This window comes from Micromonospora sp. NPDC005305, assembly GCF_040607315.1.
Classification (GTDB): Bacteria; Actinomycetota; Actinomycetes; order Mycobacteriales; family Micromonosporaceae; genus Micromonospora.
The window spans coordinates 1-57671 of the sequence record NZ_JBEXGL010000005.1 but is presented as its reverse complement, the minus strand read 5'-3'; the positions used below and the strand labels follow the sequence as shown (position 1 = coordinate 57671).

At 74.2% G+C, this 57671-nt stretch carries 39 protein-coding genes, 1 pseudogene and 1 riboswitch (1 of these 41 running past the window's edge); of the genes and pseudogenes, 22 read left to right on the top strand and 18 right to left on the bottom strand.

Features of this window, described 5'->3' with window-relative positions:
* Together ABZS80_RS10500 and ABZS80_RS10495 are read left to right on the top strand one after the other, a co-directional pair.
* On the top strand, window positions 1–810 hold the 3' end of the coding sequence (locus ABZS80_RS10500; protein ID WP_355055472.1) for a transglycosylase domain-containing protein. It extends 1506 nt beyond the left edge of the window; the window shows 810 of its 2316 coding nt (coding positions 1507–2316); its start codon lies beyond the left edge, outside the window; the stop codon is at window positions 808–810.
* Window positions 811–846: 36 nt separating this feature from the next.
* Window positions 847–2253 (top strand): CoA transferase, encoded by a 1407-nt coding sequence (locus ABZS80_RS10495; protein WP_355055471.1) that lies wholly within the window; start codon window positions 847–849, stop codon window positions 2251–2253.
* Window positions 2254–2373: 120 nt separating this feature from the next.
* Here ABZS80_RS10495 and ABZS80_RS10490 read toward each other — a convergent pair whose 3' ends face one another.
* The 4 genes from ABZS80_RS10490 to ABZS80_RS10475 all read right to left on the bottom strand — a co-directional run bounded on the left by ABZS80_RS10490 (window position 2374) and on the right by ABZS80_RS10475 (window position 6580).
* Entirely contained in the window at window positions 2374–2961 is a 588-nt protein-coding gene (locus ABZS80_RS10490) for a TlpA disulfide reductase family protein (RefSeq protein WP_355055470.1), read from the bottom strand.
* Window positions 2958–3389, bottom strand: coding sequence for a hypothetical protein (locus tag ABZS80_RS10485; RefSeq protein WP_355055469.1), 432 nt, complete (start codon window positions 3387–3389; stop codon window positions 2958–2960). The genes ABZS80_RS10490 and ABZS80_RS10485 overlap by 4 nt, the downstream gene beginning before the upstream one ends.
* Window positions 3390–3457: 68 nt before the next feature.
* The gene (locus ABZS80_RS10480; RefSeq protein ID WP_355055468.1) at window positions 3458–5515 is read right to left on the bottom strand and encodes a M6 family metalloprotease domain-containing protein; all 2058 of its coding nucleotides are present in this window, start codon (window positions 5513–5515) and stop codon (window positions 3458–3460) included.
* A gap of 162 nt (window positions 5516–5677) precedes the next feature.
* Window positions 5678–6580: a dihydrodipicolinate synthase family protein gene (locus ABZS80_RS10475; RefSeq protein ID WP_355055467.1), complete on the bottom strand. Its 903-nt coding sequence runs from the start codon at window positions 6578–6580 to the stop codon at window positions 5678–5680.
* Window positions 6581–6815: 235 nt separating this feature from the next.
* Between ABZS80_RS10475 and ABZS80_RS10470 the strand changes: the two genes are divergently transcribed.
* Window positions 6816–8042, top strand: coding sequence for a helix-turn-helix domain-containing protein (locus tag ABZS80_RS10470; protein ID WP_355055466.1), 1227 nt, complete (start codon window positions 6816–6818; stop codon window positions 8040–8042).
* Between the two features lie 42 nt (window positions 8043–8084).
* Here the strand turns inward: ABZS80_RS10470 and ABZS80_RS10465 are convergent, their stop codons facing one another.
* Window positions 8085–10001: a Xaa-Pro dipeptidyl-peptidase gene (locus tag ABZS80_RS10465; protein ID WP_355055465.1), complete on the bottom strand. Its 1917-nt coding sequence runs from the start codon at window positions 9999–10001 to the stop codon at window positions 8085–8087.
* 535 nt (window positions 10002–10536) lie between these two features.
* On the opposite strand from ABZS80_RS10465, the gene ABZS80_RS10460 reads away from it, so the two are divergent.
* Window positions 10537–12597, top strand: coding sequence for a M4 family metallopeptidase (locus ABZS80_RS10460; RefSeq protein WP_355055464.1), 2061 nt, complete (start codon window positions 10537–10539; stop codon window positions 12595–12597).
* Between the two features lie 95 nt (window positions 12598–12692).
* Here ABZS80_RS10460 and ABZS80_RS10455 read toward each other — a convergent pair whose 3' ends face one another.
* Both ABZS80_RS10455 and ABZS80_RS10450 read right to left on the bottom strand, forming a co-directional pair.
* A complete protein-coding gene (locus ABZS80_RS10455) occupies window positions 12693–13154 on the bottom strand; it encodes a YbaB/EbfC family nucleoid-associated protein (RefSeq protein WP_355055463.1) in 462 nt (153 codons plus the stop codon).
* A gap of 135 nt (window positions 13155–13289) precedes the next feature.
* On the bottom strand, window positions 13290–13982 hold the full coding sequence (locus tag ABZS80_RS10450) for a transglycosylase family protein (protein WP_355055462.1): 693 nt from the start codon (window positions 13980–13982) through the stop codon (window positions 13290–13292).
* Window positions 13982–14155, bottom strand: a riboswitch (cyclic di-AMP (ydaO/yuaA leader). It overlaps the preceding gene by 1 nt.
* Window positions 14156–14492: 337 nt before the next feature.
* On the opposite strand from ABZS80_RS10450, the gene ABZS80_RS10445 reads away from it, so the two are divergent.
* From ABZS80_RS10445 to ABZS80_RS10435, 3 genes are all read left to right on the top strand, one after another.
* Complete coding sequence (locus ABZS80_RS10445) at window positions 14493–16061, top strand: LLM class flavin-dependent oxidoreductase (RefSeq protein WP_355055461.1); 1569 nt, start codon at window positions 14493–14495, stop codon at window positions 16059–16061.
* A 75-nt stretch (window positions 16062–16136) separates the two neighbouring features.
* Window positions 16137–16607: a helix-turn-helix domain-containing protein gene (locus tag ABZS80_RS10440; protein WP_355055460.1), complete on the top strand. Its 471-nt coding sequence runs from the start codon at window positions 16137–16139 to the stop codon at window positions 16605–16607.
* A gap of 32 nt (window positions 16608–16639) precedes the next feature.
* Window positions 16640–17338 carry an SDR family oxidoreductase gene (locus ABZS80_RS10435; protein WP_355055459.1) on the top strand — a complete coding sequence of 233 codons (699 nt, stop codon included), beginning with the start codon at window positions 16640–16642 and terminating at the stop codon, window positions 17336–17338.
* Between the two features lie 60 nt (window positions 17339–17398).
* Here ABZS80_RS10435 and htpG read toward each other — a convergent pair whose 3' ends face one another.
* A complete protein-coding gene (gene htpG, locus ABZS80_RS10430) occupies window positions 17399–19291 on the bottom strand; it encodes a molecular chaperone HtpG (RefSeq protein ID WP_355055458.1) in 1893 nt (630 codons plus the stop codon).
* 135 nt (window positions 19292–19426) lie between these two features.
* On the opposite strand from htpG, the gene ABZS80_RS10425 reads away from it, so the two are divergent.
* From ABZS80_RS10425 to ABZS80_RS10415, 3 genes are read left to right on the top strand one after another with little or no spacing between them, the layout of a single operon-like run.
* On the top strand, window positions 19427–20155 hold the full coding sequence (locus tag ABZS80_RS10425) for a GntR family transcriptional regulator (RefSeq protein WP_355055457.1): 729 nt from the start codon (window positions 19427–19429) through the stop codon (window positions 20153–20155).
* On the top strand, window positions 20152–20979 hold the full coding sequence (locus tag ABZS80_RS10420) for a sterol desaturase family protein (RefSeq protein WP_355055456.1): 828 nt from the start codon (window positions 20152–20154) through the stop codon (window positions 20977–20979). Before ABZS80_RS10425 ends, ABZS80_RS10420 begins: the two co-directional genes overlap by 4 nt.
* Window positions 20976–21629 (top strand): lysoplasmalogenase, encoded by a 654-nt coding sequence (locus tag ABZS80_RS10415; protein WP_355055455.1) that lies wholly within the window; start codon window positions 20976–20978, stop codon window positions 21627–21629. Before ABZS80_RS10420 ends, ABZS80_RS10415 begins: the two co-directional genes overlap by 4 nt.
* Window positions 21630–21723: 94 nt before the next feature.
* Here ABZS80_RS10415 and ABZS80_RS10410 read toward each other — a convergent pair whose 3' ends face one another.
* Window positions 21724–22737 (bottom strand): PKD domain-containing protein, encoded by a 1014-nt coding sequence (locus ABZS80_RS10410; RefSeq protein WP_355055454.1) that lies wholly within the window; start codon window positions 22735–22737, stop codon window positions 21724–21726.
* Between the two features lie 148 nt (window positions 22738–22885).
* Window positions 22886–23782 carry an NAD(P)-dependent oxidoreductase gene (locus ABZS80_RS10405; protein ID WP_355055453.1) on the bottom strand — a complete coding sequence of 299 codons (897 nt, stop codon included), beginning with the start codon at window positions 23780–23782 and terminating at the stop codon, window positions 22886–22888.
* 176 nt (window positions 23783–23958) lie between these two features.
* Here ABZS80_RS10405 and ABZS80_RS10400 point away from each other — a divergent pair, with 176 nt between their 5' ends.
* Window positions 23959–26196, top strand: coding sequence for an FUSC family protein (locus tag ABZS80_RS10400; protein ID WP_355055452.1), 2238 nt, complete (start codon window positions 23959–23961; stop codon window positions 26194–26196).
* Here ABZS80_RS10400 and ABZS80_RS10395 read toward each other — a convergent pair.
* Window positions 26121–26930, bottom strand: a complete 810-nt coding sequence (locus tag ABZS80_RS10395) for a hypothetical protein (protein WP_355055451.1) — start codon at window positions 26928–26930, stop codon at window positions 26121–26123. The two genes, ABZS80_RS10400 and ABZS80_RS10395, sit on opposite strands and share 76 nt — an antisense overlap.
* Before the next feature lie 110 nt (window positions 26931–27040).
* Here ABZS80_RS10395 and smpB point away from each other — a divergent pair, with 110 nt between their 5' ends.
* The 3 genes from smpB (at window position 27041) to ABZS80_RS10380 (ending at window position 29450) form a co-directional block, all read left to right on the top strand.
* A complete protein-coding gene (smpB, locus tag ABZS80_RS10390) occupies window positions 27041–27523 on the top strand; it encodes an SsrA-binding protein SmpB (RefSeq protein ID WP_355055450.1) in 483 nt (160 codons plus the stop codon).
* Between the two features lie 77 nt (window positions 27524–27600).
* Window positions 27601–28176: a helix-turn-helix domain-containing protein gene (locus tag ABZS80_RS10385; protein WP_355055449.1), complete on the top strand. Its 576-nt coding sequence runs from the start codon at window positions 27601–27603 to the stop codon at window positions 28174–28176.
* On the top strand, window positions 28173–29450 hold the full coding sequence (locus ABZS80_RS10380) for an MFS transporter (RefSeq protein ID WP_355055448.1): 1278 nt from the start codon (window positions 28173–28175) through the stop codon (window positions 29448–29450). The genes ABZS80_RS10385 and ABZS80_RS10380 overlap by 4 nt, the downstream gene beginning before the upstream one ends.
* A 51-nt stretch (window positions 29451–29501) precedes the next feature.
* Here the strand turns inward: ABZS80_RS10380 and ABZS80_RS10375 are convergent, their stop codons facing one another.
* On the bottom strand, window positions 29502–32147 hold the full coding sequence (locus tag ABZS80_RS10375) for a glycoside hydrolase family 3 N-terminal domain-containing protein (RefSeq protein WP_355055447.1): 2646 nt from the start codon (window positions 32145–32147) through the stop codon (window positions 29502–29504).
* 223 nt (window positions 32148–32370) lie between these two features.
* Between ABZS80_RS10375 and ABZS80_RS10370 the strand changes: the two genes are divergently transcribed.
* From ABZS80_RS10370 to ABZS80_RS10360, 3 genes are all read left to right on the top strand, one after another.
* On the top strand, window positions 32371–33615 hold the full coding sequence (locus tag ABZS80_RS10370) for a family 16 glycosylhydrolase (protein WP_355055446.1): 1245 nt from the start codon (window positions 32371–32373) through the stop codon (window positions 33613–33615).
* Window positions 33616–33774: 159 nt separating this feature from the next.
* Window positions 33775–34281, top strand: a complete 507-nt coding sequence (locus ABZS80_RS10365) for a GNAT family N-acetyltransferase (RefSeq protein ID WP_355055445.1) — start codon at window positions 33775–33777, stop codon at window positions 34279–34281.
* 16 nt (window positions 34282–34297) lie between these two features.
* A complete protein-coding gene (locus ABZS80_RS10360; RefSeq protein ID WP_355055444.1) occupies window positions 34298–35140 on the top strand; it encodes a PhzF family phenazine biosynthesis isomerase in 843 nt (280 codons plus the stop codon).
* Window positions 35141–35193: 53 nt separating this feature from the next.
* Here the strand turns inward: ABZS80_RS10360 and ABZS80_RS10355 are convergent, their stop codons facing one another.
* Window positions 35194–44859 (bottom strand): hypothetical protein, encoded by a 9666-nt coding sequence (locus ABZS80_RS10355; RefSeq protein WP_355055443.1) that lies wholly within the window; start codon window positions 44857–44859, stop codon window positions 35194–35196.
* A gap of 238 nt (window positions 44860–45097) precedes the next feature.
* Window positions 45098–50893: a TIR domain-containing protein gene (locus ABZS80_RS10350; protein ID WP_355055442.1), complete on the bottom strand. Its 5796-nt coding sequence runs from the start codon at window positions 50891–50893 to the stop codon at window positions 45098–45100.
* Window positions 50894–51000: 107 nt separating this feature from the next.
* On the opposite strand from ABZS80_RS10350, the gene ABZS80_RS10345 reads away from it, so the two are divergent.
* Window positions 51001–52233, top strand: coding sequence for an SLC13 family permease (locus ABZS80_RS10345; RefSeq protein WP_355055441.1), 1233 nt, complete (start codon window positions 51001–51003; stop codon window positions 52231–52233).
* Between the two features lie 68 nt (window positions 52234–52301).
* Here ABZS80_RS10345 and ABZS80_RS10340 read toward each other — a convergent pair.
* A pseudogene (locus tag ABZS80_RS10340) lies at window positions 52302–52421 on the bottom strand (winged helix-turn-helix transcriptional regulator); the annotation flags it as partial.
* A 92-nt stretch (window positions 52422–52513) separates the two neighbouring features.
* Here ABZS80_RS10340 and ABZS80_RS10335 point away from each other — a divergent pair.
* The 3 genes from ABZS80_RS10335 to ABZS80_RS10325 all read left to right on the top strand — a co-directional run bounded on the left by ABZS80_RS10335 (window position 52514) and on the right by ABZS80_RS10325 (window position 54657).
* Complete coding sequence (locus ABZS80_RS10335; protein ID WP_355055440.1) at window positions 52514–53305, top strand: SDR family oxidoreductase; 792 nt, start codon at window positions 52514–52516, stop codon at window positions 53303–53305.
* Window positions 53306–53333: 28 nt separating this feature from the next.
* Window positions 53334–53657 (top strand): nuclear transport factor 2 family protein, encoded by a 324-nt coding sequence (locus ABZS80_RS10330; protein ID WP_355055439.1) that lies wholly within the window; start codon window positions 53334–53336, stop codon window positions 53655–53657.
* Between the two features lie 100 nt (window positions 53658–53757).
* A complete protein-coding gene (locus ABZS80_RS10325; protein ID WP_355055438.1) occupies window positions 53758–54657 on the top strand; it encodes a GNAT family N-acetyltransferase in 900 nt (299 codons plus the stop codon).
* A 203-nt stretch (window positions 54658–54860) separates the two neighbouring features.
* On the opposite strand, the gene ABZS80_RS10320 is transcribed toward ABZS80_RS10325, so the two are convergent.
* The 3 genes from ABZS80_RS10320 to ABZS80_RS10310 all read right to left on the bottom strand — a co-directional run bounded on the left by ABZS80_RS10320 (window position 54861) and on the right by ABZS80_RS10310 (window position 56057).
* On the bottom strand, window positions 54861–55499 hold the full coding sequence (locus ABZS80_RS10320) for a M23 family metallopeptidase (RefSeq protein ID WP_355055437.1): 639 nt from the start codon (window positions 55497–55499) through the stop codon (window positions 54861–54863).
* A gap of 85 nt (window positions 55500–55584) precedes the next feature.
* Window positions 55585–55764, bottom strand: a complete 180-nt coding sequence (locus ABZS80_RS10315; protein WP_355055436.1) for a hypothetical protein — start codon at window positions 55762–55764, stop codon at window positions 55585–55587.
* Entirely contained in the window at window positions 55761–56057 is a 297-nt protein-coding gene (locus ABZS80_RS10310) for a hypothetical protein (protein WP_355055435.1), read from the bottom strand. The genes ABZS80_RS10315 and ABZS80_RS10310 overlap by 4 nt, the downstream gene beginning before the upstream one ends.
* A gap of 299 nt (window positions 56058–56356) precedes the next feature.
* Between ABZS80_RS10310 and ABZS80_RS10305 the strand changes: the two genes are divergently transcribed.
* Entirely contained in the window at window positions 56357–57580 is a 1224-nt protein-coding gene (locus ABZS80_RS10305) for a helix-turn-helix transcriptional regulator (protein WP_355055434.1), read from the top strand.
* The last annotated feature ends 91 nt before the right edge of the window (window positions 57581–57671 follow it).

Genomic DNA, 57671 nt, shown 5'->3' with positions numbered 1-57671 from the left:
GCCGGGGTCGAGTCGATGTGGGAGACGGTCAGGGGCAACCCGCAGCCCCAGCGGGTGGATCTGCGGAGCGAGCCCGCCGACGAGGTGGCCCGGCGGTTCTCCACCGAGGTCGGCATCGGCCAGTACGGCATCAGCGTCCAGGACCACGCCAACGGGATGGCCACGTTCGCGGCCGGCGGCAAGCGGGCCGAGGCGCACTTCGTCCGGTCGGTGACCAAGGGCGACGACAAGGTGTGGGGCGAGCAGCTCAAGACGACGGACCTGGGCCTCGACCAGGAGGCGATCAACCAGCTCGACTGGACGCTGCGCCGGGTCAAGGCGGCCGAGCTGGACAACGACTGGGACTCGGCCGGCAAGACCGGCACCTGGCAGGCCGGGCAGAGCACCACCCAGAACGTGCACACGTGGATGGTCGGCTGGACCGGGGCGCTCGCCTCCGCCGTCTGGCTGGGCACCACCGACGGCAAGCCGCTGCGGACGACGGGCGGCAGCTACGAGGTCTACGGCTCCACCGGGCCGGGGCCGATCTGGCGGCAGTTCATGGCGGACGCCACCGCGGCGTTGAAGCTCGACCCGGACAAGTACCGGTTCGCCGAGCCGGCGTTCCCGGACGACGCCCCGGAGACCAGCGCCCCGACCCCGCCGCCGGCGACCTCCTCGCCCACCCCGTCCGCCCGGCCGACGCCGAGCGCGACCCCGTCGCGCCCGAGCCCCAGCCCCAGCAGGCGGCCGACCTCGCTGCCGACCATCTCCCCCTCGCTCAGCCCGCTGCCGAGCCTGACGCCGTCGAAGACCCGGAAACCCCGGTGAGCGCCGGGCCGCCGCCGGCGGTGCGATGATCGACCGGTGGTGGACTCGACGACGGAGGCGATCCGGTCGGCCTGGGCGGCGCTGGGCGGGGACCCGGGCGCCCTCGGCGCGGTGCGGCCGACCGGCCCCGCCGGGGTGCTGCCGGCCCGGCTGCCGGTGACCGACCTGGCCGTCGCGTGCGTCGCCGCCGCCGCGCTGGCCGCCCTGGAGCTGGCCCGGGCTCGCGGGGCCGGGCCGGCCGGGTCGCTGACCGTGGACAGCCGCGCCGTGGCGGTCTCCTTCACCAGCGAGCGGCACCTGCGGGTGGACGGGCGGGGGTTCAGCGGCTTCGCCCCGCTGTCCCGGTACTGGCCGACCGCCGACGGCTGGGTGCGTACCCACGCCAACTACCCGCACCACCGGCGGCGGCTGCTGGCCGCGCTCGACCTGGACCCGGCGCACCCCGACGACGAGGCCCTGGTGGCGGCGGTGGGCGAGCGGGTCGGCGCCCGCCCGGCCGTCGCGGTCGAGGAGCGCGTCACGGCGGCCGGCGGGCTCGCCGTCGCCGCCCGCCCGCCCGGGGAGTGGGACACCCATCCGCAGGCCGTGGCGGTCGCGACGGAACCGCTGGTCCGGCTGCGCGCCGACGCTCCGGCGGCGGCGCGCCCGGCGCCACCCGCGCCACCCGGGCTCCCCGCCGCCGGGGTACGCGTGCTCGACCTGACCCGGGTGATCGCCGGCCCGGTGGCCACCCGGTTCCTGGCCCTGCTCGGCGCCGACGTGCTGCGCGTCGACTCCCCCGGCCTGCCGGAGCTGGAGCCGCAGCACCTGGACACCGACGCCGGCAAGCGCTCCACCCTGCTCGACCTGGGCGGGGACGCCGACCGGGCCCGGTTCGCGGCGCTGGTCGCCGACGCCGACGTGGTGGTCACCGGCTACCGGCCGGGCGCGCTGGACCGGTGGGGCCTCTCCCCCGAGGCGCTGCGCCGGCACCGCCCCGACCTGGTGGTGGCCCGGCTGTCGGCGTGGGGCGGCACCGGCCCGTGGGCGGGGCGGCGCGGCTTCGACAGCCTGGTGCAGGCCGCCACCGGCATCGCCGAGATCGAGCGGCGGCCGGACGGCACACCGGGCGTGCTGCCCGCCCAGGCGCTCGACCACGGCACCGGGTACCTGCTCGCCGCGGCGGTGCTCCGGGCACTGGCGCGGCGCGCACACGAGGGGGGCGCCTGGACCGCCGAGCTGTCGCTGGCGCGTACCGCCGGGTGGCTGCGGCACGACCTGCCGGCCGCGCCGGCCCCGGCCGCCACCCCGCCCGGCCCCGACCCCTGGTGCGCCGAGCGGGACGCCCCCGCGGGCCGCCTCCGCTACGCGCTGCCGCCGGTCACGCTGCCCGGCGGTCGGCGCACCTGGGCGAGCCCGCCGACGCGCTGGGGCGGCGACGCGGCGGCCTGGCTGCCCCGCTGAGACCGGACCGAGGAGGGACCGGTGGCACCGGAGCTGGTGCCGGCCAGGCGGGGCGCGGCGGATCGCCGAGTTCATCGACATGCGCGCCCCGGGCGAGCCGCCCGCGCCCGGGTGACCCGGTCAGCCCGGGAGGACGAGCTTGCGCAGCTCGGCGTCGAGGGTGGCGCCGTCCACGCCGCCCGGCCAGCCGCGCAGCAGCGCGCCGCCCTTGGCGACCACCACCACGGCCGGGGGCTCGCGGACCGCGTACGACCGCCAGATGGCGCCGTCGGTGTCGAGCACGACCGGGTACCCGACCCGGTGCTCCCGCAGGTAGCGCTGGACGTCCTCGGGCCTGTCCTCGGTGACCACGCCGACCAGGACGACCTCGTCGCGGTGGCGCCGGGCCAGCTCGCTCAGAGCCGCCTGACGGTCGGCGCACAGCGTGCACCAGGAGGTGAAGAAGACCAGCACGACCGGGCGGTCGGCCCAGAGATCGGCGAGGGCCACCGGGCTGCCGTCGGTGAGCGCGCCGGTGACCGCCGGCGCGCCGGGCGCCCCGGACGGCGCCGGGCGCAGGCCCAGACCTGCCGGCGCGGGGCCCGGAAGCGCCGCGGCCCCACCGGCCACCGGCGGGGCGGGCGCGTCGTCGCCGAAGGAGCAGCCGGTCGCCGCGAGCGCCGCCGCCAGCGCGACGGCGGCCAGGCGGACGGCGTACCCCGGGGTCATGACGGCACCACGGCGACCAGCGCCGGTCCCTCGCTGTCGTTCGGCGTGAGGTCGACCGGTGGGTGGCCGTCCACGACCAGCCGGTAGGCGTCCCGCTCGGCCAGGTCGACCGGCACGGCGAACTCGCAGTACGTCGGCACGCTCGACACCTCCAGGTCCTCGGCGAACGTCGCCACCGACCGGCCCGGGGACAGCGCCCCCTCTGCCAGCGTCCGGCCGCCGGTGTCGACCACCTGGAACGGCGCGCGGTTGTGGAAGTGGGTGTAGGGGCCGGTGCCGGCGCACTCGACGCCCGCCGGCCGGATGTTGATGTCCCGGACGAGCACCCGCACGGTCATCGCCTTCCGGGCCTCCTCGGCGTCACCGCACGCGGCCAGCGCGCCGGTGAGCAGCGACGGCAGCACGAGCGCTGCCAACAGGCGACGCATCTGTCCTCCCTGGTGGTCGGGGGCGGACCCGGGGCGGTGCGGCGTGCGCCGCACCGCCCCGGGTGCGGTCAGCCGAGCTGCGCGCGGGGCCGTTCGACCCGGCACTGGCTGGTCACCGTCCTGCTCGGGTCGCTCTCCGAGGTGGCGGTGAGCGTCACCAGAGTGGTCGCGGTCGCGCCGGATCCGGCGCCGACCGAGACGGCCACCGGGGTGCGGGCCCCGAACTCGGCCGTGGCCAGCTCGTTCGGCAGTTCCACCCGCCAGCCCCGGCCACCGACGGTCGCCGAGAGCCGGTAGACGTCGGAGCGCAGGTACGCCCCGGCGTCCTCCGGGTGCGGCTGCCCGCCGGCCACGTACGTCCCGGTGTTGGTCAGGTCGAACGTGCAGGTGGCGCCCTTGCCGGTGGGCTTGCCGTGGGTCACCAGGTGGCCCTTGGACAGCGCCACCCCGTGCGCGCTCGGCCCGGCGCCGTCCAGCGACCGCACGGCCACCGTGTACGACAGCACCCCGTCGCCGTCCCGGCGCAGGTTGAGCACGTAGAAGTGCAGCCGGTTGGCCTCGTCCACGTACTCGTACTCGCTGCCGGAGTTGGCCCCGGCGTGGAACAGCGCGTCGGACAGCTGCCGGTAGTCGCCCATGGTGATCTTCTGCGGGGTGCCGTTCGGCTGGTAGAAGTCGACCATGTCGATGTCCTGCGGGTTGGCGTCGACCACCCACACGAACGGGGCGCTGTCGGCGTTCTTGGTCTTGCTGATGAGCACGCCGTTGTCCGGGGTGAACGAGTCCGCGCCCAGCCGGTCGACGACCTCGACGGTGTAGTTGTTGTACCGGCCGCCGTCGCAGAGCGGGTCGGTCGCGACGCTGCACCCCGGCGCGCGGTCGGTGTTCATCGCGATGTTGAGACCGGTCAGCCCGCCGGGCCCGGCGTCCACGGCCCGGGCGGTCACGTCGGCGACCACCATCCCGGAGGTGGCCAGCCCCTCCCGGGACAGCCGCAGCACGTGCTCCTCACCGAGCAGCCCGATCTTCAGCTTGTCCCGCAGCATGTGCAGCGATCCCATCGAGCCGCCGTTGACCGGTGGGATCTGCCACCGGGTGTGCGGCCCGCCCGGCCCGTTGAACGACCCGCGCGACATCATGCTCCAGATCCCGGTGTACGCGCGGCGCAGCGGCGTGCCGTACGGGTTGTTGTAGTTGTCCCCGATGCTCAGCAGGTGGCTCAGCTCGTGGGCGTACACGCCCTGGCCGGAGCTCTCCGCCTGGGTGGACGAGCCGCCCCCGGCGTTCGGCCAGATGGTCGACGCCGCCTTCCACGAGGTCCACTCGACGTACCGGGTCTTCGCGTAGTTGGGCAGGGTGGGATCCGGCGGGCCCCACGCGTCCGGCACGTCCTCCTTGGTCTGGAACATCATCTGGCCGAACTCCTGCCAGGTCGACGACTCGTCCTGGCCGGCCGAGAGGATGAAGACCAGCTCGAAGCTGTCGGCCACTGCATCGCCGACCGCCGCGCGCCAGGCGCCCAGCCCGTCGGTGCGGATGTTCTTGGCGCACGTCTCCCCGGTCGGGCAGGCCCCCGGGTTGAAGCCGTTGTCGATGCCGTACTGGTAGGACTTCGCCGGCATCTCGTACGGGCCGAAGCCGCTGAGGTCCACCCCGTACCGGCCGTTGGAGTCCTGCATCCAGTACTCGTGCAGGGTGTGTCCCCGGTTGAGGTCGCCCGGCTTGTTGAGGAAGTCGGTGTAGAACCCCGCGACCTGGTTGCGGGGCACGTTCGCGGCGGTCGCCTGCGGGTTGCCGAAGACCGTGGAGCCGGCCGGCTGGGTGATGACGAACGGCTGGTCCACGTAGTCCAGCGTGACCAGTGCGATCTTGAAGTTGCGGACCGACCCGCGCACGGTCGGGTCCGCCCAGTCGCGGCCCGGCACCTGCCGGTAGTCGTCCCAGGTCATCGTGTCCGGGTTCTGCCAGCGTTGGGGGTCGAGCGGCTGGAACGGGGCGGGCCCGTCCGGCCGGCCGTCCGGTGCGGCCGAGGCCGGCCCGGCGGAGCCGGTCGCGACCAGGACGGTCGTGACGGCGGCGGCCAGCACCGAGCGCCACACCGCACGCCTGGTGAGCAGAAGGCGCATCGAGTCACCTCTCAGGTCCGGGCGGAGGGGGCGGGGTGATCAGGGGGCGCTCACCCGTCCGCATTGATCACGCCCGATGTCGACCCTAGGAGCCGGCCGGCGTGGCGGTCACCGTGCAGATGTCGGCAGGTGGACCGGCGACTTCCGACACGTGCAGGACGCTCACGTCGCGGGCACCGGCCCGGCGTCGGCCCGTTCGGCCCGCCGCAGGTCCCGGCACAGCCGCTCCTCCAGCTCGGGCGGCAGCGCGCCGCGCGGCGGCCGGCACGGGCCGCCGTACCGGCCGGCCAGGCCCATGGCCAGCTTCACCGCCTGCACCCCCTCGGTCCGGGCGCCCCAGCCGAGCAGCGGGTGCAGCCGGGCGTAGAGCGGCAGCGCGGCGGCCAGGTCGTGGGCCGCGCAGAGCTGGTGCAGGCGCAGGCAGAGTCGCGGCAGGGCGTTGGGGCAGCGGGCGAGCCAGCCGGTCGCGCCGCACACGGTCAGCTCCAGCAGCACGTCGTCGGCGCCCGCCAGCACGTCCAGGTGGGGGCAGAGATCCCGGATCCGGTGCAGCCGGCGGACGTCGTCCTCCCGCACCGCCACCACACCGTCGGTCTCGGCGACCCGGGCCAGCAGGTCCGGCGTGAGGTCCACGGTGACCTCGGAAGGATCGCGGCACACCACGACGGGCAGCCCGACGGCGGCCACCTCGCGGTAGTGGGCCACCACCTCGGCGGGCCCGCCCGGGTAGCCGACCGGTGGCGGCGCGAGCACCGCCTGCGCCCCGGCGGCCCGCGCCTGCTCGGCCCAGTGGCGCGCCTGCCGGCTGCCGTACCCACCGACCGCCGGCAGCACCGCGCAGCCCGGCGGCGCGGCCTCCACGGCGGCCCGGACCGCGTCGGCGCGCTCCCCCTCGGACAGGGCCGGGTACTCCCCCAGCGGGCCGCACGGGGCCACCCCCCGGCAGCCGGCCTCGCCGAGCCAGCGCACGTGCTCCTGGAGCCGGTCGTAGTCGACGGAGAGGTCGTCGCGGAACGGCGTGGGGAGGGCGACGACGACGCCCTGCCAGGGCCTGGTTGCGGCCACGACGGTGTTCCCTTCTCGGCGGACCCGGCCCCGCACACGTTAGGGGCGTGCCGGCCGGCGGTCTTCCGACAGATGCCGGAACCCCGCCGCCGGCGGAAGGTACGGCTGTCGCGGGGTATTGCGCACCCGCCAACATCATCGGAAGGTAGGCCGAGGGTCCTACCAGCACACGTCCGGCCCGCGCCGTGCGGGGACCCCGCCGGGACCCGGGCCGGTCCGGGGGAAGCGCATGCGCATGGAGCTGCAACGCATCGTCGACCGGGTCGCGGCGCGGGTGAAGCGTCCGGCACTCATCGAGGACCGGCGCCAGCGCGTCGTCGTCTACAGCGAACACACCGGGGTGATCGACGGCGTGCGCCGCAGCTCGATCCTGCGCCGGCACACCACGCCCGAGGTGATCGCCTGGGCCCGGGAGATCGGCATCATGGAGGCCCGGCAGCCCGTGCGCACCCCGGCCCGCCCGGATCTGGACCTGCTCCCCCGGGTCTGCGTGCCGATCCGGCACCAGGACCTGCTGCTGGGCTTCGTCTGGTTCATCGACGCGGTCGACGGGATGAGCGACGAGGACATCTCCGTGGTGACCGAGGCCATGCCGGACCTGTCGCTGGCCCTCTACCGGGAGAACCTGCTCGGCGAGCTGACCTCGCAGCGGGAGGCGGAGGCGACCCGGACGCTGCTGGTCGAGTCCCCGGAGGCCCGGCGGGAGGCCGTCCGGTCGCTGCTGACCGACGGCGTGGTGGCCCGCGACGGCCAGGTCACCGCGCTGGTCGCCCAGCTCGCGGTCACCCGGGACGGGGTGCTCGACGACGCGGCCCGGGTGGCCCTGGAGCACGCGCTGGTCGCCACCCGGCAGTGGGTGGGGTCGCGCGAGACCCTGCACCTGGTCCGGCACGACCACGGGGTGCTGCTGCTGTGCGGCGGGCGGGCCACCGGCCGGGTGGCGGCGGAGGACGCGGCCGCGCACCTCGACCAGGCCCTGCGGGCGGCGACGCGGGGACTGGCGTCGGTGGGCCGTACCGTGCTCGGGGTCGGCGACGGCCGCCCCCGGCTGTACGACAGCCTCCTGTCCTACCAGGAGGCGTTCCAGGCGGCCCGGGTCGGCCTGCAACTGCCCGTCCTCGGCCCGGTGGTGCCCTGGGCGGACCTCGGCATCTACCGGCTGCTGTCCGGGGTGGACGCCGGGCACCTGGACGTCGCGCGGGTGCACCCCGGGCTGGGCCGGCTGCTCGGCGACGATGCGCACCAGGCGCTGCTGGAGACCCTGGAGGCCTACCTGGACCTGGCCGGAAACGCCCACGCCACCGCCGAACAGCTCCGGCTGCACCGGACGACGCTGTACTACCGGCTGCAGCGGGTGGAGCTGCTCGCCGGGACCGACCTCAAGGACGGCAACGAACGGCTGTGCCTGCACCTGGCGCTGAAGCTGGGCCGGCTCACCGGCCGGTACCAGCCGGAGCGGTGACCGGGGCGGGGCGACGTCGTCGGCGCCCCGCCCCGGACTCTCCTACAGGCCGGCCGCCGCCGCGGCGGCCCGGCCGCCGACCACCGGCAGGGTGATCCGGCTGCGGTCGAAGTGGACGGTGATGTGGGCCTGGTTCTGCTTGGCCCGGCTGCTGTAGCCGGAGTACGAGCCGAGCAGGACCACGCCGATCTGGTGACCGGCGGCGAACACGTAGTCCTCGGGGAGCAGGTCCAGGTCGACCGCGGTCTTCCGCCCGGGCACGAGCGGCGTCGACACCGACCGCGAGTCGAGGTTGAGGCCGTCGATGATCCCCTTGGTGACCAGCTCCTGCGGGTTGGTCGCGACGGTCTTCTCCGTCTTCCGGTAGCAGGCGTTCTCGGCGAAGCCGCCCCAGGTCGCCGTCGCGCCCCAGCAGTCCTCCTCGGTGAGCGTCCGGATGCCGTCGCCGCTGGTGCTGAACCGGGGGCGGGTGCCGTAGTCGACGAGGAGTCCGGCGAAGCTGGTGTCCTCGCCGTCGACGCTGGCGTTGATCTTCACGACCGGGGTGCCGGAGAGGTGCAGCGGCGCCGTCAGCGGTGTGGAGAGGAACACCAGGCGGTTCGCCGTGTTGGCCGCCGGGTCCGACGGGTGCCGGATGGCGTTGGCGGCCGTCATGGTGGGGGTGTCCTGGAAGGTTGCCGACGCGTTGCCGGGCCCGGAGCGGAGGGCGAGCCCGCCGACGTTCCCGGCGGCCGGGGCCCGGAGGAACACCTGGGTGGGCCGGGCGCCCGGCAGCGGCCAGGTACGCGCGGTCTCCCAGACGTCCGGCGCCCGCTCGATGTCGACGGCCGGCTCCCGCATGATCCCGTTGTCGAGGCCCTGGAGCCAGTGGTCGAACCAGCGGTGCAGGGTGTCCACCCAGGCGCCGCGCCGGAAGTCGAACGGGTCGACGTGGCCGGTGCCGGTCAGCCAGAGCTTGCGGGGCACACCCCGCTCGCCCAGCGCGGCCCACCACCGGCTGAAGTGGTCGGGGCGGACGTTGTCGTCGTTGATGCCGTGCACCACGAAGACGCTGGCCCGCACCCGGCCGGCGTGCGGCACGTAGTCCCGCTCCGCCCAGAAGTCGTTGTAGTCACCGGTGACGTCGTCGCCGCCCTCGCCGAGGGCGGTCCGCACCGGCGCGCAGTGGGCCCGGCGGTCCGGGTTGGTGACCGTGTTCGCGAGGCTGCCCGAGTAGTTGTTCCCCCGGGTGACGAGGCCGTTGCTCCGGGAGTAGTCGTACCAGCTGGAGATGGCCGAGATGGGCACGATCGTGGTCAACCCGCGTACGCCGCTGGCCGCCGCGGCGTTGGCCAGGGTCCCGTCGTACGACTTGCCGATCATGCCGGTCCGGCCGTTGTGCCAGTCCGCCACGACCGTCCGGCCGGCCGCGTCGACGCCCGGCCGGCGCCCGTTGAGCCAGTCGATGGCGGTCGGCGCGCTGATGTTGTCGGCCCGGCCGCCGGTGACCGGGCAGCCGGTCGAGTTGTTCGTGCCGATCATGTCGAGCAGGACCACCGCGTAGCCGCGCGGCACGAAGTAGTTGTCGTAGAAGAGCGGCCAGGTGTCGTTCAGCCCGTCGCCGTCGACGTCGGCCTTGCACTCGCCCTCGTTGCCCCGGCAGACCGTCGAGTAGTACGGGCTGGCGTCCATCACCACCGGCACCCTGAGCCCGTTCTCGCTGGCCCGGGGCCGGATGATGTCCATGGCCACGACGTCGCGGGCACCGTCGGCGTCGGTGTCCACGTCCGAGGTGACGAAGATCCGTTCCCGGACCGCGTCGGCGTAGCCGAACACCGGTTGGGTGACGCCGTCCTCGACCACGAGCCGGGCGCGCTCCTCCGCGGCCGGTCGGGCCGACGCGCCGGTCGCCGGCAGGCCGGCGACCGCGATCGCCAGGGCCACCACCGAGGCCCGCCAGGCATGTCTTCCGCTTCGCATCCGCGTGCTCCTCCTCCCCCCGCCGGCCGCCGGCGTACACAGGGGACACGCCGGCGCGGCGGTCGCCCCGAACCTACGGATCGATGGACGTCCACGTCTTCGGACACCTGTGGAAGATGGTCGTCGTCCCCTCCTACGCCTGTCGCAGCGGCGGAGCGGGTCGCCGCCGGCACCGAGGATCAATGCGCGTCCTGCGCACACAGCGGCAATCGCCGCAGATCGGGCAGCGCTCGGATCGTCGCCGTGAACATTCGGCCTGATCAGGGCCTATTGAAGATCATGGCTTCCTGAATTCGCGCCGACGACGCGACAACCGTGCGACATCGGTTGCCCGGGTCACCCATTGATCCCGGCCCGGGGCCGTGTGATTGTGCCCCCAGCGAGTCGCCGACCCCCGGCGGCTCACGACGGTCGATCTGTCGAACCGGGGCCACGCCGGCAGCCTCGGAGAACGGCCGTCACCCGCCTCGCCACAACGCGCCGCCCGTCCCCACCGGGCTCCGTGCGGCGCGCCTAGGAACAGGAGCGAACCCCCTTGAAGCTCTCACCTCGCCTCGTCGCGCTCTCCGGCGCGGCGGCGGCCGGTCTGATCGCCGCCGGCACCGCCGCGGCCGTGCAGGCCGCGCCGCCCGGCCCCGCCGCACCCGACGCCGCCCAGGCCCGCGCCGTCGCCGCCGACTCGGCCCGCGCGCTGGTCGCCGGCCGGCCCGCCTACCTGCACGCCAGCTCGGACGACGCGTTCGTGCAGAAGGCGGTCATCTCCTCCGAGGGCACCCAGTACGTGCCCTACGAGCGCACCTACAAGGGCCTGCCCGTGGTCGGCGGTGACTTCGTGCTGGCCACCGACGCGGCCGGCAACCTGAAGTACGCCTCCGTCGCCCAGCAGCAGGCCATCGGCGGCCTCGCCACCACGCCGAAGCTGACCTCGACCGCCGCGGCGAAGACGGCGCGTGCCCAGCTCAAGACGGTCAGCACCGTCGAGGCCACCAACCTGGTCGTCTACACCCTCGGCGCCAAGCCGGCGCTGGCCTGGGAGACCACCGTGCGGGGCACCGGCGCCGAGGGCCCGAGCCGGCTCACCGTCGACGTCGACGCCCGCACCGGCGCGGTGCTGCGCACCCAGGAGCACGTCGTGCACGGCACGGGCACCGGTGCGTGGAACGGGCCCAGCCCGCTGACGTTGAACACCACGCACTCCGGCACCACGTACTCCATGAAGGACCCGACCGTCACCAACCTGAGCTGCCAGGACGCCGCGAACAACACGACGTTCAGCGGCTCCGACGACGCCTGGGGCAACGGCACCGCCACCAACAAGGAGACCGGCTGCGTCGACGCGCTGTTCGCCGCGCAGACCGAGCACAAGATGCTCGCGCAGTGGCTGGGCCGCAACGGCGCCGACGGCAACGGCGGCTACTGGCCGATCCGGGTGGGCCTGAACGACCAGAACGCCTACTACGACGGCAGCCAGGTCCAGATCGGCAAGAACACCGCGGGTCAGTGGATCGGCTCGCTCGACGTGGTGGCCCACGAGATCGGCCACGGCATCGACGACCACACCCCGGGCGGCATCTCCGGCGGCGGCACCCAGGAGTTCGTCGCCGACACCTTCGGCGCGGCCACCGAGTGGTTCGCCAACGAGCCGTCCAGCTACGACGCTCCCGACTTCCTGGTCGGCGAGAAGGTCAACCTGGTGGGCAGCGGCCCGATCCGCAACATGTACAACCCGTCGGCGCTGGGCGACCCGAACTGCTACTCCAGCAGCATCCCGGGCACCGAGGTGCACGCCGCGGCGGGCCCCGGCAACCACTGGTTCTACCTGCTGGCCAACGGCAGCAGCCCGACCAACGGCCAGCCGGCCAGCTCCACCTGCAACGGCAGCAGCGTCACGGGCCTGGGCATCCAGAAGGCCATGAAGATCATGTACAACGCGATGCTGCTGAAGACCTCGTCCTCGTCGTACCTGAAGTACCGGGTCTGGACGCTGCAGGCCGCGAAGAACCTCTACCCGACCAGCTGCACCGAGTTCAACGCGGTCAAGGCCGCCTGGACCGCGATCAGCGTGCCGGCACAGACCGGTGAGGCGACCTGCACCGGCACGCCGACGCCGACCCCGACCACCACGACCACCCCGCCGTCGGGCAGCTGCACCGGCCAGAAGCTGGCCAACCCCGGCTTCGAGTCGGGCAACGTGAGCTGGAGCGCCAGCTCCGGCGTCATCACGAACGACACCGCCCAGGCCGCGCACGGCGGCTCGTACAAGGCCTGGCTCGACGGCTACGGCTCGACGCACACCGACACGGTCACCCAGTCGGTGTCCATCCCGGCCGGCTGCCGGGCGACGCTGAGCTTCTGGCTGCACATCGACAGCGCGGAGTCCACCACGACCACCGCCTACGACAAGCTGACCGTGAAGGCGGGCAGCACCACGCTGGCCACCTACTCCAACCTCAACAAGGCCACCGGCTACGTGCAGCGGTCCTTCGACGTCTCGTCGCTGGCCGGCACCACCGCCACCATCTCGTTCACCGGCGTGGAGGACAGCTCCCTGCAGACCTCCTTCGTCGTCGACGACACCTCGCTCACCCTGAGCTGAGAGCACACCGGAGCGGCCGGTCGTCGTCCTCCCGACGGCCGGCCGCTTCGCCGTCTGCGCCGCGGGTCGCGGCCGGTGCGGATTCCCGCCCGCGGTCAGGCCGGGCGGGCCGCGCGTGAACCGGCGGCGCCGTCGCGCCGGATCCGGGCCGCGACGCCCTCCATGGCCCGGCTGAACCGTTCCATGTCCCGCGCGGACTGCTCGGGCAGGCCGCCGAGCCGCGCGGCGAGGGCGTCCACGTCCGCCCGGGCCGAGGCGCTGACCCGCGCGTCCAGCTCGGTGAGCGCGGCGTTCACGGCCACCACGAGGTGCCCGCACAGGGTCTCCAGGGGCTCCCCGGCCAGCTCCGGGTCGACGGTGAGGGACTCCAGCCGGCCACCCTGGACGGCGACGGCGCGGACCCGGCCGCCGGCCGCACCGCCCTCGGCGCGGAGCAGCTGGGCCGGCGCGCCGTCGGCGTGCTCGACGGCCCGGGACCGCATCGCGGACAGCGCCTGTTGCGTCCTGGTCAGCAGCTCGTCGAGGCTCGCGGCCGCGGAGAACGAGTCGTTGGTCATATCCGCGCTTTCTTCACGTCTTTCCGAGCACCGTGACGATAGCAACCGGCCCCGACGTGGAACGCCCGGCCGGGAGTACCGGCCGGGCGTTCGTGGTGCCGTGGACCGGCCCGTCGTGGGCGGGTCCGGTGGGGCTCAGCGCAGGCGCAGCCTCTGGCCCGGGAAGATCAGGCCCGGGTTGTCGCCGACCACACCCCGGTTGCGCTCGTAGAGGGCGTGCCACCCGCCGGCGACGCCCTTGGCGGCGGCGATCCCGGAGAGGGTGTCCCCGGGCCGGACCACGTAGCTGCCGGCGCCGCCGGCGCTCGGCCCGGTGCGCCTCTCGGTGCGGACGGCGGGCCGGTCGTTCCGCGACCACCGCTCCGAGGTGGCCTTCTTCGTGGCCTTCTTCGTGGCCTTCTTCGCGGGCTTCTTCGTGGCCTTCCTCGAGCCCGAGTCGGTGGCCGAGTACCTCTTGGTCGAGCCACCCTTCTTGCCGCAGACCGGCCAGGCGCCGATGCCCTGTCCGTCGAGGACCTTCTCGGCGACGGCGATCTGCTCGCCGCGGCTGGCCAGATCGGCCCGGCTGGCGTACTTCTGACCGCCGTAGCCTTTCCAGGTGCTCCGGGAGAACTGGAGTCCCCCGTAGTAGCCGTTGCCGGTGTTGATGTGCCAGTTGCCGCCGGACTCGCACTGGGCGACGGCGTCCCAGTTGACGCCTGCGGCGCTGGCCGGGGCGGCCGGGCCGAAGAGGGCGGCGGCGCCGGTGGCGGCGCCGACGACGAGCGCTCCGACGGCGGTGCGGCGCCGCGCGACCCGTCGATGACGGGCGACGTGTTCAGTTGCCATGTGGGTGTCCTCCACGCCGACGAGGTGAGCTGTCGGGTTCGGGCCGAGGAGCCCGGCCGCCGGAGGCGGCTTCACCCCGAGGTGTCCGTGCACCGAGGAACATGTGGGTCCCCCGCTCCCGCCCGAGGTCCAGGTACCACCGTGCCGGCGGCGGGATTAGGCGTTACCGGCCCGTGGTGTCCGCGATCGCGAACGGAGTCGACGTTAGGAATGGTTTGTGACGAACGCCCACTTCTGTGAAGTTCTTCACCCGGCTGAGGGACGACCTCGTCTTCCGGCCCACGCCGCCGCCGAATCTGCCGCAGCGACCGCCATGGGCGCATTTTCCCAGGTCACAGCGGTGTTCGCGGGGCACCGGCCGAAGAGGACGACCGACCGGAGCCGGGTCCACCGTGGCGAGTGGCCACGGCGCGCGTCGCGGGCCCCCGGGCGGCGGGTTCCCGGCCCGCCGGGCAACGCGGGAGGCTACCGTGGGCAGGTTCGCGCAAGATCGGCACGAGGCGGCGAGGCATGAGCGACCACGGACACGAGCTGGCCTTCGGCGGCTTCCTCACCCCGAGCGCCGGGCACCCCGAGCAGGTGGTGGCGCGAGCCAAGCTCTGCGAGCAGGTCGGCCTGGACCTGGTGACCTTCCAGGACCACCCCTACCAGCCCGGCTTCCTGGACACCTGGACGCTGATGTCCTTCGTGGCCGCGGCCACCAGTCGCATCACCCTCGCGGGCAACGTGCTCAACCTGCCGCTGCGCCAACCGGTGGTGCTGGCCCGCAGCGTGGCCAGCCTGGACCTGCTCACCGGCGGCCGGGTCGAGCTGGGGCTAGGCGCCGGCGCCTTCTGGGAGGCCATCGAGGCGGTCGGCGGCCGCCGGCTCTCCCCGGGCGCGGCCGTGGACGCCCTCGACGAGGCCATCCGGGTGATCCGCGAGGTCTGGGACACCGACCGGCGCGGCATGGTCCGGGTCGACGGCGAGCACTACCGGGTGGTCGGGGCGAAACGCGGGCCGGCCCCGGCCCACCCGGTACGGGTCTGGGTCGGCGCGTACAAGCCGCGGATGCTGCGGCTGGTCGGCCGCCTGGCGGACGGCTGGCTGCCGTCCCTCGCGTACCTGCCCAAGGGGCCGGCCGACCTGCCGGCGCTGAACGCGCTGATCGACGAGGCCGCCACGGAGGCCGGGCGGGAGCCGGGCGCGGTGCGCCGGCTGCTCAACGTCACCGGCACCTTCGCCCGGTCCTCCGGCGGCTTCCTGGACGGCCCGCCGGAGCAGTGGGTGGAGGAGCTGGCCGGGCTCGCCCTGGACCACGGCGTCGCCACGTTCATCCTCGGCAGCGACGAGCCGCGCGCCGTCCAGCTCTTCGCCCAGGAGGTGGCGCCCGCGGTCCGCGAGCTGGTCGCCGCCGAACGCACCACACCGGGCAGCCGCGCCCACGCCGTCGAGGAGCAGCAGGCCGCCGTCGCGGCCGGCGGGTCGACCGCGCTCGCGGTCACCCCCACCCCCGACCCGGGGGTACGCCTGAGCGCACGCCGGCCGTGGGACGAGTCCACCCGGCCGGCCGCGCCGCCCGCACCGGCCGGGCACGTCTACTCGCCGCACGGGCAGGCCGCCGGGCAGCACCTGGTGGACGTGCACGACCACCTGCGTCAGGAGCTTGCCCAGGTGCGTGACCTGCTGGAACAGGTCAAGCGCGGCGCGGTCGCCCCGGGCGCCGCCCGGGCCGTGCTCAACGAGATGACCATGCGGCAGAACAACTGGACGCTGGGCGCCTACTGCGCGGCGTACTGCACCGTGGTGACCCAGCACCACGGCCTGGAGGACAACTCGATCTTTCCGCACCTGCGCCGGGCCGACGCGGGGCTGGCGGCGGTGCTGGACCGCCTCGAGGAGGAGCACGAGGTCATCCACGGGGTGGTGGAGAGCGTGGACCGGGCGCTCGTGGACCTGATCCGCGAGCCGGGCGACTTCACCGAGCTCCAGGCGGCCGTGGACCTGCTCACCGACACCCTGCTGTCGCACCTGTCGTACGAGGAGCGGGAGATCGTCGAGCCCCTCGCCCGGCACGGCTTCTACGCCGGCCAGCTCTGAGGGCGGCTTATTCCCGGGTCCGGCGTGAGATAGCTGGCTTTGGTTTCCCTAAGTCAGCCGGGTAGCGTCGGCCCCATGACGGACTTCCTCGCGCGGCGCGACTCCTGGTCCACCGCCAACTGCTCGATCGCCGGCGCGCTCGACGTGGTCGGCAACCGCACCACGCTGCTCCTGCTGCGCGAGGCGTCGTTCGGCACCCGGCGCTTCGACGAGTTCGCCCGCCGGGTCGGTGTCAGCGAGCCGGTGGCCGCCGCCCGGCTGAAGCAGCTCGTCGCCGACGGGCTGCTCGACCGGCGGCCCTACCGGGAGCCCGGCCAGCGCACCCGCGACGAGTACGTGCTCACCGACAAGGGGCGCGACCTGTTGCCCGTGCTCGCCGCCCTGCGCGAGTGGGGCGACACGTACGCCGTCGACGAGCCCTCGGTCCGGCTGGCCCACCACGACTGCGGCGCGGCGGTGCACGTGGCGCTGCGCTGCGCGGCCGGCCACGACGTGCCGGCCGACGAGGTGGACCTGCTGCCCGGTCCCGGCCTGCTGCCGTCCTGACCACCCACCCCTCGCCACTCTCAGGAGCACCCATGAAGATCGCTGGAAGCACCGCCCTGGTCACCGGGGCCAACCGGGGCTTCGGCCGGCACCTGGCCGCCGAGCTGCTGGCCCGCGGCGCCACCGTCTACGCCGGCGCCCGCAACCCGGAGACCGTCGACCTGCCGGGCGCCACCCCGGTGCGGCTCGACATCACCGACCCGGCCTCGGTGGCCGCCGCCGCCGAGCTGGCCGGCGACGTCACCCTGCTGGTCAACAACGCCGGGGTGAGCACCGGGGCCGACCTGCTCGACGGCGACCTGGCGGAGATCCGCCTGGAGCTGGAGACCCACTACCTCGGCACGCTGTCCGTGGTGCGGGCCTTCGCGCCGAGAATCGCGGCCAACGGCGGCGGGACCGTCCTGAACATCCTCTCCGCCCTGTCCTGGATCACGTTCCCGGGCGTGGGCGCCTACGGCGCGGCCAAGGCCGCCGAGTGGTCGATGACCAACGCGCTGCGCGCGCAGCTCGCCGACCGGGGCGTGCGCGTGGCCGGCCTGCACGTCGGCTACATGGACACCGACATGACCGCGCGGGTGACCGCGCCGAAGTCCGACCCGGCCCAGATCGCCCGGCTGGCCGTCGACGGGATCGAGGCCGACCGGTACGAGATCATCGCCGACGAGACCTCCCGCCAGGTCCTCGCCGGCCTCTCCGGCGGCGTCGCCGCCCTCTACCCCGCCCTGCCCTGAAGGAAGGGCCCCTTGTTAACGCCTGGCGTTAACAAGGGGCCCTTCCTTACACACAGCGGCCTAGAGGTTCCGGGCGAGGCGGTCGGCGAGGATGCGGGTGAACCGGGCCGGGTCGGCCAGTTCCCCGCCCTCGGCGAGCAGCGCCATGCCGTACAGCAGCTCGGCGGTCTCGGTCAGCGCCGTGCCGTCGCCGCCCTGCTCGTGCGCCTTGCGCAGCCCGGTGACGAGGGCGTGGGTCGGGTTGAGCTCCAGGATGCGCTTGACCCGGGGCACCTCCTGGCCCATGGCCCGGTACATCTTCTCCAGCGTGGGCGTCATGTCGTGCGCGTCGCCGACCACGCAGGCCGGGGAGGTGGTGAGCCGGGTGGAGAGCCGGACCTCCTTCACGCTGTCGGCGAGCGCGCCGCTCATCCAGGTGAGCAGGTCGGCGTACTCCTGCCGTTCGGCCTCGGCCTTCTCCCTCTCCTCGTCGGTCTCCAGGTCGACCTGGCCCTTGGCGACCGAGCGCAGCGTCTTCCCGTCGTACGCGCCGACCCGCTCGACCCACACCTCGTCGACCGGGTCGGTGAGGATCAGCACCTCGTAGCCCCTGGCGCGGAACGCCTCCAGGTGTGGGGAGTTCTCGATGGTGGCCCGGTTCTCGCCGGTGGCGTAGTAGATCTCGGTCTGGCCGTCCTTCATCCGCTCGACGTAGTCGCGCAGCGTGGTCAGCTCGGCCGGGTCGTGGGTGCTGGCGGCGCGGACCAGGTCCAGCAGGGCGTCGGTGTTGTCCGGGTCCTCCAGCAGGCCCTCCTTGACCACCGCGCCGAACTCGCCCCAGAAGGTGCGGTACGCCTCGGCGGAGAGGTCCTTGAGCGTGGCGAGGACCTTCTTGACCAGGCGGCGGCGCACGGCGCGGATCTGCCGGTCCTGCTGGAGGATCTCCCGGGAGATGTTCAGCGACAGGTCGTGCGCGTCCACCACGCCCTTGACGAAGCGCAGGTAGTTGGGCATCAGCGCGTCGCAGTCGTCCATGATGAACACGCGCTTGACGTAGAGCTGCACGCCCCGGCGGCCCTGCGGCGAGAACAGGTCGAGCGGGGCGTGCGACGGCAGGAAGAGCAGCGCCTCGTACTCGAAGGTGCCCTCACCGCGCATGTGGATGGTTTCCAGCGGGTCCGCCCAGTCGTGCGCGACGTGCCGGTAGAACTCCTTGTACTCGGCCTCGTCGACCTCGTCCTTCGCGCGCGCCCAGAGCGCCTTCATCGAGTTGAGCGTCTGCTCCTCGCCGGTGGTGGCGCCGTCCTCACCGGGCTTCTCCACGGTCATCCGGATCGGCCAGGCGATGAAGTCCGAATAGCGCTTGACGATCTCGCGGATGGTCCACTCGGCCGTGTAGTCGTGCAGGTTGTCCTCGGCGTCGACCGGCTTGAGGTGCAGGGTCACCGAGGTGCCCTGCGGGGCGTCCTCGACGGTCTCGACCGAGTAGGTGCCCTCGCCCGTGGACTCCCAGCGGGTGCCGCCGGCCTGCCCGGCGCGGCGGGTCAGCAGGGTCACCCGGTCGGCGACCATGAAGGTGGCGTAGAAGCCGACGCCGAACTGCCCGATCAGCTCCTGAGAGGCCGCGGCGTCCTTCGACTCGCGCAGCGTGCGCAGCAGCTCGGCGGTGCCGGACTTGGCGATGGTGCCGATGAGCCCGACCACCTCGTCGCGGGACATGCCGATCCCGTTGTCCCGCACGGTCAGCGTGCGGGCCTCCCGGTCGACCTCGATCTCGATGTGCAGGTCGGTGGTGTCGACCTGGAGGTCCTTGTCGACCAGCGACTCCAGGCGCACCTTGTCCAGCGCGTCGGAGGCGTTCGAGATCAGTTCGCGCAGGAAGACGTCCTTGTTGGAGTAGATCGAGTGCACCATCAGCTGGAGCAGCTGACGGGCCTCGGCCTGGAACTCCAACGTCTCGACCCGATCGCTCACACCGACTCCCTTCCACTTCGCGGGGCTTCCGGCGGAAAGGATACGAGGCGTGCGCGGGCGGCCACCGGAGGGTGGCGGATTCGATCTGGTCCAACCAGTTGACGGGTTGATGTGTCCAGGGCCACACTGCTGCCCATGGCCTTCGCTCCCGTCCCCCGCGCCTCGGTCTCCGACCACGTCTTCGGTCAGCTCCGCGACGCGATCGTCAGCGGCCGCTACCGGCCGGAGGAGACGCTGCCCGGCGAGCGGGAGCTGGCCGCCGCGTTCGCCGTGAACCGGCACGCCGTCCGCGAGGCGCTGCGCCGGCTCCAGCAGCTCGGCCTGGTCCGGGTCAGCCAGGGCGGCGCCACCCGGGTACTCGACTGGCGGGTGCACGCCGGCCTGGACCTGGCGCTGTCGCTGGCCCGCTCGGGTGACGTGCTCCCGGTCGAGAACCTGGTCCGCGACATGCTGGAGATGCGGGCGTGCGTCGGGATCGACGCGGCCCGGCTCTGCGCCGAGCGCGGCGACCCGGAGGTCACCGACGCGCTGGTCCGGGCCGCCGAGGAGTACGGCTCGCTCGCCCCCGACCTGGACCGGATGAACGAGGCCAACATCGCGATCTGGTGGCTGATCGTCCGGGGCAGCGGCAACACCGCCTACCTGCTGGCGTTCAACAGCCTGGTGGCCGGCACCTTCGCCGTGGGCGATGTCCCCCCGGACGCCCGGGCCGCCGAGCTGCTCGACGTCGCCGGCCACCGCCGGCTCGCCGCGGCGATCGCGGCCGGTCAGGGCACGGCAGCCGCCCGGCACGCCCGGGCCCTGCTGACCGCCCCGGTCACCACCCCCACCACCCCCGCCACCCGAAGGGAAGCCCGAGCATGATCCCCGCCGTGCTCTACGCCGTCCCGGCGTTCCTGCTGCTCATCATCATCGAGGCGGTCTCCTACCGGTTCCTCCCCGACGACGACGAACGCGGCTACGAGCTGCGCGACACCACCACCAGCCTCTCCATGGGGCTGGGCAGCCAGATCATCGGCTTCCCCTGGAAGCTGCTCACCGTCGGCATCTACGCCGCGCTGTGGGTGGTCGCGCCCGTGCACCTCTCCCCCGGCGACTGGTGGACCTGGGTGATCGTCTTCTTCGCCGACGACGTCGCCTACTACTGGTTCCACCGGCTGCACCACGAGGTCCGCGTGCTGTGGGCCAGCCACGTGGTGCACCACTCCAGCGTCTACTACAACCTCTCCACGGCGCTGCGGCAGAGCTGGACGCCGATGACCTCGCTGCCGTTCTGGCTGCCCCTGGCGCTGCTCGGCATCCCGCCATGGATGATCTTCCTGCAGCAGTCGATCAGCCTGCTCTACCAGTTCTTCCTGCACACCGAGCGGGTGGGCGTGCTGCCGCGGCCGATCGAGTTCATCTTCAACACGCCCTCGCACCACCGGGTGCACCACGGTTCGAACGCCGAGTACCTGGACCGCAACTACGGCGGCATCCTCATCGTCTGGGACCGGCTGTTCGGCTCCTTCGAGCCCGAGCGGGCCCCGGCCCGGTACGGGCTGACCAAGAACATCCAGACCTACAACCCGCTACGGGTGGCCACCCACGAGTTCGCCGCGATCTGGTCGGACGTCCGGCACGCCACCTCCTGGCGGGCCCGGCTCGGCTACGTCTTCGGCCGGCCCGGCTGGCAGCCGGCCCGGTGAGGCGCCCCTGGCTGGCCCTGTTCGGGATCGTCGCCCTGGTCGAGCTGGTCGGGGTCGCGCTCGACTCGACGCCGGCGCAGTGGCTGGCCAAGCCGCTGCTGGCGCCGCTGCTGCTGGCGTACCTGTGGGACCGGCGACGCCGGCTCGACCCGGTGGCGCTGGGCCTGGTGGCCGCCACCGCCGGGGACGTGGCCCTGCTCGTGCCGGGACGGACCGCGTTCCTGGCCGGCATGGGGTGCTTCCTGGTCACCCAGGTCGCGTTCCTCACCGCCTTCCTGCGCCGCCGCCGGCCGCCGGTGGCGGCGGTGGCCGGCTACCTGCTCGCCTGGGCCGGCGGGAACGCCCTGCTCTGGGACGCGCTGGGGCCGCTGCGGCTGCCGGTGCTCGGCTACAGCCTGGCGCTGTCCCTGATGGCCGCCGCCGCGACCGGGGTGTCCCGGCGTGCGGCGGCCGGCGGGGCGCTCTTCCTCGTCTCCGACCTGCTGATCGGGGTGGGCGTGGCGGGCAGCGACTTCCCCGGCCGGGACCTGCTGGTCATGACCACCTACGCGGCGGCGCTCCTGCTGATCACCACGGGCTGGGTCGCCGCCACCGCGGGGCGACCGGCCCGGCCCCCGTGGCCGGCCCCGGCCGCGCAGCCCGCGCTCTGACCGCCCCGGACGGCGGCGGTGGCGGTGTCCGAGGTCTCCGGCACCGCCACCGGCCGCGTCCGGCGTCGCCCACCCCCGTGCCGGCGTCGCCGGCTCAGCTAACCCGGACCGGGGGCGAGAGCAGCTCGTTGTCGGCCGGGAGGGCGTCCCGGTTACGCAGCACCGCGGCCACCGCCCGGAAGGTGAGCTTCCCGGCGGCCCCGTCCTCTGCCGTGACCACGTACCGGAAGGAGAAGGTGGTGCCCTTGCCCCGTCCCACCGGAACCGGTTGTGTCTGGGCACCGACCTCCTCGTATCCGTACGGGCCGCTGCGGTAGAGGCGGACCTCGACGTCCTCGGCGTACCGGGTGTTGCGCACCGCGACGGTGACACCGACGGTCTGTCCGACCCGCGCGGTCGACGGCACGGCGAGCCGGTCGATCGCGACGTCGTGGGTACGGACCACCACCGGGTGCGCGGCCGACGCGCTGCGCCCGTCGACCGTCCGCGCCGTCAACCGGACGGTGTAGTCGCCGTCGGCGGTGAACCGGTGGCGCGGGAACTGGGCGTCCGTCGTGGTCGCGTCACCGAACTCCCAGCGGTAGGAGGCGATCCCGAGACCGGCCGGGTCGTGGACCGAGGGCCAGAAGGAGACCGTGTCGAACATGCTGAGCTCGTAGCCCGGTGGGGAGAAGTCCACCTCCGGGTCCGGCGCGACGTCCAGCCGGAAGGTGACCTGCTCGGCGAAGTCCGCCCCGGTGCGGAACAGGTAGGTGGTGCCGGCCCGGGCCTCGAAGGTCACCGGCGCGTAGCCGTACAGCGGCCGGCAGTACACCTCGGAGAGGCTGTCCAACGAGCTTCCCGTGTAGACGGCGATGCCCGGGTAGTCGGGGCCGGTGCCGGCCGTGACCATGCCGGTGGTGGTGGGTGTGTACGCGTACCACACCGTGCGGGTGGCGCCGAAGCAGGACGTGGGCTCGCCGTCCTGGGCGGTCGCCGTGCTGAGGTCCTGGACGTTCGAATACGGCAACGCGTCGACCGGTAGCGCGGCGGCGAAGTCGTCGTTCACCACCGTCGGGGTGAGGTCTCCACTCCGCGGCGCGGCGAGGACCGCTCCCTGCCCCGCCACCAGCATTGCGACCATACCTGCGCACGCGCCGGCGAATCGTGCGACATGACGTCTGATCACCGATACTCCCCTCACCCCTACTGGACGTGACCGTCCGACCGTAGGACGTGACGGGTCGCGGGGTGGTTAAGGCAACCTCTGGTTCCGGTTAAGGCGCGGTCCGGCGCGGAGGCTGTCCCGTCGCCTCTCGGGCGAGGGCCCGCGTCACGACCGTGAGATCGTCGCCGCCGAGGCCCTGCTCGACCGCGTGTCGCCACTCGCCGGCCAGGGCCTCGGCGGCCGGGAACCGGCCGGACGGCACCTCACGCAACGCGAGGTCCACGTCCTTGAGAGCCAAAGCCAGGGAGTACTGCGTCGTGTAGTCGTCCCCGGCGATCCGGTCCAGCTTCTCGGCCGCCCAGGGCGACACCAGCGGGCTGCCCTGCAGGGCCCCCCGCACGGTGGCGCGGTCCAGGCCCAGCGCGTCGCCGAGGGCGACCGCCGCGGCGAGCCCCTCGTTCACGAAGGCCAGCAGCAGGTTGTTGACCAGCTTCAGCCGCGACCCGGCGCCGACCGGCCCCACCCAGACGGTCCGCTGCCCGACCGCGTCGAAGACGGGCGCCACGCGGTCCCGCACCTGCTCCGGGCCGGAGGCGAGGACGACGAGCCGGCCCTGTGCGGCCGGGCCGCGGCTGCCCGCCACCGGCGCGTCCACCAGGGTCACGCCGGGGCGCTCGGCGCCGACCAGCTCGGCCAGGCGCGCGGTCGCGGTCACCCCGATGGTGCTCATCTGCGCCCAGACCGCCCCCTCGGGCAGCGCGGCCAGCATGCCCTGGTCGACGGCGATCGCGCGTACCGCGTCGGCGTCGGTCACCATGGTCACCGCCACGTCGGCCCGGCGGACCGCCTCGGCCGGGTCCGCGGCGACCTCGGCGCCCCGGTCGCCCAGCGCGCGGGCCGGCTCCGGATGCCGGTTCCACACCACCGTCGTCAAGCCGGCCCGGACGAGATTCGCCGCCATCGGCGCACCCATGCCACCGAGCCCGAGCACCGCCACCCGCGTCATCCGCCGCTCCCCCGCCTCGCCTACCGGGCAGCCTAGGCGCACGGGAACCGGGCGTCGTCCCGATCGCGGACACGCCCACGTCGGTCCAACCGGGAAACGCCACCGCCCCCGACCCGATAGAGTCCCGGAAGCAGACGACCCGCCCCCGGGAAGACCTGGTGGGGAGCGGTGTGGGCATGCGTCGACGACCCGGCGGGGAGCTGCGGGACCGGCTGCGCCGGCGCGACCCGGGCTACCGCCTCGTCCGCCGGGCGGCCCGGCTGACCGTCGTCGCCTCCCTCACCTTCTACGGCTGCCGCTACGGCCTGGGCAACGTCACCCTCGCCACGTACGCGCTGTTCGGCACGGTCGCCACCGGCAGTTTCGCCCAGCTGCCGGGGCCGGCCGCCGTGCGGGCGCGCACCCTGCTGGCGGCCGTACCCGTGGCCTGGGCGCTCGTGGCGGTCGGCACGGTCCTGGCGGTCAGCACCGCGGCCGCGTCGGCCGGGATGCTCGTCATCGGGTTCGCCGTGGCGTTCGCGGGCGTCGGCGGTCCACGCCTCGTCGGGCTGGCCAACGCCCTCCAGCTCTTCTACATCCTGGCCTGCTTCCCGCCGTACCAGCCGGACACCCTCCCGGCCCGGCTGGCCGGCGTCACCCTGGGCGTCGTCCTGGTGGCGCTCGCCGAGGTGACGCTCTGGCCCGACCCGGCGCCGGTCTCCTTCCCGCAGCGGCTCGCCACGGCCGCGGGCGGCCTCGCGGACCTCCTCGACACGCTCGCGGAGGTGCTGGTCGCGCGGCCGGGCGCGGCCGAGGAGGCGGCGCGCCGGCACGCCCGGGCGGTCCAGCTGCTCGACCAGGTGCGGATGCCGCGACTGCCGGTGACGGCACGCCCCACCTCGGCCGGTCGCCGCGACCGGGCCTGGCGGGACGCGGCGGCGGCCGCCCAGGAGGCGCTCGCGGTCGCCGAGTCCCTCGCGTCCCGGCCGGATGTCCCGGGCAGCGGGGACGCCGATCTGGCCGGCGCGCTCCGGCGGTGCGCGGCCTCCCTCCGCCGCTCCGCCGACATCGCGCTCCGCCGACCGGGCACGCCGGCCGCCGACGGGCCGGAGCCGGCCACCCCGCTGCCGCCGTCGTGGCGGGCCGCCGGCCCGGCCCGGCTGCGCGTGGACGCGGCGGTGCGGACGCTCGCCGACCAGGTGGGGACGTACGCGACGGCGGTCGGGATCGCCACCGGTCCGCGCGGTCGCCACGCCGCGCGGCCACCCGAGGCCGGCGCCGACCGGTTCTGGTACGCCGACCGCAGCACCTGGTCGCTGTACCGGCGGCGGTTCCGGGCGCACCTCACCCCGCGGTCGGTGTACCTGGAGGGAGCGGTCCGGCTCGCCGTGGCCCTGGCCGCCGCGCGGGTGATCGCCGGGGTGGTCAACCTGCAACACGGGTTCTGGGTGCTCCTGGCGACGCTCAGCCTCATGCGGGCCTCCGCGTCGGACACCCGGACTACGCTGCGCCCGGCGCTGGTCGGCACCCTCGCCGGGGGCGCCGCCGGCGGCCTGCTGCTGCTCGTCTCGCCGGAACGGCAGGCGTACGCCGCCCTGCTGCCCCTGGCGCTCGTGCTGGCCTTCGGCGTCGGCCCGCTGCTCGGCCTGGGCTGGGCCCAGGCGCTGCTCACGCTGCTGCTCATCGTCGTGTTCGCCCAGCTCAGCCCGTCGTCCTGGCAACTGGCCGGCGCCCGGGTGGTGGACGTGGCGATCGGCGCCGTGGTGGGCGTCCTCGCCGGCCTGCTGCTCTGGCCGCGCGGCAGCGGCGGCGAGCTGCGCCGTAACGCGGGCGCCTACCTGGCGGCGAGCGGGCGGGTCGCCGAGCGGACCGTCGAGGCGTTCGCGAGCGGCGCGGACGCGCGCGCGGCGGTCGCCGCGGCCCGCCGCGCGGAGGCGCTGGCCAGCGCGTCCTTCGTCCAGTACCACGGCGAGCGCCACGACCCCCGGCTGTCGCACGTGGACTGGGACGCCGTGCTGACGGCCGCGCACCGCGCCGCCTACGGCGGGCAGGCGCTGCTCGCCGACCGCCGGCCCGGGGTGCTGGCCCCGTGGCCCGGCCCCGCGGCGGCGCTGGTCGGGTGGGCCACCCGTCTGCGCGACGGCTACGCCGACCTCGGCCGCCAGGTGACGCGGGGCCGGGTCGACCGGCCGCCCACGCCGGCGGACCCGCCCGGTGACGTCGCGCGGCAGGTGCACGGCATGGTGCGCAACGGCGAGGACCGGCCCGAGGTACTGGCCCTCGTGGAGGTCGAGGGCTGGCTCGCCGACCTCGACGGTCACCTGCGCCGCGCCGGCGCGGCGCTGCCCGACGAGCCGGCTCAGCCGATGCGGCCCCCGGCGGTGACCAGCCACTCGCCGGTCTCCCAGTCCGACGGGCCGCCCACCACCCGGTAGCACAGGTCGAACCGGATCCCCAGCTCCGGCCACCACGGGTGGTGGACCGGCACCACGCGGAAGATGTCGTCCAGCCCGGGGAACGTGAGCCCCTCGGGCTCGGGGAACAGCTCCGCAAGCTCCGCCCGCGTCAGGTCGGTCCAGAGCGCGAACTGCCACTCGGTGCGGTCGTGCCACGCGTCGTGGACCAGCTCGAACCGGGGTTCCCGGCCGACGACGAAGTTCCGGATGTCGGCGCGCAGCTCGGCCGGGGTCGACGGGAGGACGAACGGCCACTCCTCGCCGGTCGGGTAGCGGTACATGGTCGAGGTCGCGGCGAGCGCCCGCACGAGGCCGCGCCACGCCTCGGACGACGTCGTGGCGACGGGCAGGTTCACGCCGGTGTGGTCGACCCGCCGCACGTGCCCGGCGAGGCGGCGGGCCAGGTCCGCCACGTCGACCGTGGGCGCCGGCCCGGCGAGCGGCCCGGCGCCCTCGACGCCGAGCGACGGTCCGGGGTCGAACGTGACCACCGGCGCGGGCACGTCGGCCAGCCCGATGACGGTCAGCGGCCGGGCGCCGTCCGGGCGCGGCGGGGTGAGGACCAGGCGCTCCACCGGCCCCTCGGCGGCGCCGGGCGGGCGGAGCGGCTCCGCGTACGGCACCTCGGCGAGCAGGGTGCGGAGCTGGTCGAGGAAGGTCTGCGCGGCGGGCGTCCGGGGCAGGCGGAAGGCGATCTCGCCGAGTCGGTCCATGCCCCGACGCTAGGAGGCGCGACGCCGGCCCGACACCCGCGGTCGGGCCGAATTTCGCACCGCGGCCCCGGGGTATCCTGCTCGGCGTCGACGGACCGGGGGGTGAGGGCGTGGCCAGGGAGACCGGTCGCAAGCTCGTCGCCTCCAACAAGAAGGCGCGGCACGACTACACGATCCTGAAGACGTACGAGGCCGGGATCGTGCTGGCCGGCACCGAGGTGAAGTCGCTGCGGGAGGGTCGCGTGTCGCTGGTCGACGCGTTCGCCCAGGAGCGCGACGGCGAGATCATGCTGTACGGCCTGCACATCGCCGAGTACGGCTTCGGCACCTGGACGAACCACCAGCCCCGGCGCACCCGGAAGCTGCTGCTGAACCGCGTCGAGATCGCCCGGATCCTGGAGAAGCTGCGCGACGGCGGGGTGACCCTCGTGCCGCTGTCGTTGTACTTCTCCAACGGCTGGGCCAAGGTCGAGCTGGGCCTGGCCCGGGGCCGCCGCTCGTACGACAAGCGCCAGGCGCTCGCCGAGCGGGACGCCAACCGGGAGATCGCGCGCGAGCTGGGTCGCCGCCTCAAGGGCCGCCGCCCCGCCTGATCCACCGCCGGCCGTGTGGCCGGGTCCGAACACAAGGCTTCTTGTACATCGGTCGTTGTAGGTCTAGCGTGGGCGGCATGGCGGACGAGCCGAACACCCTGCACCTCACCGATCCAAAGGCCATGCGGGCACTGGCCCACGAGACCCGGATCCGGCTCCTCGGCGAGCTGCGCATCCGCGGCCCGCAGACCGTGGGCATGCTCAGCGACGTCACCGGCGAGGCGGTCGGCTCGGTCAGCTACCACCTGGGCAAGCTGGCCGAGCACGGCTTCGTCGTGGAGGCGCCCGAGCTGGCCCGCAACCGCCGGGAGCGGTGGTGGCGGGCCGCGCACGCGCGCACCAACTGGGAGCCGGCGGAGCTGCTCGACGACCCGGAGCGGAGGCTCGCCTCCGACCTGCTGCGCCGGGCCTTCCTCCAGCGCTACGTGGCCCGGTTCGAGGCGTACCTCGACGCCGAGGCGTCCCTCGACCCGGCCTGGGTCCGGGGCACCACCAGCAGCGACAGCTTCCTCCATCTCACCCCCGACGAGCTCGTGGAGCTGCGGCGGGAGCTGTCCGAGCTGGGCAAGCGCTGGCAGGCCCGCAGCAACCCCGACCGGCCGGACGCGCGCACCGTCACGCTGATCTGGCAGGCCTACCGGGGGCCGCAGTGAGCCGCCGGTGGGCGCCCCTGGCCGGGCTGCTGACCGCGCACACGGTCTCGCTCACGGGCAACATGCTCACGCTGATCGCGCTGCCGCTCTACGTCCTCGCCGAGACGGGCTCCCCCGCCGCCACCGGGCTGGCCGGCGCGTTCGCCACGGCCCCCGTGGTGCTCGGCGGGGCCTTCGGCGGCGTCCTCGTCGACCGGATCGGCTACCGCCGGGCCAGCATGCTGGCCGACCTGGTCTCCGGCGTGACCGTCGCCGCCGTGCCGCTGCTGCACGCCACGGTGGGGCTGCCCTTCCCGGCCCTGCTCGGGCTGGTGTTCGTCAGCGGCCTGCTCGACACCCCGGGCCAGACCGCCCGCACCGCGCTGCTGCCGGAGGCGGCGGCTGCCGCGGGGGTGCCCATCGAGCGGGCGATCGGCTGGTTCGGTGCCACCGAGCGCGGCGCCCGCCTGATCGGGGCGCCGGTTGCCGGCCTGCTGGTCACCGCGCTCGGCGCGTTGCCGGTGCTGGCCGTCGACGCGGCCACGTTCGCCGTCTCGGCACTGGTGGTGGCGGTGCTGGTGCCGGCAAGCCTGCGGCCGTCCACCGACCACGACACCCCCTCGGCCGGCTACTGGCGGGACTTCGCCGCCGGGCTGCGCTTCCTGGTCCGCGAGCCGCTGCTGCGCGCCATGGTGCTGCTCGTGCTGGTCACCAACCTCTTCGACGCCACCAAGAGCAACGTGCTCATGCCGATCGTCGCCACCCGGGACCTCGGCGGGGCGGCCGCGTTCGGCCTGCTGGTCGGCGCCATGGGCGGCGGCGCGCTGGTCGGTTCGCTGATCTTCAGCGCCGTCGGGCACCGGCTGCCCCGCCGCGCCACCTTCGTCACGGCCTTCGCCGTCTGCGGCGCTCCGCCCTTCTGGGCGCTCGCCGCCGCCCCGCCGCTGCCGGTGGTCGCCGCGGTCTGCGTGGTGTCCGGCCTCGCCGCCGGCGCGATCAACCCGCTCATCGGCGCGGTCGAGCTGGAGCGGATCCCGGCGACCATGCGGGCCCGGGTGTACGGGGTGATCGGCGCGGGCGCCTGGGCCGCCATGCCGGTGGGCGCGCTCGGCGCCGGGCTGGCCGCCGACCGCATCGGCACCACCACGACACTTGTCGCCATCGGCGCCGGCTACCTGCTGGTGGTGCTCACCCCGCTGCTCGGCGGCCCGTGGCGGGAGCTGCGCCGGCCGGTGGCGGCGGAGCCGGCCCGCCCCGACCGCGCCCCGGTGCACGCACCCGCCACAACGGAGTGACGACCGGCCGGTCGGCCTCCCCGGGTGACCCGGGGAGGCCGACCGGGCCGGTCAGACGGCGACCCGGGCCAGCAGGGTGAACGCCCGGACCGGGTCGCCGGTGAGCTGGGCGTGGTCGGCGTCCGCGATCAGCGCCGCCCAGTTGTCCGGCGCGCTCCCCCGCACCACGGCCGCCTGCGCGGCGTCCCGGGCCACCCCGAGGATGGCCTCGACCAGCGCGCCGTCCCGGTGGTCGGCGCCGAGCTGCCGCCCGAGCCGGTCGAGCACGCGGGGAGCGTCGCGCAGCGAGCCGTCGGCGTGCCAGCCGGCCGGCGCGAGGGCCGCCCGCACCTGCGGCCGGTCGGCGGCGACGGCGGCCAGCCCGTCCCGCCCCGGGACGGTCCGCAGGCCCCAGCCGAACGGGAACAGCGGCCGGTAGTTGGTGTCGCCGACGTTGACCGGCACCTGCGCCTCGTCCCGCGGCCAGCTCACCGGCAGCCGGCCGGTGAACGGGCGGCGGCCGAACAGCACGTCGGCCACCCCGGCGCCCTCACTGCCCGGCAGCCACGACGCCACCAGGGCGTCGATCTCGCCGAGCTGGTCGGTGAGCACCTGGGGCCGGCCGGACACCACCAGCACCACGCAGGTGGGCAGCGCCGTGCAGACCTTGTCGACGACCGCGCGGTCGGCGGGCTGGAGCCGGAGCCACTTCTCCTCCTGCTGCGGCACGCTGCACCAGCCGCACTCCGGGCCGCCGACGTCGCCGTAGCCCTCCGCGTACGGGGTCTCGCCGACCACCACGACACCGACCTGGGCGCCGTCGGTGGGTGCCGAGGCGTCGGCGCTGTAGGTGACGCGGGCTCCCGGCGCGACCTGACGGATCCCGTCCAGGATGGACGTGCCGGGTACGGCGTCGGCGCCGGAGACGCCCTGCCAGGTGACCGTCCACCCGCCGGCCTGGTTACCGAGGTCGTCGGCGTTGCGCCCGGCCACGTAGAGCTTCGCGTCCCGGCGCAGCGGCAGGGCCCGCCCGCTGTTCTTCAGCAGCACCTGGGACTTGGCCACGGCCTCCCGGCCCACCGCCCGGTGTGCCGCGCTGCCGACCTGGTCCACGTCGGCCGCCGACGCGTACGGGTGCTCGAAGAGGCCCAGCTCGAACTTCTTCGTGAGGATCCGCCGGACCGCGTCGTCGATCCGGGCCGTGGGCACCCGGCCGGCGGTCACCTCGGCGAGGAGCAGCTGCTCGAACTGCTCGGCGTTGTACGGCTCCATGAACATGTCCGTTCCGGCGTTGACCCCGACCCGGACCTTGTACGCGGTCAGCCCCGCGGTCGTCGGCTCGGCGGGGTCGGGGATCTGGTGGATGCCCTCCCAGTCGGAGACCAGGAACCCGTCGAAGCCCAGCCGGCCCTTGAGCACGTCGGTGATCAGCTCGCGGTGGGCGTGCATCTTGGTCGGGTTGCCGAGCCCGTCCTCGGTCCAGTCCACGCTGGAGAAGGAGGGCATGACGCTGCCCACCTTGTGGGTCCGCACGGCCGGCAGGTACGGGGACAGGTCGACGCGGGCGAAGCGCGCCCGGTCGGTGACGGTCACCCCCTGGTCGATCGGGTACTTCTGCTCCCACCAGGGCTTGCCCTCGTTGGCGGCGGCGACCGCCTCGTCGTAGTCGGTGTCGCCGTCGCCCGCGTAGTGCTTCGCCGTGGCGAGCACCCGGTCGGTGTCGTCGAGCCGGCCGGGCCGGCCCTGCAGGCCGTCGATGACGGTCTCCATCGACACCACCAGCGCCGGGTCCTCGCCGAAGCTCTCGTAGCTGCGGCCCCAGCGCTCGTCGCGGGACACGCAGAGGCAGGGCGCGAAGTTCCACGGGATGCCGGTGGCGCGTACCTCGGCGGCGGTGGCGTGGCCGACCCGCTCGACCAGCTTCGGGTCGCGCGTGGCGCCGAGCCCGACGTTGTGCGGGAAGACGGTGGCGCCGACGACGTTGCCGTGGCCGTGCACGGCGTCGATGCCGTAGATCAGCGGGATCTGGAGGCGGGTGCTCAGCGCCTGCGCCTGGAGTCCGTTGACCATCTCGACCCAGGCGGCCGGGGTGTTGCTGGCGGGGGTCGAGCCGCCGCCGGAGAGCACCGACCCGAGCTGCCAGCGGGCGACGGCGGCCGGGTCGTCGGCGACGGCGGCCCGCTCGGCCTGGGTCATCTGGCCGATCTTCTCGGCGAGCGTCATCCGGCCCAGCAGGTCGGCGACCCGCCGCCGCACCGGCAGCCGCCGGTCGAGGTACGGCAGGCCGTGCGCGTCGACCACCACGGTGGGCGGGGCCGCGACGGTGGCCCCGTCGGCGGCGAGGGTCAGCGGCACCGTCTCGGCGGTCTCCGCCGCGCCGTCGGCGCGCACGGCGACCGTGACCGAGCGGACGGCGCCGGACGGGCTGCCCGCCGGGAAGGTGAGCGTGCCGGAGTCGGCGGTGTAGTCGGCGCCGGGGGTGGCGGTGCCCGCGCCGGTGGCCCAGCGCACGGTGACCGCCGCGGCCAGGGGGCGTCCGTCGGAGGTGGACACCGCGAGGTCCACCGGCACGCGCGTTCCCTCCGCCGCCGCATAGACCGGGCGGCCGGCGGTGACGGTGACCGTGCCGGCGTCGGCGGCCGCCGCGGGCGGGGCCGGCAGCAGGGCCAGCACCAGGACGCCGGCCGCGCCGAGCGCGGCCTGTCTGGGCAGTCTCATCTCGCGCCTCCACACGGGACCGGTCGCCCGGTGCCCCGTCGGCCCGGTCCGCCCAAGTCCCCGGTTCCGGATCCTCCCGAACCGCATCGCATCACGTCAATGTTTCCGGCCGGTTCCGGAACCGGCCGCACCGGTTCAGGGAGCGCTCTCTTGACAGGTCCGAAGTTCATTCATAGCTTCATCGAAGTCTATCTCTATGGTTTGTTCACTGAAGGGAGGCACCGTGCGCAGCATCCGTACCATCGCCGCCGTGGCCCTCGCAGCCGTAGGCCTCACGGCCGCGCTCACCACCGTCACCGGCACCCCCGCCGTGGCCGCGCCCGGCGCGGTGACCTGGTCCGACGACTTCAACGGCGCCGCCGGGACGCCGCCGGACGCCAGCCGATGGCGGTACGACATCGGCGGCAGCGGCTGGGGCAACAACGAGCTGCAGTACTACACCAACAGCACCCGCAACGCCGCCCTCGACGGCAACGGCAACCTGGTCATCACCGCCCGCCGGGAGAACCCGTCCGGCTTCTCCTGCTGGTACGGGAGCTGCCAGTACACCTCGGCCCGGCTGCTGACCAACGGCACGTTCGCCCAGGCCTACGGCCGCTTCGAGGCGCGCATCAAGATCCCGCGCGGGCAGGGGATCTGGCCGGCGTTCTGGATGCTCGGCAACGACATCGGCACCAACCCGTGGCCCAACAGCGGCGAGATCGACATCATGGAGAACATCGGCCGCGAACCGTCCACGGTGCACGGCAGCCTGCACGGGCCGGGCTACTACGGCGGCAACCCGCTGACCGGGCAGACGTCGCTCCCCGGCGGCCAGGCGCTCGCCGACGCCTTCCACACCTACACGGTCGACTGGGCGCCCGACTCGATCACCTGGTACCTGGACGGCGTGCAGTACTCCCGCAAGACCCCGGCCGACGCGGGCGGCAACCGGTGGGTCTTCGACCACCCGTTCTTCATGATCATGAACGTCGCGGTCGGCGGCAACTGGCCCGGCTCGCCGGACGGCAGCACCACCTTCCCGCAGACCATGACGATCGACTACGTCCGGGTGCAGGCCTGGGACAACGGCGGCGGCGGAGGCGGCGGCACCGGCGGCCAGATCGTCGGCGTCGGCAACAAGTGCGTGGACGTGGCCGGCGCCAACCCCGCCAACGGCACCGCCGTCCAGCTCTGGACCTGCAACGGCACCGCCGCCCAGCGCTGGACCTGGAACGCCGACGGCTCCGTCCGCGCCCTGGGCAAGTGCCTCGACGTCAGCGGCGGGTCGACCGCCAACGGCGCGAAGGTGCAGCTCTGGGACTGCAACGGCAGCGGCGCCCAGCGGTGGACCTTGCGCGCCAGCGGCGACATCGTGAACCCGCAGGCCAACAAATGCCTGGACGCCACGGGCGCTAGCTCCGCCGACGGCACCCGCCTGCAGATCTGGGACTGCACCGGCGGCGCGAACCAGAAGTGGCGCCGCTGACGACCCCGGAGTGTTGATCATGAAGTTGGCGCCCCTGGACCGCGTTCTCCACGGGCGCCAACTTCACGATCGACGGATCGGGGGGCGGCAGCCGGGTTCGGGGCGCGGGTACCGTGAGGGCCCGTTGTCGGTGTGGAGTGGGTCTGGGGTGGTGCGGGCATGACGCCGGTCGTGGTGGATTCCATCGACACCGATCGGCTGGTGCTGGTGCCGCTGGCCGTCGCGCATGCCAAGGAGATGGCGGTCGTGCTGGGCGACCCGGCGTTGCACACCTTCATCGGTGGCGCCCCGGCCGACGCGCCGGCCCTGCGCGCCCGCTACGAACGCCTCGTCGCCGGCTCGCCCGACCCCGCCGTCACCTGGTGCAACTGGGTGATCCGGCTCCGCGACGACGCGTGCCTGGTGGGCACCGTCCAGGCAACCGTCACCGAGCGCGTCGCCGAGATCGCCTGGGTGGTGGGCACACCCTGGCAGGGGCGGGGCATCGCCGGCGAGGCGGCCCGGGGGCTGGTGGCCTGGCTCGGGAGGCAGGGGGTGCGCACGGTCATCGCCCACATCCACCCAGACCACCGGGCCTCCGCCGCCGTCGCCACCGCCGCCGGCCTGGCACCCACCGACGTCCGGCACGAGGGCGAGATCCGGTGGGCGGGGCCCGCCGGGCGCTGACGCGTACGGTGGCGCCATGACGCAGGTCCTGCGGTACGCCGCCTTCACCACCGACCCGGCGGCGGGCAACCCCGCCGGCGTGGTCCTCGACGCGGGCGCCCTCACCGGCCCGGAGATGCAGGCCATCGCCGCCGACGTCGGATACTCCGAGACGGCGTTCCTCACCGCCGCCGGCCCCGGCGAGTTCGACGTCCGCTACTTCAGCCCACAGGCCGAGGTGCCGTTCTGCGGCCACGCGACCATCGCCTCCGCCGTGGCCGTCGCCGAGCGCGCCGGCACCGGCGACCTGGTCTTCCGCACCCCGGCCGGCGTGGTTCCGGTCGCCACCGCCCGGGACGCCGACGGGCGGCCCACCGCGACGCTGACCAGCGTGGCCCCCTCCGACGCTCCGGCGGCGCCGGACGACCTCGCCGAGGCGCTCGCCGCCCTGGGCTGGGCCGCGGCCGACCTCGACCCGTCGCTGCCGCCCCGCGTCGCGTACGCCGGGGCGCACCACCTGATCCTGGGGGCGGCGACCCGCGAGCGGCTGGCCGCGCTCGACTACGACTTCGACCGGCTGCGCGACCTGATGCTGCGGCGGGACTGGACCACCGTGGCGCTGGTGTGGCGCGCCGCCGGCACGCGGTTCGACGTCCGCAATCCCTTCCCGGTCGGCGGCGTCGTCGAGGACCCGGCCACCGGGGCGGCGGCCGCCGCGCTGGGCGGCTACCTGCGTACCCGTGGTCTGGTCCGGCCGCCGACCACGCTGCACCTGCACCAGGGGGTGGACCTGGGCCGGCCGGGCCTGCTGGTGGTCGACGTGCCGGCGACCGGCGGCATCCGGGTGACCGGCAACGCCGTGGTCATGCCCGGGAGCTGACCGACGCCGGGGCCCGGCTCCCCCGAAGGAGAGCCGGGCCCCGGACGCGTCGCTCAGTCGGTGCAGGACGGTGTGTCGAAGTGCCCCGGCGTGCCGGGGAACGCCGGACCGGCCCCGTGGTCCCGGTTGTCCCGCGGGTAGGTCAGGGCCAGCTCCAGGAACGCCGACGTGCCGGCCGTGGTCACGTCGCTCGCGCCGCGACCGGCGCCGGTCGCCCAGGCCACCTGCCCGAGGAAGTTCTGCATGGCCGGGCTGTGCTGGCGGACGTCGTTGAACCCGCCGTACGCCGAGTTGCAGTGGGTGAACAGGTTGTAGGCGCCGTTCCAGTCGAGCAGCCGGTCGCCGTTGTTCGGCCCGTTCTGCGTCACGTCGCCCTGGAGCACGTCCCGGTCCCAGCCGCCGTAGATCCAGTCGGTGCCGTGGTGGTGCTGGTTGTCGGCGAGGACGTCGTTGTCCAGGTTGGTCGCCTCGAACCAGCGGCACGGGTCGACCGTGCCGGCGGCCAGGTCCACCGGCCAGGCGCCCGCCGCGCAGTTGTCCGGGTAGGAGCCGCGCGGCCGGAAGTCGAGCAGGTCGGACCCGAGCACCGCGGCGACCGCCGGGCCGCCGGTCGCCCCGGCGCCGCCGAACAGGTGGTCGACGTACTGGTCCTGCTGGCCCCGGGCGGCGGCGCTGAACACGCCGTTCACCAGGCACTGCGGGTTCGACGCGTCGAGCACCGGGTCGCAGCCCCGGCCGCCCCAGAGCACGTCCGCGCCCTCTCCGCCGAACACCTCGTCGCCGCCGCTGTCGCCGTTGGCCACGTCGTCGCCGAAGCCGCCGTGGATGTTGTCCGCGCCGGCCCCGCCCCGGATGAGGTCGGCCGCCCCGGCGGTGAGGCCGGCGTGCGGCATGGGCGCCGAGGTGGCGCCGCCGATCCAGGCGTCCCCGTCGGTGTCGTGCAGCAGGTCCACCCGGCGGTCGTAGCCGCCGGCCCGGAACCCGGTGTACGTCTCCTGCGGCACCGACGACAGCGTCACGGTGAAGCCCAGCGCCGCCACGTCGTCGGCGTTGAGGAACTGGTTCACCACGCCGCCCCGGTCACCGAGGATGGCGTCGCGGCCGTCCTCGCCGGAGAGGGTGTCCGCGCCCAGCTCGCCGAAGAGGTCGTCGTCGCCCGCGCCGCCCCGGATCTGGTCGTCGCCGTCCTGACCCCAGGCGCCGTCGTTGCCGGCGTCCCCGTAGAGCTGGTCGTTGCCGTAGGCGCCGGCCGGCTCGCAGGTGGCCTGGGCGGTGGTGCAGAACCGGGTGGACGGGCCGGGCAGCGCCGGGTCGTGCGTCCGGGCCGCCGTGGCGTCGGCCGGCACCGCGCCGGTCGGGTACCGCTCGGTGTAGACCCGCTCCGCCGCCGTGCCGCCCGCTGTGGTCACCGTGCGCAGCAGCGAGCCGTTGTCGCCGAGGAGCACGTCGTCGGCGCCGTTGCCCTCGACCACGTCCCCGGTGTCCCGGAACCCGGCGGCCGCGCTGCCGCCGATCAGGTCGTCCTGCCCGGCGGGTGCGCCGGGCCCGACCAGGTCGGCCGGGGCCGCCGGGTCGCCCGGCCAGCCCGGGTCGGGCAGCGGGGTGACGGTGGTCCGGCCCGCCGCGCCGAGGGCGGTGTCGCCGCGCAGCGCGTCGGCGCCGCCGTTGCCCTCCAGGTAGTCGCCGTCGCCGTCGCCGGTCATGGCCTCGTCGCCGTCCTGTCCCCAGAGGGTGTCGACGCCGTCGCCGCCGCTGATCCGGTCCGCGCCGAACCGGCTGGGGCTGAGCGCCGCCCGGTCCAGCAGCACCACGATCCGTGGGCCGAACGGGTTGCCGTCCGCCCCGAGCCGGACCGTCACGGCCGTGGGCTGCTCGCCGGGCAGCGGGCGGAGCACCGCGCCGTTGTCCCCGATGACCGCGTCGGACCCGGGTCCGCCGAAGACGGCGTCCGCGGTGTCCGGCTGGCCCGTCGTGGTCGCTCCACTTCCGTCGTACGCGGTGCTGGAGCCGCCGACCAGGTCGTCGTCGCCGGCGTCGCCCTCGACCCAGTCGGAGCCGGGGCCACCCTCGGCGAAGTCCGCGCCCGCGTCGGCGTGCAGCCGGTCCGGGCCGCCCTGGCCGAAGATCACGTCGTCGGCGTCGCCACCGGAGATCAGGTCACCGCCGCCGGTGCCGGCCGCCGGGGTGAACCCGAGGTCGAGCAGGGTGACCTTGCGCGCCGGCACGGCGCGGGCCTGGGTGACCCGGGTCGCGTCGGCGGTGGCCGGCGTGAACCGGGCGTTGTCCCCGGCGATCAGGTCGGCGTCGCCGTCGCCGAAGAGCTGGTCCCCGGTGTCCGGGCGGCCGGTGCCGGCGACGGGCTCCTGGGCGGAGCCGCCGACGATCTCGTCCTTGCCGAGGCCACCGTGGACCAGGTCGGCGCCGTTGTTGCCCTCCAACTGGTCGTCCCCGCCGTCACCGTCGACCCGGTCGTTGCCGAGCCCGCCGTAGGCGACGTCACCCTCCGGGCCACCGGAGAGCACGTCCCCGGCGCCGGCCGCCGGCACGTCCCCGGCCAGGTCCAGCGGGTACGGCCCGACGTCGCCGATCCGCGGGGTGCCGTTGTCCCCGACGATCCGGTCGGCGCCCTCCTCGCCGTAGACGAAGTCCCGGCCGTCGGCCACGCCGGCCACCCGTCCGCCGCCGTAGAGCACGTCGTCCTCCGGGCCGCCGAGGACCTGGTCGTCGCCCTCGTCGCCCTCGGCGGTGTCCACACCGGTGCCGCCGTAGAGGCCGTCGTCGCCGGTGTTGCCGAAGAGCAGGTCGATTCCGTCGTCGCCGTGCAGCTGGTCGACGCCCGGACCGCCCCAGGCCCGGTCGGCGCCGCCGCCCAGGTGCAGGGTGTCGTCGCCGAGCTGGCCGCAGGCCCGGTCGTCGCCGCCGCCGAGGTCGCCGCGGTCGTCGCCGCTGCCGGCGGTGACCACCTCGACCCCGGCGCCGCCGAGGATGAGGTCGGCCGAGCCCTGGTCGGTGGGGGCCGGCTGGTCGCCGGCGAGGGTGGCGTCGGCGCAGGTCTCGGCGGTCAGTCGCCGGTCGCCGAAGACGGTCGCCCCGCCGTCGCCGCCGACCACGTGGTCGCTGCCCAGGCCACCGACGAGCAGCTTGGCCTGCGACTGGGTGCCGGCCGGCAGCGGCTGGTGGACGACCTGCCGGGCCGGGCCGTACCCGTCGGTGCCGTCCGGGTCGCCCACGCTGGACGGCTCGGCGATCACGTAGTCCTCGTCCGGGCCGCCGAACAGCTCGTCGGTGCCGTAGCCGCCGACCAGCACGTCGTCGCCGCCGTAGCCGTACACGTGGCCCGTCTGGCCGTTGGCCGAGTGGGACACGACCAGGTCGGCGCCGGCGCTGCCGTGCACGGTGTCCTGGCCGGAGCCGGTGTCGACCCGGTTGGTCAGCCCGGCGTCGCCGCTGCCGGCCGCGTCCGGGTCGGCCGGGACGGTGCTGCCGGCGGTGTGGATGGTGTCGTCGGCCTTGCCGCCGTTGAGGATGTCCGCGCCGGGGCCGCCGATGATCAGGTTCGTCCCGTTCGGCCGGTCGTCGAGGACCACGCCCACGACGTCGTCGCCGCCGTTGCCGTAGACCCTGCTGGCGCCGTGCCCGACGGTGACGTGGTCGTCCGCGCCAGCGGTCTCCTCGGTCGGGTCCTTGAGCCTGGTCCAGTCGACCAGACCGGTGAGGCTCTTGTCCCCGACCGAGGTGTGCACGGTGGTCGTGCCGGGCCGGTCCACGGCGCCGAGGTCGCTGTCGCCGGCCACCACGTCGTTGCCGTCGCCGGTGGTGACGGTGTCCCGGCCGGCGCCGCCGGCCACCCGGCTGACCTGGCCGGCCGCCTCGGCGGTGACGATCACGTCGTCGCCGCCGCGGCCGTCCACCCAGGCCGGGCCGGTGCCGGTCCGGATCTGGTCCCGGCCGTCGGAGCCGAGGACGATGGCCGCCTTGTCGAACGCGGAGGTCTTCGTGCCGTCGCCGCCGGTGTCACCGTCGCCGAGCAGCAGCACCGACAGGGAGACCTTGTCCGCGTCGGCCACCTGGTAACCCCGTCCGTCGACGACCACCCGCGTCAGGTTCGGGTCGAGGAACTCCTGCTTGCGCCCGAGCGCCTCCACCGCGAAGCCGTCGAAGTCGGCGTCGCCGTCGGCGAAGTGCACGGCGTACACCTTCACCACGTCACCGGAATAGGTGCCGGCGCCGTTGTCCCACGCCTTGTCCCCGCGCTGGTCCTTCGTGCCGAACTTGCCGGCGAAGACGACCAGCGTGTCCCCGACCGTGCCGCCCAGCTCGGGTGGCTTCGGTGTGCAGTCGGGTTGCGCGCGGAAGTCGAGCAGGGTGGCGTCGACCAGCGTGAAGTCGAAGGTCTTGGAGAACAGGAACAGGTCGATGGTGATGTAGACCTTGAGGAACACCGAGAGCTGCCCGCTGGTGGTGAAGAGGCAGACCGGGTTCACGAGCAGCGCCTGGAGGAACTCGCTGGTGCGGAACTTCCCGTCGTTGTTCGGGTCGTTCCAGCTGAACCCGACGGTCAGCCGGATGCCGCCCTCGATGCCCGCCTTGACGATGAGCACGCTGACCTCGGCCCCCGCGGCGATCTCGCCGCGCAGGGTGACCACCGGGACGGCCTTGCCGGTGCTGTCGGCGGTCTTGAAGTAGAGGCCGTCGAGGAGGCTGACCGCGTCGAGGTCGGTGCCGTCGGTGGCGGCCTCCACGGCGTGCCGGATGCCCGCGGTGTCCAGCCCGGCGATGAACCGGGCGGTCACCGAGGCGCTGCCGGAGAGGGTGACCAGCACCGGCGGCGGGGCGTAGACCGGGCCGAAGGACTGCCGCCAGCTGAACCCGAGCGACAGCGGACCGGAGTCGAAGCTGACCAGCTCGACGTCCTGCCCCATGAGCAGCCCGAACAGCGAGCCGGGGTTGTCGAAGATCGGGAAGCTGAAGCCGGTCTTCTGGGCGTTGGACTTCCCGTCGGCGCCCGCCGCGAACAGCTTCTCGCCGTCGTCCCCGGCGGCGGTGTCCACCGCGGACTTCACCTCGTTGGCGGTCTTCGCGCTGGTGAACGGGTCGTCCCGCTTGATCAGGCTCTCCGCCGACGCCGGCGAGGCCTCGGTGGTGAGCGCCTTGGCCGGGTCGACCAGGAACTGGCCGAGCGGGATCGAGCAGCCGGCGTCGCAGTCGGGTATCCGGTTCACAAAGGTGATCACCGCGCGGACGGTGTCGACGAAGTCGAGCTTCGGGCCGCCGGTGAGGGTGCTGAACGTCTTGGCGAGCCAGACCAGGGTGACGTCCGGTCCGCCGGTGGCCTTCGACAGGTCCGACAGCACCGGGATGGGCGCGTACAGGGTGTCGATGACCGGCTGGAGCGGGCCGGTGACCGCCTTGAGCTTCTCCACCACCGGCTTGAGGATCTTGCTGAAGAAGGCGCCGGCGTCCAGCGCGATGTCGGTGAACGTCACCTGGAGCGGGGTGGTGACCCCGCCGCCGGTGGCGCTCAGCCCGCCCTGCTTGTGCTCCAGGCCCCACCTCAGGCCGAACCGGGCGCTGACGCCGGGCAACGCGGAGCCCACCTCGTCGCCGGTGTTGACCGCCGCCGCCAGCTTCCAGTCGATGTTCACCTGGGCGGTGAGGTCGGTGGCGAGCAGGGAGCCCAGGTCGGCGAACTCGGCGAGCGTGAGCTTCGCGTCCGGGTCGGCCGCGCAGTCCGCGGCCACGGCCGGGTCGAAGCAGCTCTTCTCCCCCGCCGAGCCCTTCAGGTCGACCCCGAAGTACGCCCGCACCAGCGGCGTGGTGCCCTGCTTGGTGGCGTTCACCTGGATGAAGGCGAGCTGGGCGGCCAGGTCGCCGGTCATGTCGAAGGCGGCGCCGATCTGCACCTCGGGCGCGGTGTCCCCGTCGTGGGTGGGGACGTAGAAGCCCTCGTCCCGGTCGAGGACCAGGTCCAGGTGCAGCTTCCAGCCCAGCTTGGCCTGGATACCGTCGGGGGCGCCCTTCTTCGCCTTCAGCGACAGGCCGGGGATGCCCAGGTCGAGCGGGACGTTGGCGCCCAGGCAGGTGTCGCTGTCGCTCGCGTTCGTGCAGCCGTCCGCGGCCGAGGGCGCGCCCCGCGAGGCGGTCAGCTTGATCCGGATGGACTGGAAGTCCTCCGGCTGGCAGGGGGTGGCCACCCCGCTGCGGCAGCCGACCACCGCGCTCACGCCGGGGTCGAGGTCGGCCAGCACGTCGTTGAGCCCGCTCTGCACACCGGCGCTGTCCAGCGTGGCGTTCGCCAGCACCGGGCCGATGGCGGCCTTGACGTCCGCGCGCAGCTTGGCCACGAACTTCTGGCCCTGTTGCAGGTCGTCGCCGACCAGGGGCAGCTTCCCGTCGAAGCTGGCCAGCCGGAGCGCGTCCTCCACCTTGGCCAGGTAGCCGTCGATGCCCACGTTGAAGTCGGTGAGCTTGAGCGACAGGTTGGCGAAGCAGGAGGTGAGGTCCGGGGTCTGCGCGTGCGGCGCGAGGTCCAGGCCCATGGTGAAGGTGAGCAGGTTGGTGGCGTCTGCGGGTTCGCAGTTGTCGACGAACAGCGGCGCGCGGGCGCAGATCGGCGTGGTCGCGCTGCCGATCCCGCCGCCGCAGTCCACGCCGGCGGTGGTGAACGTCGGGGTCAGGCCGAGCAGGTCGGTGACCGGCCCGTCGGCCGCGAGCCCGCCCAGGCCCACGCTGAGGTCGGCCTTGACGCTGGCGAAGTCGGGGTCCTTGCCGAGGTCGAGGGCGAGCGGACCGACCCGGGCGGCCAGCGCCGCGTCGTCCACCCCGCCCTTCACCGTCACCTTGGCGGAGGAGCTCTTGTCGAGCAGGGGCGCCGCGTTGAGCTTCAGCGGCAGCAGCAGGCCGAGCTGCGCGCGGGCGTCGACGTCGAGGGCGAAGGTGCCCGAGCTGTCGAGGCTGACCAGGTCGCGGGCACCGTCCCAGGCGAAGGCGAGCGGCCCGGCCGTGCGGACGTTGCGCTTCCAGTCCAGGCCGACCCGCAGGTACGGGCCGCCGGCCCGCTCGTCGAGCGTGAACTGGATCCCGCTGTCCGCGCCGATCGCCTTGTTGAGCTGGTCGAGGGCGTCCTGGAGGGTGTCCGGGGGCGCGGCGAGCAGCTTGTCCAGCGCGTCGGCCAGCTCGGGCCGCAGCGCGTACGCCGTGCCGTTCTCCGGCTTCGGCGTGCCGGCCGCGTCGACCCGCAGGGTCTCGCCGTCCACCCGGTCCAGCACCCGGTACGCCTTGCTGCCGATCACCAGGGTGCGCCCGGCCAGCCGCGGGTCGAAGGCCGCGTCCCCGCTGCGGTTGGCGTCCTTGAGCAGGAGGTTCGCCCCGTCGGCGGTGAACGTGACGCCCTTGCCGGCGCCGCTCTCGTCCACGCCGAGCAGTTCCCGGGCCGAGCGGCCGAGCAGCGGGATCTGGGTGTTCAGCGGTCCGCTGCCGCCACCGGGCTCGGTGAGCGCGGCGTTGACCAGCCGCAGCGCCTCGACCACGACCGCGAAGAGGGCCTTCGGGTCGTCCGGGTTGAAGTCGACGGCGAGGATCCCGTCGAGGCTGCTGGTGTCCACCACCGGCTGCTCGCCGGCCTTCCAGCTGACGTCCACGCCGACGCCCTGGCCGAGGGCGCCCGTGGCGCCCGGCACGCTGACCGTGACCCGGCCGGTGGTCTTCACCGAGGAGGAGACGGCGAGCAGGTTGCCCGGCTCGGACTGCAACCGGCGGAACAGCTCGCCGAGGCTGACGTCCTGCGCCTGCTTGAAGCTGACCTGGAGCATCCGCTGCCCGCTCGCGGCCGGGCCGACGGTGAGGTCACCGCCGAGCTTGACCTTGAGGAAGCCGGCGGTGGCGAAGAAGTCGACCCCGGTGGCGATCGGGAAGTCGGCGGCGAACAGCGGCGTGGCGGGGTCGGTGCGCAGCAGCACCCGGTCCGCGTTGGCCTCCGGGCTGCCGAGGTCGTCGCGCAGGTCGAGGACGAGGGTGACCGCCGCGCTGTAGCGGGGCTTCACGGTGGCGAAGCTGGCCTGGGCGTTGGCGGCCCGGAGGCCGACCTTCTTGTCGCCGCCGGCCGGCTTGGTGAGCGTGCCGGCGAGCTCGACCGCGCCGATGTTGGGGCTGGAGCCGCTGATCACCCAGACGCTGTCCGGGCCGGGCTGGCCGCCGATCCAGTTCTCGGCCAGGGTGACCGTGGTGGCGGTGTTGGCCGCGATGGTGCCGGCCGAGGTGCCCGCCACGACCCGCTGGCCGACCAGCTCGCCGGGGGTGAAGCGGTTGCTGTCGACGCTGAAGCCCTTGGCCGTGAAGGTGGCGCCGCGGCCGGAGACCGAGGCGGCGCCGGGATCCAGCGGCACCGCCACCGTGGACTCCCGCTCCAGCTTCACCCGGAAGACCAGCTTCTCTCCGGCGAAGGACAGGTTGTCGACCGGCAGCCCCTCGGCGGCGAGCAGCGCCACGAGCTGCTGGATCGAGCTGAACTTCGGCTGGCCGGCCTTGGCCGGGTCGTCGGTGGCCGGGTCGAACCCCGGGTCGTCCGGCTTGGGGTGCACGTACTTCGTGAGGAACCCCGTGAGCTTCTCGTTGACCTTCACGGCGTCGGCGAAGGTGCCGCGCAGGAAGGGCAGGCTCAGGTTGCCGGCCGGCCCGCTCTGCTGCACGCCGCCGAGCAGGGTGGCGAGCTGGGCCAGCCCGGAGGCCAGGTCCAGCGGGCTCATGTTCCGGAACTTGGCGATGGTCTCGTCGAGCCCGGTGGTGGTGACGGTCGGGCTGCCCACGCTGATGTCGTTCCAGTCGACCTTCACGGTGGCGGCGACGGCGGGCAGGTCGAACGGGGCGCCGGCGGTGGCCGCGCCGAGGTTCACCTGGCCGTGCACGGAGCCGGGGCCGGGCTCGCTCTCGGTGTCGGAGATCCGGCCGCCGCCGGAGTTGTCCAGGGCGACCTGGACGAGCCCGCCGAGGGAGCCGGCCGCGCCCAGCTCACCGGTCCCGGCGCCGGCGCCGGTGTCGAAGGCGAGCCGGCCGTCGCCGTTGGGGTCGGTCACGCTGACCTTGACATGGGTACGCGCCGCGAGGGTGCTGCCGGCGGTGAGCGTGACGCCGAGGATGCCGACCGAGGCGGTGGCCTGGTCCAGGTCGGCGCGGAGGGTCGCCGCGGCGTCGACGTCGAGGCGCGGGGTGTCCCCGTCGCGGACCAGGTAGGTCTCCCCCGCGGCGGTGTGCCGGGCCCGCAGGTGCAGGGTCGCCCAGCCGGTGACGTCGACCGCCTTGGCGACCGTCACCCCGCCGACCGCCAGGTCCTTCGCGGTGACCTGCCGCTTGGTGGTCACCAGCACGTCGAGCAGGTGGTCGCCGCCGCTGGTGGTGACCGTGCTGGTCAACCGGGTCCCGCCGCCGAGGTCCACATCGTCCCTGGTCAGGTCGTCAGCCAGGGCGTCGGACGCCGTGCGGGCGAGCTTGTCGGTGTCCACGAGCGCGCCCGGGCTCACGCCGAGCAGCGGCAACGGCTGGCCGAGCAGGCCGACCCGGGACAGGCCGCCCTCGGCCCAGGTGGCCGTGCGGGACATCAGGGTCTTGAGCGCGCTTTCCCACGCCTCGTCCGCGTGGGCCGGCGCCGCCGTCCACACGAGGGCGAGCGCCGCGGTCACCACCGCCGCGGTCAGGCCGGCGAGCAGCCGCCGTAGAGCCACCATGAGCCACCTCTTCCTCGATGGCCGTCACCGACGGCGCTGGTCCCGCGCCAGCACATCGATCGCCGAGGAGACTTACAACTTCTGTGTCGAGATCGTGACACAGCGTCAAACTGATCGGTTCGCCTGGCCACGCCGCACGTCCGGACCGGACTGATCGGTCAGCCAGAACCCGCCGGATCGTGTAACGAAACGACCCGCGCCGACGCTGGTGACGGTCACGTCGTGCCGCCGCCGGAGGTCAGAACGGGGCGTCCACGGAGAGCCGCCGCACCTGGGTCAGGTACGGGTCCAGCTCGCCCACCTCGAACCGGCAGGTGCCGATGACGTGCCAGAACTGGCCGCCCGGGTCGCCGTCCAGCTTGTACCGGCCGTCCGGGCTCACCGCCGCCCAGCCGTCGGGCAGCCCGATCAGGGTGGCCCGCAGCTGGGCGTGCTCCGGGTCGGCGACGTCCCACAGTCGCACGGTGCCGTCGTCGCCCGCGCTGGCCAGCAGGCTGCTGTCCGGGCTGAACGCCACCGACCAGACCCGCCGGGTGTGTGCCGCCAGGGTGCCGTGCAGCCGGCCGGTGCCCGGGTCCCAGAGCCGGATGACCAGGTCGTCGCCGGCCGTGGCGAGCAGGTTGCCGCTGGGGCTGAACGCGCAGGACCAGAGCCGGCCGGTGTGCTCGGTGAGCACCGTGCGCCGTTCACCGGTGAGCGCGTCCCAGACCACGGCGACGCCGTCGTTGCTGGCGCTGGCGATCAGCGTCCCGTCGGTGTTGAAGGACACCGCGTAGACCCGGTCGGTGTGGTGTTCGAGGGTGAGCCGGCAGGTCGCGGTGGCCGCGTCCCAGAGCCGGACGAGCTGGTCGTCGCAGCCGGTGGCGATGGTCTCGCCGTCCGGGCTGAACTCCATGGCGCGCACCCGGCCCCGGTGTGGGGTGAGGGTGGCGAAGTGCCGGCCGGTACGCCGGTACCACAGCCGTACGGTGTCGTCGTCGTTGGCGGTGGCGAGGGCGTCGCCGTCGGGGCTGAACGCGGTCGCCCATACGTGGTCGGTGTCCACGTTGAGTTCCCGCTCGTCGAGGCCGGTGTCGGTGTTCCACAGGTGCACGCCGCCGTCGCCGCTCGGCGCGGCGACCAGCGACTCACCCGGGCAGAAGACGGCCGACAGCAGCCGGTCGGCCGGGCTGGCGAGCTGCCGGACCAGCCGGCCGGTGCGCGGCTCCCAGAGCCGGACCACGCCGTCGTTGCCGCAGGCCGCCAGGACCTCGCCGTCGTCCCGGAAGGACAGCGCCGTGACCCGCCGGCCGTGCCCGCGCAGGGTGTGTTGGAGCTGCCCGGAGCGCACGTCCCACAGCCGGGTGGTGCCGTCGTTGCTGCTGGTCGCCACCTGGGCCTGGTCGGGCCGCCAGACCACCGGCCAGACCGAGCCGCGGTGCCGGGTCAGCTCGTGCCGCAGCTGGCCGTCGGCGCTGTCCCAGAGCTGGATCGCCCCGTCGCTGGCGGCGGTGGCCAGGACGCTGCCGTCGCGGTTGAACCGGACGCTGTAGATCGCGCCGCGCTGCCGGCCGAGCACCCGGACCGGGCGGCCGGTCTCCAGCTCCCAGAGCCGCAGCGCGCCGTGGGTGTCGCCGGTCGCCATCAGGGTGCCGTCCGGGTGGATGTCGAGGGCGTACACGTCGGCCTCGTGGCCGCGCGGCTGGCGCAGCAGCTCACCGTCGGTGGCCCGGCGGATCCACACCCGGCCGTGCTGGCCGACCGCGGCCAGCAGCCGGCCGTCCGGGCTGTGCACCACCCGGTAGACCACCTCCGGCTCGCGCACCTCGAAGGCGAGCCGGCCGGAGGGGATGTCCCAGCCCCGCACCACGCCGGCGCTGTCGACCACCACGACCCGCCGGCCGTCCGGGCTGAACGAGGTGCCCCAGATCGGCGCGGCGTGGCCGGGCCACTCCTGCCGCAGCCGGGCCGTCCGGGTGTCGTAGAGCCGGACCACGCCGGCCGCGTCGCCGACCACCAGCCGGCCCCGCGCGCCGTCGGTGAGCAGCGGCCACACCCAGCCGTCGAAGACGTCCTCGATGACGTGCCGCACGTCGCCGTGGTCGGCGTCCCAGAACCGGACGGTGAGGTCGGCCGCACCGGTCACGAGCTGGTGCGAGGCGGCGTCGAAGCGGACCGCGTAGACCCGGCCCCGGTGGCCCTGGAGGGTACGCACCGGCAGCCCGGCCGCCGTGTCGCAGATGAGCACACCACCGTCGTCGCTGCCCACCGCGAGCACCGACCCGTCCGGGCTGTACGCCACCGGCACCGGCAGCCGGCCCACCTCGAAGCCGTACGCCACGCCCACGGCGGGCGGGGCCAGGCCCGGCGCGACCGGCCGGCCCGGGGCGACCACGGCACCGCGCAGCTCCGGCGCGCGCAGCAGCGCCGCGTCGGCGCTCACGTCGATCAGCGCCGTCCGGTGCCAGCTGCTGCCGCTGATCCGGGCGCCACGCAGGTCGGCGCGGAACAGCCGGGCGCCGGCCAGCTCCGCGTCGCGCAGGTCGGCCCCGGCGAGGCGGGCCTGGTCCAGGCGGGCGCCGCGCAGCCGGGCGTGCTCCAGCCGCGCCTCGGTGAGGTTGGTGGCGACCAGCCGGGTGTCGGTGAGGTCGGCGCCGGTCAGGTCCGCCCCGGCGAGCTCCCGGTGGGACAGGTCCTCGCCGCGCAGCACCGCGCCGCGCAGGTCGGCCCGGTCGGGCAGCCGCAGCCGGGCGCTGAGCCGCAGGGCGTTGGCCCGGACCGTCTCGCCGGCCGCCTCGTCGCCCAGCACCCGGGCGGTCCAGGCGGTGCAGCGGGCCGGGTCGGCGAGGTCGCCGAGGAACTCCACGGTCAGCGCGGACAGCGGGCGCACCGCCAGCGCGGCCGGCTCCTCGCCCCGGTTGAGCTGCGCGGCGACGCCCTCGGCGACCAGCCACTCCATCACCGAGGTGTGGATGAACCCGAACAGCCCGTCGTCGGTGCGGACCAGCAGGCTGCCGGCGCCCACCGCGTGGATGGCCTGCGGCCCGGACAGCCGGGAGTCGGCCAGCCCGGCGAGCTGACCGGCGGCCTCGGCCAGCTCGGCCAGCCGCAGGTAGGACTCGCCGCTCTCCCAGAGCTGGAAGGCCAGCCGGCTCACCGCGTGCCACAGCTCGGGCCGGCGCAGGCTCACGGGCGCGCCCGGGATGCCCTGGGTGCGCCGCTCCTCGAAGTCCAGCCAGGACTCCAGGATCTCCCGGTAGAGCGCGGCGGCGCTGAACGTGCCGCCCGCGCCCGCGACCGCGGCCAGCCGCCCCTCGTCGAGGTTGGCGATGAAGCCGAGCATCCGCGGGTTGCGGGAGAGGCCGAGCAGGTCCTTCACCCCGGCCAGCAGGTCCAGGCGCTCGCGGGCGGCCCGCTCGTCGCCGCCGTAGCGGTTTCGCAGGAAGGTCTCGATCTGGCCGGGGGTGAAGTCCTCGATGGCCACCACCCGGCGGTGCGGCAGCAGGCCCACCCGCTCCCCCAGCGCGGTCAGCACCTGCGAGTTGGTCTTGAAGTGCTGGGTCCGGCTGCTCACCACGATCTTCGCGTGGCCCTCGGCCGCCTGGAGCAGCGTCTCCAGGTGGTCGGCCGCCCGGTCGTAGGTCACCCGGGCGACCAGCTCGTCGAAACCGTCGAAGAGCAGCACGATCCGGCCCTGGCGGAGCATGTAGCGGAACGCCTTGAGGTCGATGACCTGCTCGCCGTGGTTGGCCAGGTGCGCGGCCACGAGCCCGTCGACCGAGTGCGCCTTGTCCAGCGCGCGCAGCTCCACCAGGATCGGAATCAGGTCGGGGGCGGCCGTGGGCAGCCGGCGGGCCACCTCGCGCAGCGCGAAGGTCTTGCCCCGGCCGAAGTCGCCGAGCACCAGCACGAACCGGCCGTCCGGCGCGGAGATCAGCTCCAGCAGCTCGTCCACCACGTCCTCGCGGACCCGCTGGTCGGCGCCCACCAGGTGCCGGTAGCGCTGCGGAACGTACTGGCCCGGCGGGTAGAGCCGGTCGGCCTGCAGCCGGGCGGTCTGCGCCGCGACGTAGTCGCGCAGGTCGAGCAGGCCCTGGAACTCGGTCAGGTGCAGCAGCCGCACGCCGCGCCGCTGCGCCGCCTCGGCCAGCCCGCGCGGCACCCGGTCGCCGTCGTAGACCAGCTCGGAGGGGATGTCCGGGTCGGTGGCGTGCACCCGCCGGGCGAAACCGTCGACGTCGGCCGGGGACGGGGTGCCCACGTGCGCCCCGACCCGCTGCTGCCGGACCACCCCGTCCGCCCGGTAGGTGACGTAGAGGTGCGGCGGGTCGGCCTCGACGCGACGGACCACCACCCGGTCGTGGCGCGCCTCGCAGACCTCGGCGAGCCGGTCGAGCAGGCGCTCCAGCGGGGCGGGCGCGGGCACGGCCGGTGACGCGGGCGGGTCCTCGGCGAAGCCCTGGGTGGGCCCCTCCACCACGGTGGGCAGCCGGGGGTCGGGCACCTGGGCCGGGCCCGCCGCGCCGAAGGTCGCGTCGGCACGCGGCCAGCTCAGCCGGGTCGGCTCGCCCACGTCGTGCCGGTCGTCGCGGCCCAGCACCCAGCGGGTCATCCCGTCGGCGCCGAGCCGCAGCACCTGGGCCCGGCCGTCCCGGGAGGCGGTGGCCAGCGGCACCACCGGGTCGACCCGGGGGCCGGGCGCGGCGTCGGCGAGCAGCAGGTTGAGCATCGGACCGACCAGCCGGTTGAACGAGCCGCGGTCGCGCAGCGACACCCCGTCGGACACGGCCACCTCGTCCGCGTACGGGGTGCGCGGGCCGGGGGCGTGCGCCATGGCGCCGAGCCGCAGCCACCCGGACTGCTGGTAGTGACGCAGCCGCTGGGCGAACCAGGTGGACTGGGCCTCGCCGAGGAAGCCGTACCGGTCCTCCTCGCGGTGGGTGATGGCCACGGTGGAGTTCAGCCCGGCCACCACCACCCGCAGGTCGGGCACCGGGAACAGGGTCCACGGCTGCTCGCTGTCGAAGATGCGGTCCTCGAGGCCCTGGTAGAGCTCGTCGAAGAGACGCGCGTAGTGCCGCCATTTCGGCCAGTAGGGCGGCTGCGGGTCGACGTCGTCGGCCTCGCAGGTGGCGAAGTAGGCGCGGCTGGCGGCCATGGTGACGTCACGCGGGCCGGGCACCACGACGAGCCGGTGCGGCTCCAGGCCGAGCAGCACCCGCAGCCCGGTGAGGAAGCTCAGCGCGTCGGAGAACTCCCGGGGACTGCCCGACTCGGTCAGGTTGCCGGCCACCACCAGCAGGTCCGGCCGGGGCACCCCGTCGTTCATCAGCAGGGTGAGGTCGCCCATCAGGTGTTCCTGGAGCTCGCCCGGGGTGACCGGGGCGCCCGGCTCGATCACCCCGCGGCCGAAGCGCGGCCCGGCGACCTGGAGCACGCTCAGGGTGCCGCGCGCCGTCGGCGCGGCCGCCGCGGCCGGCGGGAAGGGCGGCGGGTTGATCGGGGTACGCCGGGCGCGGCGCGGCGCGGGCGCGCCGGTGGCGGGCGCGGCGAGCACCCCGGCCGGGTCGTCGAGGTGGTGCGGGAAGGCGGGCTGCCGCATCGGCTTGGCCCGGCCGTCGAGCGCCTCCCGGATCCGGTCGAGCACCCGGCCCCGCGCCTGCGCCGGATCGCTCACCCCGACCAGGTCGACGTAGGTGATGGTGGCGAGCAGGCCGTCGATCGGGCAGTCCTCGACCCGCACGGTGACCAGCTTGTTGCCGGTGCCGTCCGGGTCGGCGCGCAGCGCCGCCTGCCATTCGAGCTTGCCGTAGGTGGAGTGCAGGTAACGTTCGGACAGCACCGCCACGACCACCTCGGCCTCGCGGACCCCGCGGTCCATGAAGTCGATGAAGTTGGTGCCGGCCACAAAGTCCCATGCCTGGAGCAGGGTGCGGTAGCCGGCCGCCTCGAACTCCCACGCCAGCCAGGTCGCCCAGCGCTCGTCGGCCGGCGAATAGCTGATGAAGAAGTCGATGGGGCGGTCGGACCGGGTCGGGTGCGCGCCTACAGCCACATGGTCATTATGGCCACCGACAGTCAATCCGTGGATACCCTCGGCAGCCGCCGGCCGGTCGCGTCGGGCCGGTCCGGCCGGGCGGGGGTGTGCGAGGATCATGCCTCGTGGAGACCGTGGGCGAGCCGCCGTCCGCCGCGCCGGACCGATCCCGCTGGGGGCGGCTGCACGTCCTGGACTGGATCGCGCTGGGCCTGGCCGTCGTGGGCGTCGTGTGCGTCCTCACCGGACTGCTCCCCCGCGCCGACGCCGAGGCGACCGTACGCCGGATCGCGCCCATCCTGATCTTCATCGGCACGGTGGTGGTGCTGGCCGAGCTGACCGCGGTGGCCGGGGTGTTCGACGCGCTCGCCGCCCGGGTGGCGATCACGGCCCGGGGCAGCTACCGGGCGCTGTTCTGGCTCTGCGTCGGGTTCGCCTCGGTGACCACCATCGCGCTCAACCTGGACACCACGGCCGTCCTGCTCACCCCGGTGATGATCGCCCTGGCCCGCAAGCTGGGAGTGTCGCCGACCCCGCTGGCGATGACCACGGTGTGGCTGGCCAACACGGCGAGCCTGCTGCTGCCGGTGTCCAACCTGACCAACATCCTGGCCAGCGACCGGATCGACCTGGAGCCGGTGCCCTGGGCGGCCCGGATGTGGTGGCCGCAGCTGGTCGCCATCGTGATCACCATGCTGCTGCTGTGGTGGTGGTACTGGCGGCCGGCCCGCGCGGGCGCCGACCCGTTCGTCCCGCCGCCGCCGCACGTGCCGCCGGACCGGGCGCTCTACCGCACCGCGCTCGCGGCCTGCCTGCTCTTCGTCGCCGGGATCCTCGCCGGGGTCGAGATCGGACTCGCCTCCGGGGTGGCCGCCGCGATCCTGGTCGCCGGGTTCGCGGTGCGCGCCCGGGGCAGCCTGCGGCTCGCGCTGGTGCCGTGGCGGCTGCTGGTCTTCGTGACCGGGCTGTTCCTGGTGGTACAGACCATCGGCCGGCACGGCCTGGACACCGTGATGGGCACGCTGATCGGCGCCGACCCGGGCGCGGAGGGCGCGCTGCGGGCCGGCGGCGTCGGCGCGCTCTTCGCCAACGTGGTCAACAACCTGCCCGCGTACGTGGCCGGCGAGGCGGTCATCCCCGCCGACCGGCACACCCAACTGCTCGCGCTGCTGGTCGGCACCAACGTCGGCCCGCTCGCCACGCCGTGGGCCTCGCTGGCGACGCTGATCTGGTACGAGCGCTGCCGGGCCGCCGGGGTGTCCGTGACGCTGGGCCGGTTCGTGGCCACCAGCGCCGCGCTCGCCGTGCTGGCCACCGCGGCCACCGTGGCCGCCCTGCTGCTCGGCCCCGGGTCCTGATCCCGGCGGGGGTCCCTAGCCCCGCTGCCGCTCCGGCGTGACGCCCTCGTAGCGGGCGCGACGATCACCGGCCGCAGGCTGCGGCCCAGCTCGGTGAGGACGTACTCGTACCGGTCCGGGCGGGTCTGGTAGCGGCGGCGCTCCAGCAGGCCGTTGGCGGTGAGGGTCCGGAGCCGGCTGGTCAGCATGCTGGAGTCGAAGCGACTTACTTTCAATTCAGCAGTTACACGATACGACGCCGCCGCGCGTCCGTCCCGCGCTGCCCGAGGAGAGGAGACACATGGCACCGCCCCTGTCCGACCGGGACTCGCTCGCCGGCCGGCGCGCGCTGGTGACCGGCGGCACGAAGGGGGCCGGTTGGGCGATCGCCGAGCGGCTGCGCGAGGCGGGGGCGACGGTCTTCGTGACCGCCCGGAACCTGCCACCGGCCCACCCGTACCCCGATCTGTTCATCACCGCCGACACGGCGACGGTCGACGGCGCGGAGGCCGTCGCCGACCGGCTCTCGGCGGCCGGCGGCGTGGACATCCTGGTGCACGTGGTGGGCGGCTCGCACGCACCCGGCGGCGGGTTCGCCGCCCTGGACGAGGCGACCTGGCTGGAGGAGCTGAACCTCAACCTGCTCGGAGCGGTCCGGCTGGACCGCCGGCTCGTCCCCGCGATGATCGAGGCGCGGCGGGGCGCGATCGTGCACGTCTCGTCGATCCAGCGGCGCAAGCCGCTGCACGAGGCCACCCTGGCGTACGCCGCCGCGAAGTCCGCGCTGACCACCTACAGCAAGGGCCTCGCCAACGAACTCGCCCCGCACGGCATCCGGGTCAACAGCGTGGCGCCCGGGTTCATCCAGACCTCGGCGGCCGACGGGCTGATCGACCGGCTGGCGGCCGCGTCCGGTGTCGACCGCGACGCCGCCCTCGGCCAACTGATGGACAGCCTCGGCGGCATCCCGCTGGGCCGTCCCGCGTACCCGGCCGAGGTCGCCGACCTGGTCGCCTTCCTCGTCTCGGACCGTGCCTCGGCGATCGTCGGCGCCGAACACGTCATCGACGGCGGCACCATCCCGACCGTCTGACCACCCCATCCGCCGCAAGGAGCACCGCATGGACACCGCACCCGCCATCATCCGCCGCTACTTCGCGCTCGCCGGCCAGCCGGACAGGGACGGGTACTTCGCCCTCTTCGCCGACGACGCCATGGTCGAGGACGAGGGGAGGGCCCACCGGGGCATCGCGGAGATCCGCGAGTGGCGCCGCGAGACCCCGCTGGTCTCCTACGAGATCACCGACGTCGAGGACACCCCGGCGGGCACCGTGGTGACCGCCACCATCACCGGCGACTTCCCCGGCAGCCCGTTCGCCGGCCTGCGGTTCCGCTTCGAGGACTACGACGACACCCACATCCGCCGGCTGCGCATCGCCCCCTGACCACCGGCGGGACGTACCCCGCCGCGTCGGTCGGCGGCGGCTCGGGCACCCGGCGGAAATCCGCTACGACCGCGCCCCGGCGGCGGGCTACCGTGCGCGGATGAGCGACGCCCCGACCCTGCACTTCCACACCGACCCGGCCGAGTTCCTCGCCGCGGCCGGCGAGCACCTGGCGGCGGACCCCGTGGTCGGCACGGTCGTGGCCACCGTCGCGCACCGGCAGCTGGCCGGGCGGGCCGACGGGGTCGCGCCGCCCGCGGACGACTGGTGGCTGGTGGTCCGGGACGCCTCCGGCGAGGTCGTGGGCGCCGGGATGCGGACGGCGCCCTTCGCGCCGCGCCCGCCGTTCCTGCTGCCGATGCCCGACGAGGCGGCCGTGGCGCTGGCCCGGGTGTGGCACGAGCGCGGGGAGGAGGTGCGCGCCGTCAACGGCGCGCTTCCGGCGGCGCGGCGGTGCGCCGCCGAGGTGACCCGGCTCGGTGGCGGCCGCGTCGAGGTCGCCCAGCACACCCGGCTGCACGAACTCGGCGACCTGGTGGAACCGGCGCGGGTCCCCGGCGCGTTGACGGTCGCCACCGAGGACGACGTCGACCTGGCCGTCGAGTGGTTCGAGGCGTTCATGGCCGACGCCGACGAGCAGGCGGGCCGCCCGCGCGGGGTCAGCGCGCACGAGACCCCCGACCGCGCCGAGCTGCTGCGCCGGATCCGCGCGGGACGGCTGTGGTTCTGGACCGACGCGGCGGGCCGGAGGGTGCACCTCACCGCCGCCAACCCGCCGTCGTTCGGCGTCGCGCGCATCGGCCCGGTCTACACCCCGCCAGAGCAGCGCGGGCACGGATGGGCCAGCAACTCCGTGGCCGAGGTCTCCGGGCTGCTGCGGGCCGAGGGCGCCCGGGTGTGCCTCTTCACCGACCAGGCCAACCCGACCTCGAACCGGATCTACGCCAACCTCGGCTACCGGCCCGTCGTCGACATGGCCAACCTGGTCATCGTCCCCTGACGCCGACCCGGCACGGCCGGCCCCGCACCCGCGGGACCGGCCGTCGGGCGGGATCAGCCGGCGAGCCACGAGCGCCCGGAAACCAGCGATCAGCGGAGCCAGGTCCTCTCCGGCGTGGTCCCGCAGCGTCCAGTCGGGGCAGGTCGGCACCGGCACGTCGAGGCTGGGCGCGGCGGCGCGGAAGGCGGTCCGGACAGCGATTGTCACCGCCCGCCGGCGGGACAGTTGTTGCTCGTCAGCGTGACGCTGTACTCGGTGTCGTCCTGGGTGATGCCCGAGGGTGAGCCGTCGAACCAGGTCTCGACCTTCTCCCAGCCCCGGTGCTGCTCGTAGTGCAGGTGCGGCGCACCGGAGTTGCCGGTGCTGCCCACCCGCCCGAGCTGCTCGCCGCGGACGACTTTCTGTCCGGCCCGGACCAGCGGCGGTTCGAGCAGGTGCAGGTACTGCGTCTCCCACTTGCCGCCGTGGTCGATCTTCACCCAGTACCCTCCGCCACGGCCGCGCGGACCCTTCGGGTTGTCCGGGGTACGCCCACCCAGCGACCCGTTGATCCCCGCCACGGTGACCGTGCCATCGTGGGACGCGAGCACCGGCCGCCCCCACGCCTCGCCGGCCGTCGGGAACAGGTCGACGTCATAGTCGTCGTGGCCGGGGTAGGTGCCCAGCCGCCAGGTTTCCCCGCAGGGCACGGGAAGCTGGAACGGCGGGCGTGGGCCCGGCGGCAGCAGCAGCGGCACGACGACCACGGCGACGGCGAGAAGGGCTGCGGCCGCGCCGACCGCGAGCCCGACGCGCACCGCCCGGCGCCGGTCGCGGCGTCTGGGTGACTGGCCGGTCGTCATCGCCCCGATCATGGCAGACACCCACCAGACCGCGGACGCCGTTCCGACCCTGCGACCCCTCCCCCGGTCGTGGCCGACGCGCCGGTCAGCCAACGACGACGCGGCGGACCCGCACCTTCGGACGCTCGTTGCGCAGGTGCCGGTGCAGGTGTTGCCGAACCTGCTCGTCCCAGACCTCCTGGTCGTAGTCCGGGTCCGGCGGGATCCACCGGTGCGACCCGTCGCTGTAGTGGAACTTCGCGTCCCCGGCGCGGAGGATGCTCACCGCACCCACCCGAGAAACCGCCGGTGCAGTACACCGGGCGGCAACCAGTGCAGATCGGCGGAGGCGCGGACGAGCTGCGCACCGAGGTAGAGGGCGAGCGACACGGACGCGCCGCGGAACTCGGCCCTCAACTGCTGACGGCGCGTCGCGCACGGCCACGGCCCGGCACAAGCACCACAGCTCCAGATCGGCAACACGGGCTCATGCATGGTCACTCGCGACACCTGGCCCGGCCGATTCCATTCCGCCCACTCGCGCGGGCGGATGGTCCACGGGTCCTGATCGTCGCTCATCTCATGCCTCGCCAGGCCAGTGCCAGCGATTGATCGGGATGCGGTGACGGGCGTGACAGGGCAGTTCGGAACCGCAGCGACAGACCCGCCGCCACCTGCGCCAGCACCACACCGACCGATGTCGATGCGCGAGGGTGAGCGCGACGGCGAGCAGATACTCCTCATACGACACGCGCCGGTCCGACCTACCCCGGTCCGTCACCTTGGGCTGCACCATGAACACATGCTGTAGCGCCGCCGTCCGACGTCCCGGAAAATCCTTCCGGGGTCACGGGCTGTCGGTCGGGGAAGGTGACGACGTGCGCGGACGGATCGACACTCTGACAACCGGCGAACGCGTAGCCTGGTACCGGCGACGGCGCGGCCTGTCCCAGGAAGTGCTGGCCGGGCTGATCGGCCGCACGGCCGACTGGCTGGGCAAGATCGAAAATAATCGCATCGAGCTGGACCGGCTTTCCGTCATCAAGTCGCTGGCTGAGGTGCTGGACGTCTCCCTCGGCGACCTGCTCGGTGAACCGTCGCTCGTGGACAGGACCGGAAGCGGCGGCATCGGCAATGTTCAGGCGCTTCGTGCCGCCCTCCTGAACTATCGCGTCCTTGCTCCGCTTCCCGACACCGTTGCGGCGCGACCGCTGAACGCCCCGCTGCTCTGGCAGGAATTGAGCCGGCTATGGAGCGCCTATCAGGACTCACGATTCCGTTATGTCACCGCCCGTCTGCCGGATCTTCTCCAGCGCAGCCAAGCCGCTGTCGACCATTACGATGGCGCCGAGCAGGATCGGGCCCGCCGAGTGCTCGGCCTCGCGTACCAGCTGGCAGCGACTCAGCTGACAAAGCTCGGGGAAAGGGACCTGGCGTGGATCGCCGCCGATCGTGGCCTGGCCGCCGTCCACGCCACTGGCGACCCTGTTGTCGTTGGTTCCCTGGTCCGCTCGGTCGGTCACGCGCTCCTCGCGATCGGCCGTCATGCGGAGGCGGTACGCCTCACCGAACACGCCGCCGACCATCTGACGCCTCACCTCAGACACCCCACGCCGGCTCTACTCTCCGTCTACGGCACGCTCCACCTGTCCGGCTCGATGGCTGCCGCCAGAGCTGGCGACGCCGCCACCACCCGGGCATTTCTCGCCGAAGCGGGTCAGGCTGCCGCCCGGCTGGGGACCGACGCGAACCACCTCTGGACCGCGTTCGGTCCCACCAACGTCGCCATCCACCGGGTTGCCGCCGCCGCCGAACTCGGCGACATCCAGGTGGCCGTCGAGATCGGCCCAACCGTCGACACCTCGGGCCTGCCGATCGAACGTCGGGTACGGCATGCGCTCGAAGTCGCCCGCGCCTACAGCGCCCGCAATCGACTCGACGACGCCCAGGCAGTCCTCCTCGATGCCGAGCACATGGCGCCGGAGCAGGTCCGTCACCATTTCCTCAGCCGCCAACTCGCCGTCACCTGGATTCGCCAGCAGCGGCGCAGGCCCAGCGCCTCACTGGTTGCTCTGGCTCGACGGCTCGGAGTCCTCGACTGACTGTGAGGCTGGTGGGGTCGGTTCAGCAGTGATGAGCTGATAGCTGGCAGCGGTAGGCGTGACCCTTCGTCTGACTGGCCTTGTGCCTTTG

Excerpts from the sequence above, each read along its gene's own strand:
- ABZS80_RS10490 (WP_355055470.1), bottom strand. The coding sequence starts at position 2,961 with ATGACCCCGGGGTACGCCGTCCGCCTGGCCGCCGTCGCGCTGGCGGCG.
- ABZS80_RS10485 (WP_355055469.1), bottom strand. The coding sequence starts at position 3,389 with ATGCGTCGCCTGTTGGCAGCGCTCGTGCTGCCGTCGCTGCTCACCGGC.
- ABZS80_RS10480 (WP_355055468.1), bottom strand. The coding sequence starts at position 5,515 with ATGCGCCTTCTGCTCACCAGGCGTGCGGTGTGGCGCTCGGTGCTGGCC.
- ABZS80_RS10470 (WP_355055466.1), top strand. The coding sequence starts at position 6,816 with ATGGAGCTGCAACGCATCGTCGACCGGGTCGCGGCGCGGGTGAAGCGT.
- ABZS80_RS10465 (WP_355055465.1), bottom strand. The coding sequence starts at position 10,001 with ATGCGAAGCGGAAGACATGCCTGGCGGGCCTCGGTGGTGGCCCTGGCG.
- ABZS80_RS10455 (WP_355055463.1), bottom strand. The coding sequence starts at position 13,154 with ATGACCAACGACTCGTTCTCCGCGGCCGCGAGCCTCGACGAGCTGCTG.
- ABZS80_RS10450 (WP_355055462.1), bottom strand. The coding sequence starts at position 13,982 with ATGGCAACTGAACACGTCGCCCGTCATCGACGGGTCGCGCGGCGCCGC.
- ABZS80_RS10445 (WP_355055461.1), top strand. The coding sequence starts at position 14,493 with ATGAGCGACCACGGACACGAGCTGGCCTTCGGCGGCTTCCTCACCCCG.
- ABZS80_RS10440 (WP_355055460.1), top strand. The coding sequence starts at position 16,137 with ATGACGGACTTCCTCGCGCGGCGCGACTCCTGGTCCACCGCCAACTGC.
- ABZS80_RS10435 (WP_355055459.1), top strand. The coding sequence starts at position 16,640 with ATGAAGATCGCTGGAAGCACCGCCCTGGTCACCGGGGCCAACCGGGGC.
- ABZS80_RS10425 (WP_355055457.1), top strand. The coding sequence starts at position 19,427 with ATGGCCTTCGCTCCCGTCCCCCGCGCCTCGGTCTCCGACCACGTCTTC.
- ABZS80_RS10420 (WP_355055456.1), top strand. The coding sequence starts at position 20,152 with ATGATCCCCGCCGTGCTCTACGCCGTCCCGGCGTTCCTGCTGCTCATC.
- ABZS80_RS10405 (WP_355055453.1), bottom strand. The coding sequence starts at position 23,782 with ATGACGCGGGTGGCGGTGCTCGGGCTCGGTGGCATGGGTGCGCCGATG.
- ABZS80_RS10400 (WP_355055452.1), top strand. The coding sequence starts at position 23,959 with ATGCGTCGACGACCCGGCGGGGAGCTGCGGGACCGGCTGCGCCGGCGC.
- ABZS80_RS10395 (WP_355055451.1), bottom strand. The coding sequence starts at position 26,930 with ATGGACCGACTCGGCGAGATCGCCTTCCGCCTGCCCCGGACGCCCGCC.
- ABZS80_RS10385 (WP_355055449.1), top strand. The coding sequence starts at position 27,601 with ATGGCGGACGAGCCGAACACCCTGCACCTCACCGATCCAAAGGCCATG.
- ABZS80_RS10375 (WP_355055447.1), bottom strand. The coding sequence starts at position 32,147 with ATGAGACTGCCCAGACAGGCCGCGCTCGGCGCGGCCGGCGTCCTGGTG.
- ABZS80_RS10365 (WP_355055445.1), top strand. The coding sequence starts at position 33,775 with ATGACGCCGGTCGTGGTGGATTCCATCGACACCGATCGGCTGGTGCTG.
- ABZS80_RS10360 (WP_355055444.1), top strand. The coding sequence starts at position 34,298 with ATGACGCAGGTCCTGCGGTACGCCGCCTTCACCACCGACCCGGCGGCG.
- ABZS80_RS10355 (WP_355055443.1), bottom strand. The coding sequence starts at position 44,859 with ATGGTGGCTCTACGGCGGCTGCTCGCCGGCCTGACCGCGGCGGTGGTG.
- ABZS80_RS10335 (WP_355055440.1), top strand. The coding sequence starts at position 52,514 with ATGGCACCGCCCCTGTCCGACCGGGACTCGCTCGCCGGCCGGCGCGCG.
- ABZS80_RS10330 (WP_355055439.1), top strand. The coding sequence starts at position 53,334 with ATGGACACCGCACCCGCCATCATCCGCCGCTACTTCGCGCTCGCCGGC.
- ABZS80_RS10325 (WP_355055438.1), top strand. The coding sequence starts at position 53,758 with ATGAGCGACGCCCCGACCCTGCACTTCCACACCGACCCGGCCGAGTTC.
- ABZS80_RS10320 (WP_355055437.1), bottom strand. The coding sequence starts at position 55,499 with ATGACGACCGGCCAGTCACCCAGACGCCGCGACCGGCGCCGGGCGGTG.
- ABZS80_RS10310 (WP_355055435.1), bottom strand. The coding sequence starts at position 56,057 with ATGAGCGACGATCAGGACCCGTGGACCATCCGCCCGCGCGAGTGGGCG.